The following is a 55,689-nucleotide window of genomic DNA, read 5'->3' as shown; positions in this document are numbered from 1 at the left end:
AGCAAAGCTCAGAAAGGAGATCGAAAAACAGCAGACCCGATAGACTTATCCACAACCGAATAGCCAAAACATCTAGGCTCTTTTCGCGAACCGTATGGATGGACTCACCCATGGATAGCCAAAGCCAGTACCGATGCAGGCTGCGGGGCAGACCCGGGGGCGCAGTCAAGCATGCGAAACCAGCCCAGGTAAGAGGCCAGGTACTTGGTGGCCACGCCCTTGAAGCGGCGCATCCAGCCGCGCAAGCGGCGCATCCAGCCGCGCAAGCGGCTGACGTAGGCGTTGACGTTTTGCACATGCCAAGGCCCATCGACGCGAATGCCGGCGCTGACGTTGATGCTGTGGTGTTGCACGCCCAGCAACTGAGCCGCAGCCGCCAGCGAGGGGCTGCTGTCAGTGCACAGCACGGTGTCCTTGGGCAACAGGGGCGCCAGCGCTGCGCTGAGCTCGGCGGCGCTGGTGCGCGCCACGATGATGTTGGCCGTGGCGCCCGCGCGGTCGCGCGCCATGAGCACGGGCACTTGTTCCTTGCTGACACCGCGTTTGCTCGCCTTGCCGCCACGCCGGCGCGCCTGGCGCAGCAGGGCCCGCTGGCCTTTGCAGGACTCAAGGAAATAGGATTCGTCGACCTCGGCAATGCCGTGCAGCGCGCAGGCCTGGCGCCGGCTGGGCAGCTGCAAGAAGCGGTGGCGCCAGCGAAACGCCGTGCTCCAGGCCACGTCCAGCAGCCGGGCCACCTGGGGAATGCTCAAGCCTTGGTCGAGCGCCCGTGCGTACGCCAGCCATTTGCTCCGCAGGTGCAGCTTGCTCAGCGGCGTGCCCGTCAGGGCGTTGAAGGTGCGTGTGCAGCCACGGCACAGAAAGCGCTGCAGGCCTCGGGCAAAGCCGTTCTTGACGAAGTGCGTGCCGCTGCAATGGGGGCAGCGGCCAGGCGCTTGCGATTCGATGGCTTCAATGGAGGCCTCTCGCGCTTGCAGCGCAGCCAGCTGGGCCTGCAGCACCCTGCGCTGGCGCCAGCTCAACTGGGCAATGGCCTGCATCAGTCGATGGAGTTTGGGTTGCTTCACGTTCAGCTCCCGTACGTTGGCAGACGCTTGTGCGCCATGCACTACAGCTGGGGGCTATCGGGCTGGAATAAAGACCCTATCCATACGTTTCGCGAAAAGAGCCAACATCTATCAACCCAGTGGCTCAATATTCGACGTGATCACTGGCTCAGTTGTGCTGATGAATCAACAACTTCCGTCAACAGCGTGTGATAGGGGTGCCTCTCGGCAAGGTTCTCCACCAGCGAGGGATCGGCTTTGGCACGCAGCATGAAGGCATTGCTGCCAAGCTGCTTGCAATAGCCAGCCAGAGACCTCATCAGCAAGGTAAAGGAACGACGTGGCCAATGCGTGAGCCTGGTACGGTGGTCATACATTGCAAACTTGATGCAGACGCCAACCCATTCACCCTCGCGTGCCATGATGCCAGTCTCGAAACTCGTGACATAGTTGTCTGATTCCTGACTGGTGCGTTCAGCATTTTCGGTCATGGTCTATCTCCAAAAAATGACGGCCATCATGGGTTGCTGTCGGGGAGCCGGGATTTCACAGCCTCCACGACATCCTGCTCCGTGGCCTGCTTGGACTGCAGCAGGCTCCATATACCTTCATCAATCGAGCCGGCCACCAGCGGCACGATGACCAGCACATTGCGTCGTTGCCCCAGCCGATAGGCGCGATCTTCCGCCTGGCGCATCAAGGCCGGCGTCCAGGGCAAGGACGCGAAAGCCACATGGTTCGCCGCTGTCAATGTGATTCCCACGCCAGCTGCTGACGTGGTGCCAATAAATACCGTGACGGCCGGATCATTCTGAAAGGCGTCAATCGCCTTTTGCCGCCTGGCGCCAGAGTCTGCACCCACCAGCGTGACACAGGCAATGCCGGCCTGTGCAAACGCATCCCGCATGGCCTCCACAGTCGCCATGTACTCGCAGAAAATAATGATCTTGTCGCCCTCGGAAAGGCTTTCCACTGTTTCGATGAGAAATGGCGTCTTGAGCGCTTCCAGCTTTTGCCGCAGACGAGTGATCTTGGGCATTGTTTGCAGGCTCATATCGCCATGGATTTCCTTGTAACCACCCAATCCTTCCGGTAGTGAAACCCAACGCAATTGGCGTGTCTTGTCACCCAGATCCTTGAGCACGTCCTTGCGCCGACGCAGCATCCAGCCACGCAAAGCCGCCGCCAGAGCCGCACGCTTCTCACCGGTTCCCGTAAATTCCTTGCGAAACGCTTTCATTGGCAGTTGCCCCATCGGATGGCCTGTCAACCGCAGCAGCGTATGCAGCTCGATCTCCCGATTGAGCAAGGGTGTACCGGTAATGACGTAACGGCGTGGAATGCGCGTGGCCATCACAAAGGCATTGCGTGTGCGTCCGGCCTGGTGTTCCTTCAGGTAATGCGCCTCATCCACGGCCATCACCTGGAATTCGAGATCGATCTCACGCACCAGCCCGCCAAGGCGTTCGTAGTTGGCGATGACCCAGTGGCATCCATACAGCGCAGAGATGCGATCCTCACCAGCCATGCCGACGATGGCGTCGGGATAGACCATGCGGATTTCGCGCTCCCAGTTGATGCGCAGCGAAGCCGGGCACACGATCAACACCCTGCCCTCGCCCGCGGCCAGACGTGCAGCCACCACGGTTTGGCGACTCTTGCCCAACCCCATGTCATCGCCCAGGCAGGCGCCGGTTTGACCCAGCAGATGGCGCACGCCGATGAGCTGGTAATCACGCAAGCCCGCACGCACGCCCTCCGCTGCCAAAGCGGCCTGGTCGATTGCCAGGGCCTCGCTGGACAGCTCAGCAGAGAGGAAACCGCTGCCGACCCGCTCGTCGCTGCCTGCATCGCCAGGAACTGGCGATGCTCCTGGAACCTGAATGGGTGAGACATCGGGTGCAGGCGCAATCAGCTCTTCGAGCACCACGGAATGCTCATGCACAAAGGCGAATTCGGGCGCGACGCCAGCGAGTTCGCGCAGTACCTCCAGAATGCGCTGAGTGCCCCCTGCAACCTGCCAGGCCAGGGCCGGCTTATGAAAACTCCCTCGCAGTGCCCGCATGGCACGGACACAGAACAGGTCGTAGGCAAAGCTGACGGCATGCTCTCCCTGGGCCAGGTCGCCCCGCGACAAGGGAAACACCTGAACGTCCAGCACCTGCGTGAAGAAATCACCCTCGGGCGCCGCGATGGCAGACTGCAAAATGCGCTGCGCATCGTCCAGCTCGACATGCTGCCCGGCGTAAAGCGTTCTGAGCCACTCCAGGCTGCGCGCGACGTTCACCAGCTCGATGGCCCACATCCGGCGGCCGGGCACCCACCAGGCCCCGGCCTTGGACAGGGCCCGACCCATGCCGGCAATGCTGTGCAGCTGCAAGCCAAGACGCCGACCGTCGCTCACCGCATGGATAAGCAGCGGCGGCGGCCTCAAGGTCACAGGCGACAGCATCACTGCTCTCCCACTTATCGAAAATGATCCGGCAAGGCCGCCACGACCTCAATGCGCTGCCCCAGGTCGGCCTTGAGATAGATGCCGGTGGTGCTGATGTTCTTATGCCCCAGCAACTGCTGCGTGACCGGCAGGTCGGCACCCGAAGCCTTGAGGATTTCGTGCGCAAAGGTGTGTCTCAGCCAATGGCAGGATGCCCTTCTGAAATCTTCCTGCAGATCCCCTGTCTCAGCTTCTCCAAGCCCCTCCAGATGCTCGGCAACGCTGTCAAAGAAGCGCTTGAGCACCCGATGCAGGCCGGCCTCCGACAAGGCACCGCAGGACGCATGCATGGCGCCCACGGGGGGGCGTTCCAGGATGCTGATCAAGGGAATATCGGCCAGGCCCAAATCAGGCAGCTCGCCGGCAGCCACGAGCGCCCTGCGATCCCCGAGATGGCGCTCCAGGGCATCAATCACGGAGTCCTTGACGGGTAGCTTGCGCTCATGGCCGCCCTTGCCACGCACGGTCAGCACATACCTGGCACCAACAACGTCACCGCCATGCTTGCGCAGATCGCCCCAGGTGTGGGCACTCATCTCCTGGCGGCGCATGCCGGTAGTCTCGCCCAACATCAGGATGGCCAGCAGGCGACGCTTGTGGGCACTGCCCGGCATGGCATCGAGCGTCGCCTTCATGGCGCCCAGGTGGCGCAGTCCAAACGAGCGCGTCGTGTCCATCATGGCGTTCGCCATGCCGGCACCAGCGGCAGCGCGCACGCGGGCAAAGGGATTAGCCGTCAGGTAGCCGCTCTCCACCAGGAATCCATACAGGTGACCGATGGCGGCCAGGGCGCGCCTGGCGCTGCTGCGCGAGAGCGGCCCGCGCATCGGACGCCAGTCGCCATCTTTGCGCATAGCCGGCAAGGCATTCACCCAATGCGCCGGGGGACTGACCAGGAAGCGCGCGTGCTCGATGGCGTCGGCCACGGTCAGCGTGGACAGGCCTTGCCCACGCTCATGGGCCCACATCAGCAGCCGCTCCACATCGCGCCGGTAGGCGGCCAGGGTATGCGGAGATTTGAGGGTCAGGGTGTCCAGCCAGACCCGCAGGGCCTGTTGATCCGACACCGCGCCCAAGGCATTGAACCCTGCGCTCCGCAGATCGGTACCACTTGGCACTGCGGGCCTGCACGATCCAGGTTCCGCGACAGCCGCCATGGCAGTGCCTACACCTCTCACCCTGGGCGACAGGGGTCGCTCCAGCCACGTCTCATGATCGCTCAGCCATTGCACCAGGCGCTCGGCCCGATCCCGGCCAAGGCCTGGCACTGCACGCCACCAGGTGCGGCCGTGACAGTTCACCAGAGTCACCAGGTCGGACAGTTGCAGTACGCCAAACGGCCGTAACTGCTGGCACAGCCGCTCGGACAGCCATAGCGATACGGAATCATGGGCCTTGGGCACCTGAGCGCTGTGCAGTTGAAGCATGTTCAGGGCACGCAGCGCCAGATTCAGATCGCCGGTTAGTGCCGTCGTCAAACCGGGTTGCGCCGAGGCACCGTACTCCTCTTCGTAGAGTGCCAACAGCTCTCGTTCGCCGTAGAGATCGGCATCGAAGCGGTCGGTGAACTCCTGCAGCGAAGGAGCGCTGGCTGGCCGGCACGTCACGACCGCATCGAGCCGCAGGGCGCGCACCAGCAACCCGGCGAGACCGCCCTCCCCCAGGCCCTCCAGGTGCGCGCGCGCCTCACGCGCCAGCACCAGCAGATACGAGCGCACCACCCTGGCATCGGCATGCAGCTCAGGCAGATAACGCCCAGCCGCTGCAGACGGATGCATTCCCTGCACGATGGCGCGCAGCAGCGCCAGATCATGCAGTCGCAACCCGCGAACGCGCGCTACCAATTCACGGCCTGGTGGCCGCCCCCGCTGCGCGTGCCCATTCAAGGCCGCCATATTCGTCACAGCGCGCATAGAAGCCCCTTCGGCGGTGCCTCCACCGGCAAACCGACTTTTGCCGAAACGATGGCCGCAACCTCGTACCAGGCGCCCTCGAAACCGCGCCGGCCGACACTGCGACTGACCTTGCGCTGCTTGCGCACACCGTCCACGGTCTCCATCCAGAAGCCGATCACATGATGCGTCTGCCGTCGCAGGTCAAAGACACAACTGATCGGCAACGCGAGACCCCGAACGGCCCGCTTGCGCGTCAAGTAGGTTCGCGCCTCGGGCTTGTTCTTCCGAGAGGCAAAAACCTCATCCCGGAAATACTGCGCTTCGATCAACGCCGCTTCGATGCCACCGTAGTCCCTCGGGGAAAAATAGGTCTGCCTGGCGGCCAAGCCCTCGGCAAAGGCCGGCAGCTGCACACGCCATAGCCCCGCATCACTCATCCAGCCGATGGACTTCATCGACGCACTCGGCAGGCGGCTACCCGCGTTGGCGATGCGCGCACGCAGACGTTCGAGTGCGTGCGACTCGTACCGGGCCACCTGCCCCACATCTCGGCGTCGATTGACTTCCTGCGTCAACATAACTTTCATTATCGTGACGTACGAATAAATGCCTTAACTCAGCACATCGAAAAGTTCGAGGTGCGTAACGACTCATTAGTTCTTTAAAAATCAACAACTTACACAATTGGCGGGGAGAGTTCTCCGGTTAGCATTTCTGGTGTCGATTCCACTCGAGTTTTGTATTTTTCTCATTGAGTTTTGTACTTTTGGGGCGCGAAAAGATCGCGTAACTATTTGATTTTCAATGGGAATTTTCTTACTGGTGACGTTTCGCCTATCTTCTCAGCCTTCTTTTTAAGCAATTTTCAGAAATTTTTACCCCACCCCTTAGAGCCGCGAATCGCGCGTTGATTGCTCCGCAATGCGGTCTAGCCACCAGTTGAATGCACATTGTTTGTGAGTGCTTGCTTTCTCTGTTCGGTCATTGGGAGGAAATTGGTGAGAAATTTCCCCTTTCGTTGCCGTAAGCGTGGCCTCAAGGCCCTTGTTGCCGGGCCGAGGGGAGCAGGTCAGCATGCGTCCATATGCAAGACAGTGGACATACCCCTGAGTGGAGCGGCCCGAAGGTTGAGCGCACCCTTCGCAACGGCAAGCACATCTATTTCTCAACCTTCAAGGCTTGGCTGGTCGAACAGGCCAGCAGACCGGGCGCATCGGTCGCGGGTCTGGCGCTGCGCAACGGCGTCAATGCCAATCTGCTGCGTCACTGGATGAAGCTGGGTCATTGGCAATCGGGCACCCCGACGCTGTTACCCGTGACTGTTCTCGCACAGCAGCCCTGTGCCGATGTGGTGGCGACCACCCTTGCCCAACCGTCCACGGGGACGGTGGAGATCGAACTGTGTGGCGCCGTCATCCGCCTGAGTGGTCAGGTCGATGCCGCGCAACTGACGACGGTGCTGGCCGCGCTGCGCGCATGATCGGCCTGCCAGCGAACACGAGGGTGTGGATCGTGGCCGGACACACCGACATGCGCAAGGGCTTCGATGGTCTGGCCGCGATGGTGCAGACCGCGCTGAGCGAGAACCCGTTCAGTGGCCACGTCTTCGTCTTCCGCTGCCGGCGCGGCGACATCCTCAAGGTGCTGTGGTTCGATGGCCAGGGCCTGCTGTTGCTCAGCAAGCGACTCGAACGCGGGCGCTTCGTCTGGCCCCAAGCCTCGGGCGGTGGCGTATCGCTGACACCGGCACAGTTGTCGATGCTGCTCGAAGGCATCGATTGGCGCATGCCAGCGCGCACGCATCGGCCGGAGCTGGCCGCGTAGAGCTGGCGTTGCGGGTCATTCCCGATGGAGCCGGACTGGGGGTGAGGCACACTCCAGGCCGTGTCGACGCCCACCCCATCACAGCCGAGCCGCGAAGAATTGTTGCGCATCATCGAGGCGCGCGATAGCGAGGTGGCGCTGCTCAAGCTGATGGTCGACAAGCTCAAGTTGCAACTGCTGCGCCGGGTTCGTTCCGAATTCGGTACATCCAGCGAGCAGTTGACTGCGCAGATGCCTTTGATCGATGGCGACCAAGCCGCATTGAGCATGCGTGCCAAGGGTGTCCCGGTGCCGGCCCCCGCCAATGACGCGCAGATCGACCGCCGTCTGCCGGCGCATCTGCCGCGCGACGTCCAGGAACACCTGCCCCAGCTCAGCAACAGCCATCACGACGGTACGGGCCAACCCTGCGGCTGCACGGCCTGCGGTGCCCGGTTGCGCAAGATCGGGCAAGACGTCTCCGAGCAGCTGGAGTACGTGCCGGCGCACTTCAAGGTGATCCGGCATGTGCGGCCCAAGCTGGTTTGCGTGGGCTGCCAGACGATCTTCCAGGCCAGCGCACCGGGCCGCCCGATTGCGCGTGGTGTGGCCGGCGCCGGCCTGCTGGCCCATGTGCTGGTCTCCAAGTATTGCGACCACTTGCCCTTGTACCGCCAAAGCGGCATCTACGCCCGCAGCGGCGTTGAGCTGGACCGCTCCACGCTGGCCGGCTGGGTCGATCAGGCCGATCAGTTGCTGGACCCGCTGGTGGCGGCGCTGGGGCGCTACACCTTGGCGGCGGCCAAGATCCACGCCGACGACACCCCCGTCCCGGTGCTGCAGCCCGGGCGGGGCAAGACCAAGACCGGACGCTTGTGGGTGTACGTCAGAGACGACCGCCCGATCGGTTCCAGCGAGCCTCCTGCAGCCTGGTACCAGTACACGCCGGACCGCAAGGGTGAACACCCACAGCGGCACCTGCGGCAATACCGGGGCATCCTGCAGGCAGACGCCTATGGCGGCTGGGGCAAGCTCTACGGATCAGGCCAGATCACCGAGGCCGCTTGCTGGGCGCACGCGCGCCGACCTTGGTGGGATCTGTACCTCAGCAGCGGCAAAGACGAGACTTCCATCGCCGCACAGGCGCTCGGACGCATCGCCGAGCTGTATGCGATCGAACGCGACATTCGGGGACAAGCTCCCGATGTTCGGCAGGCCCAACGCCAGGCGCGGGCTGGCCCGCTGCTGCAGGAGATGCACGCCTGGCTGAGCCAACTGCTGGGGCGGGTGTCGGCCAAATCGGAATTGGCACAGGCCATCGGCTACAGCCTTGCGCGCTGGCAGGCCCTGACGCGCTATTGCGATGACGGCCGTATCGAGATGGACAACAACGCCGCCGAGCGGGCGCTGCGTGGGGTGGCCTTGGGGCGGGGCAACTACCTGTTCATGGGCTCGGACGCGGGCGGCGAGCGCGCGGCCGCAATCTACAGCCTGGTGCAGACCGCCAAACTCAATGGGCTGGACCCCGAGGCCTACCTGCGTGAGGTGCTCGGCCGCATTGCCGAGCACCCCATCAACCGCATCGATGAGCTGTTGCCTTGGAACCTGATGCACACAGGGGTCAGCCCAACACAGCAGCGCCGGGCAGCATGAGTGCACCCGGCATCGACCCTCGGGTGCTGGACGCCCTGCAGAGCGCCAGCAGCCTGGAGCTGTTCCAGCTGAGCACGCTGATCGAGCGGCTGCTGGCCGATCCGCGGCGCATCATTGCCGTGCGCAAGGACATGCACCTGGGCCAGACGGTGCGCTTTGTGGACTGGCGCGATGGCAGCCTGCGTGAAGGCAAGGTCGTGGCCATGCGCGAGGCCCAGGTCACCTTGCAGGACTTGCGAGAGCGCAAGGAGTGGAAGCTGCCCTACGCCGCAATCGAACCGCTTCCGCCCGATCCTGCGGCACCTCCTCAAGCGGTGGAGCCAGAGCCGCCCGCCCCAACGCGACCGACACGCAACGACTTCCGCTGTGGCGAAAAGGTGGCCTTTGAGGACAAGTACCTGCAGACCGTGGTGGGCATCATCGTGCGCATCAACAGCCGCACCGCCACCATCGACCCCGGCGATGGCACCCATTGGCGCGTCGGCTTCGCCCTGCTGCGCCACGTCCTGGACGTTTGACTATCCGCTGTCATCCTCGTCAAGAGGGTGTTGAGGCGACGCTTACTCGTTGCCGGTCCAAGAACTGGGAGCAACGGCGCCCCTACCCGTTTCCTACGGGTTGCTCGTTCGTGTGGCAAAGGAGTGACAGTGCGTGCCAGTGGACGAGTCGCGATCGGATAGGTTTAGGCTGGTTGCTGCCGCTCGACTTCGGCGTCGTGCCATGTTCAAAGTGCCACAGCAGAGATTTCATCGGTCAGTACCGCAAGAGACCGGTCTACCACTTGAACCGGTCACTTGGCGGGAGGAGACTTGTGAGACTTCCGGGAATGGCGGCTTCCAACGTGTGTGAACGGGTCCTCTCGACCCATTGCTGCCGGCCATTGGGTCAATCGGCCTGCCGAAAAGCGGTCGGACTCGGACTAACCTGTGCGGCGAGGACAACTGCGTCACTCTTCATCATCCTTGCATCGCCGCAGGCCGCCAACAGTCTGAGCTGAAACGTGTTCATCGACGCTTGCGAAAAGCTTTAGCAAACGCGTAGCATTCAAATCACCGTGGCCGTCGATTAAATTTGGATTAGCCGAAATGAACCAAAATGGCGCCTTTCGCATCGAGAAATCATGCGGCCGTTCGCAAATCTGTACTCGGCCGTCGGATTGCATAAATGCATTATGTGTAAGATATGCGTCTGAGTTGCCTACAGTGGTAAGTGCATCATCCCACTGCTCTGAGCGGATCTGATTTGTAGCCAACGTCCCAACTGCCACCCCAGCAGGGAACAAGATCCGTGTTGCCCAATCTGTCCGTGATCCCACCACGACAGTATTTGGCGAGTAAAATGGATCGTTTGAATATTCGCTCCAGAGTGAGTGCAGCGCTGAGAAGCGTAGCGCCTCTATAGCCGGGTTAATCAAAATAAGCAGGTCCCCAACCTTGGTTGACGTTGGAGAGCCTCTACTATCTAGAACAGCACCCCCGTACCTCAACGCAAGTGACTGCGAATTCGCTTGATACGCAATCAAACCTCCAAAGCTGTGGCCAATAATATAGGTCCTAAAATTTTCACCTTTGACCAAGCCCGGTAAGTGATAGCGTTCGTTGTCGTCCTTTAGCTGCTGCAGTGTTGCAAAAAACTCCTGGATTGAGCCGGATGCCACGCGATGGGCGGCGGCTTTGCGCGACCAAAATGTCAGGATATTGAGTGGAAACCTCAGAGTCTTCCCCGGCCATCCGATGTATATCCCGAGTGTCTTTCTGGCCTTGCAGCCTTCTTCTGATTTGCATTGCACTGCCCGGGAGAGCAGAAAAGTTTTGAACTGAGAGACGTGTTCATCCACTGGATTGGCACTGTGTTGCCAACCATGCACAAAGACAAACACTTCTACAGCGGTATTTGGCGGGCGCAGTGATTCACGGATAAGGCGCAGCGCGGCGAAAGACTGTCTCTGATCGAAATATTCACCTTGATCATCGAACTCAACAAATGCAAGTTGAACCTCGCCGTGCCGCTCTATTGAAGCGCATACATCGGGAAAAGCTGGTTGACCGTCTGCTTCTAGTCTACTGAGGCCGATCGCTTCACATGCATCCTCAAGCGGATGAAATGATTTATTGGGCTCCCGATGCAAAACGTACACCATAACGAATAGCACGGCAATTGCAATTGATGCGCCCCATTTACCCGGTATGCGGAGCTCGCGCTTGAAGCTAGTGGTTTTCGGCGACACTATCTGCGTCATAACCTGCTCCCGTTCTGATCTAGGAATTTTCTTCGTTGCTTTGCGGGAAAGCTTACCCTACTCGTCGAGCTGAATCCTTGTGCCCCTGGAACTACGCCGCACCGGCCTACCAAATCGCAGCCTGTCATGAGCGGCTCGTTATGGCCGAGAGCGCCGCTTCCGTCGAACTCCACAAAGCTGCCATTGAGGGCGGCTACCAGCGTGTGGCCGCCCGCGTAGCCCTGCGCCTTGAGTTGCGCAAACAGCGCCCTGGACGTGCGCCGATCCCGTTTGGGCCGACGCGCATCGCCTTGTAGTGCCTCCTGCAGTTGCGCCTCGAAGGCCGTCAGCTTGCCCGCAGTGTCGCGGCGCTGGTATTTCGGCATCGCCGCCTCAGGCTCCTTGAGCCACTTCTTGACGGTGTTGCGCGACAGCCCCGTGCGTCTCGCAATCTCGCTGAGCGACAACCTGTCGCGCAAACGCATTCGCCGAACTTTTCCAATCATTTCCATGGTGATCACCTCTTTGCTCCTGCCCAAAAATCAGGCAAGGCAGGCTAAACACCCTGGTCAATATTCGGCCGGAATTACACCGGTTTGCTGGTCAGTTTTCGGCCGGCAACAACACCTCGCCGTAGGCCTCTTGCAGATCCTTGAGCTGGCGCTCGTACTGCTCGCGCACGTCCTGCGGGTTGGCCTTCAAGGCGTTCTCCATGCCCTTCTTGCCATCTTCCAGCCAAACCTCGATCTCCGAGGGCTGCAGGTCGTAGGCCCGACTGGCCTCGGCCACGCTGGTCTTGCCCTGGATGATCTCCAGCACCAACGCAGTCTTGCGCTTGGCCGTCCAGCGCTTGATCTCTTCGTCCATCAACGTACTCATGGTGTCCTTTTCTCGACGGTAACACCTGAGCAGGTTTTCACTGGGTCAATACAACACGGCCCAACCTTGACTCGCTACCTACCAGTCGGTAGACTGCGCAAATATCTCCGGTATATCAGCTCCGCATAAGCCGCGCTAACGTCCTTCATTCCATGGCCCGCCCTACGCACTCCGACACTCGCGATTCGCTAATGCGGACGGCTGAATCCCTCCTGCGTTCCAAGGGATACGCCGCCTTTAGTTATGCCGACTTGGCTGAAGCCGTCGGTATTCGCAAGGCCAGCATTCACCACCACTTTCCCGCTAAGGAAGACCTTGGACTAGCAGTAGTACAGGCGTATGTTGAACGCATGGTTCAGTCCTACGACGATATTTGCCATCGACACTCGTCGGTTGAGGTTCGCCTGGCAGCCTTCGCTGACTGGTTTATGGCTGGAGCAAAGGAAGGCCGATTACCGCTATGTGGTGCCCTCGCCGCAGAGATGGCCGTCTTGCCTCCGCGGCTGCAGGCGTTGACTCGGAATTTCTTCCGCATTCAGCTCCAGTGGCTTCAGAAGGTCCTTGATGAGGGTGCAGCCCTTCAGGAGATTCCTGCCCATATAGACACTGAAGTCTGCTCGCGCCAGATCCTGAGCTTGTTGGAAGGATCCAGCTTTGTTGATTGGGCATTGGACGATCGTAAGACGGTCGATGCCCGCACCCTGCTTTGCCTTGCAGGTATTTCACCTGCCCCCCGAGCTCTGCACTGAATGGGTGCGAGTTGATAAATTTACTCAGGACTGTTCCCATGAAAACTGTACATGTCGACCTGTGGTCGGATTTCGTCTGTCCTTGGTGCTGGATCGCCAAGCGCCGCCTGGATCAAGCTACCGAGCGCCTTGCCGGCAAGGTGCAGGTGAGCATCACCAACCATGCCTATCGCCTGGCCAAGGGCATGGCGCCGACGGATTACGCCAGCGCCCTCAAGATGAAACTCGGCGGCGAGCGCCAAGCCAAGCAAATGATGGACGCCGTTTCCGCACATGGCAGGATAGAAAGCCTGACGTATAACTTCCAAACCATGCGCTTCGGCGACACGCGCGCCGCCCACTCGCTGGTGAAAAGCTTGAACACCGAAGCCGAGCGCGACAAGATGATCGAGGCGCTGTCGCTGGCGAGCGTCACTAACGGCCAGGACATTTTCGACCACGACGTGCTGCGCGCCGTTGCCGCGCAGGCGGGCCTTTCTCCGGAACGAATCGCCGCAATCGACTTCGACCGCGTGCGCGACATTGAACAGGATGAGAGGCGAGCAAGTTCGGTCGCCAACGGCGTGCCACTGTTTATCTTCAACGACAAGGCCTATATCTCCGGCGCCCAGCCCCTCGAGGCATTCGTCGCAGCCCTGAGCCAGACGGCGATTGACGCACCGGCATCGCCGAACACCGAAGACGGCGCCAGCTGCGGCATCTACGGCTGCCGGATCTGAGTTTGGGACTCGGAAACGGCAGGCCAGGCTCCGATGCCCTCGTCACCCCGAGAAAGACATTCATGAGGTTTGATTTCAATCAGGTGATATTGCGCTCGGGGACCAATGTTCTCGCTCAGGAGAACGCCCTGCGGATCTATCTGGACCGCAACCTCACGTACATGCAGCGCTACCTGTCCCCAGCGCTTCCCGAGGCCCGGTTCCAGATTCCGCAGGCCACCTATCTAGCATGAGTGGACCCAAGTACGTACTTCGAGCCTTCCTTCAACCTGACCTGCTTCTTTCTGAAGCAAGCCGGCCTGATCCTGGCAAGTGGAGAGATGTTCGTCGAAAACGACTCACAGCATATTCGGCTCAACCTCGCGCACCCCTCTCGCGACTTAAAGAGGCAATGGCGTTCCTAAAAGGTTCGGTATTCGGAGCCATGGACGACTCAAGGTAAAAGCCCCGTTCGACCATTCTCCATTAATGTGCAAGATAGCTTTGGAACGGCTGAAAGGCGAAGATACTTCTATCAACTTGATTAACTCGGGTCTTGCCGCAGAAAGCCATAGTCAAGTCGAGTTCTTTTTGGATAAGCTCCAGGGCTTTAGTAACGCCGGCTTCGCCCATCGCACCCAATCCGTAGAGGTACGAACGTCCAATATAAGTGCCACGAGCCCCTAAGGCTAGGGCTTTGAGAACATCCTGGCCACTGCGAATACCGCCATCCAGATGCACTTCTATCTCGGATCCGACCTCGCTCACAATTGCCGGAAGCGCAGCAATACTGCTTAGTGCACCATCCAACTGGCGTCCCCCATGATTGGAGACGATCAAGGCATCTGCTCCCGATTCAACCGCTAGCCGGGCGTCTTCGGCATCCTGAATTCCTTTGAGAATCAGCTTCCCACCCCAGCGCTTCTTGATCCATGTCACGTCAGCCCAACTCAACGACGGATCGAATTGCTGTGCAGTCCATTCGGATAAGGAGCGCATATTCTCCACCCCTTTGACATGGCCGACAATATTTCCGAACTGCCGACGCCTAGTGCCTGCCATGCCAAAACACCAACGTGGCTTCTTCAGCATATCGATCAGATTTGGAACAGTGAGCCGCGGCGGCGCAGTAAGGCCGTTTTTCAGATCCTTGTGCCGTTGTCCCTGAATTTGCAGATCCAACGTAAGTACCAACGCTGAACAGCGCGCAGCCTTCGCACGTTCGATCAATCGCTCGATGAAATCGCGGTCGCGCATGACATAGACTTGGAACCAGAAACCCTCGCCTGCATGTTTAGCCACATCCTCAATCGAGCAGATGCTCACGGTCGATAATGTGAAGGGAACGCCAAAGCTTCTGGCAGCACGGGCCGCCAATATCTCACCATCTGCATGCAACATTCCGGCCAAACCTGTGGGCGCTAAAGCGACCGGCATGCTTACAGCCTGGCCGATCATGTCTGAAGCTGTGCTACGCGCTTCCAGATTGACCGCCACCCGCTGTCGCAATGGCAGCGATTGAAAGTCCTTTTCGTTTGCTCGGTATGTGCTTTCCGACCATGAGCCGACATCCACATAGTCATAGAATATTCGGGGCACGCGCTGCCTCGCTAGAACCCGAAGATCCTCAATGTTGGTGATTACATTCATACATAAATTTCTCTAATTGGTGTAGTGAGAATTGCTATTTTTCTGTGCGCAATCAATCCGCCCTATTTGGCAAAGTTTCCCCAACCACCCCCACGTTAAATTAACTACCGATCAATTCACAGGGTATCTCGCCTGCTGTCCCGCAAGCACCAACGCGATCTCGCTGGCAGATTTCATCCGAAGCTCTTTCATAGATTCCTCAGAGTAAAATGCCGCATGTGATGTCAAAATCAACCTAGGAGTTTGCGCAATCTCCGCGATATTTTCCGGGGGCTCTTGCTCCAGCACATCCAAGCCAGCGCCAGCAATCTTGCCTTTTCGCAGCGCGTCACAAAGCGCAGTTGTATCCACCAGCCCTCCCCGAGAGGTGTTTACCAGAACCGCCTCAGGCTTCATAAGGGAAATGCTTTTTGCATTGATCAGGTGCCTGGTTTTCTCGTTCAGCGGCACATGCAGGCTCAGAACATCCGATTGAGCGATCAGCTCCTCCAGCTCGCAGCGCTTTGCAGAATACTCCTCAAGCGTGGATTGCTGAACAAAGGGATCGTAGACCATCACTTGGAGTCCGAAGGCCTCGGCACGGCGAGCGACATATCTGGATATATTTCCAAATCCCACCAGACCAAGCTTGCGACCTGTTATACGTAGCAGCGTGCCGGCGCGCTTAAGGTCCCAATATCCTTCCCTGCTTGCTGTGGCTGAGGCATCGATACCGCGCAAGAGCGAAAGCATGAGCGCCAACGTATGGTCAGCCACTTCATTGAAACAATAATCTGGCACGTTCGTGACTTTGATCCCTTTTTCAGTGGCGAGCTTGACGGGGACGGTATCAACACCAATTCCCGTTCTCGCAATGATTTTGCACCTCTGCATTGCATGCACCATATCCTCTGTGATTTGCGTATAGCAAGTCAGCAAGGCATCAGCGTCTTTTACTAGCTCTTTGAGTTTCTCCGCATCCCCCTTGGGAGCTGAAATAACGTTTGCGACAGGCTCCAGTATTGAATACTCGATGGTCTGCTCTTGCGCTGCTGAGTCCGCTATAACTACTATTGGCTTCACGTTTGCCCCTAGATAAAAAAAGGGAAAACTGCCGCTATCTGGCAGCAGTGGATATGAGATCTATTTCTTTGCTTGGCTCAAAGGCCGAGATAACCTTTGATCTCCTTCGCTGGATGCGCTTTGAGAGCATCTTCTTTGGGCTCGGTGCCCCATCCCGGGGCATCCGGCACGGCGATAGAACCATTGCGGATCTGCGGCGCTACGGTGAACAGTTCTTCATCCCATGCGAGTCGGTCCACATCGTGTTCCATGACGCGCAGGTTGGGAGTCGCCGCTGCGAAATGCACGTTCATCATCGTGGCCAGGTGACTGTAGAAGTTATGCGGTGCGACGTTCACGTCGAAGGCGTCCGCGGCGTTGGCGATCTTCATCGACTGCCAGACGCCGTTCCACACCGCGTCGATGATGGCGATATCGACTGCTTGGGCCTGGAAATATGGCAGGTACTGCCGCAGACCAAATAGCGTCTCCAGCGCAGCGATTGGGGAATTGCTCTGCTGGCGGATGTAGGCGAGCGCAGCCGGGTTGTAGCTGTCAAGTTCGATCCAGAAGAAGGGAAAGTCCTTCTCCAGGGCACGGATCAACTTCAGGAATCCGTCCGTGCGGCCGTTGAAATTGAGGTCCACCAGCACTTCGACGTCGGGACCGGCCCCATCGCGTAGCGCTTCCAGATGCGCGCGGAAGCTCTTCAACAGCTTGGTGTCACAGGTGAGTCCAGGCTGATGAGGTGCGCCGAAGCCTGGCATCCATTGCCGCGGCTTCCCATCGCCATGGATGAACAAATTGGTCTTGACTGCAGAAAATCCGGCCGCGCGAGCCTCCTCCCCTGCCGCCTTCACCCCTTCAAGGCTGTCGATAGCGGGCGAGTACAGGTGAGGATGATTGATTCTCCAGCTTGCGCAATGAGACCAATAAATAGGGACGTCATCACGCTGCTTGCCACCGAGAAGTTCATGACATGGAATCCCGAGCGATCTGGCCTTGAGATCCAGCAAAGCATTCTCGAAGGCACCCAATGCGGCAGTACTCATCCCATAGGGTGTGGGACGCAATGGCGACATGAGCGTAGTGAACACACTTTCGTGCTCACGCGCCGGCAAGCCGATCAATCGAGGCGCCAACCGCTCGATAACCGCCGACAAGCCCGGAGGTCCGAAGGCCTCGTCAAACTCACTCCAGCCCACAGTGCCATCATCGGCAGTAATTTTGAGAAAGTTGTAGTTCCGCCAGCCGGCATCGCAACTCAATGTCTCAGCACGCTCGATTTTCATACCTCTCTCCTAACCAATCATTGGTTGTTAAACACGGATAACAGAAATGCAGCATATTTGTGCGGTGCAAAGGCCATCGATATTCGTTTCCATACCGGTTCCGGCCTACCCCACGTCAGAGTGGCCGCTACCATAATTTCTTGATAGCGGCGCGTCTTGCATCAGCTCACTTGCCCCGGATGCGATTCAGTTCGTCCTGCACAAACTTCATGGTGGGCTCGCCAATGACTTTGGCTTGCGCGTCCCACACCGGCTTGACGCGCTCGCGCATGCGGTCGAGTTCTGCTGAAGAAACTTCGTTGACCTGGAGGCCCGATTTCTTCATCGCTTCGAGGCTTTTCGTTTCCAGATCACGCACCGCTGTCAATGCGACCTGCCGGCCAGCTTCAGCACAGTCACGTACTGCTTGCTGCTCGTCCTTGCTCAGGCCATCGAACAGCTTCTTCGAATAGAGGACCGCAATCGGACTGTAGGAGTGGCGGGTCAGCGAGAGGTATTTCTGAACCTCGTAGAACTTCATGTTCTCGATCGCCATGATTGGATTCTCTTGGCCGTCAACCGCCTTGGTTTCCAGTGCCGAATAGACCTCCGCAAAGGTAAGAGGAACGGGATTGGCACCGAATGTGTTGAAGGTATCGATGTAGACCTTGTTCTGCATCACGCGGAATTTCAGGCCCTGCATATCTTCCCATTTATTGATGGGACGCTTCGAATTGGTGGCATGGCGAAAACCATATTCCCAATAGGTCAGGAACTCCAAGCCGATGCCGCGGTACTTCTCGCGGAAATAGTCGTTGACCTTTCCGCTGAAGAACGCATCGATTTCCTGGTTGTTGTTGAACAGGAAAGGCAGGTCGAAAACGGCCAGCTCAGGAATGGAGCCCACCAAGGGAGACGGGGCGAGCATGGCGACATCGAGCGTACCCGAACGAACCTGTTGCGAGGCAGCCAGTTCGGCGCCAAGAGAAGCGTCGAAATAGTTGCGCTGCTTGAATTTTCCACCCGACTTTTCCGCCAGGCATTGCGACATCTTGATCATCGCCATGCCATTGGGGTGCTCCTTGCTCACGCCAGAGGACATGCGAATGGTGCGTTCCTGAAACTGCGCATGCGCGGCGCTGCTGAAACCCACGGAAATGCTCAGGGCGGCGGTAATGGCGGCAGCACCCAGGATGCTGTGTTGACGGTGTTTCATAAATGTCTCCTTTGAAGGTTGGTCGATTTCAGGTTGGGAATCCACTGCTAGGTGAGCCACTTGAGCGGCACCAGCACGAGAGCGGGGAAGAGCACAAGCAAGAGAAGAACGATCAATTCCGCGAACAGGAACGGCCACAGTCCTCTCATCAGCTCATTCATCTTCAGCTTGGCTGTTCCACAGATAACGTTCAACACGATGCCCACCGGTGGGGTGATAAGACCGATGGCGTTATTCATGACGAATAGCACGCCAAAGTAAACTGGATCAATGCCGGCCTCTTTCACTATCGGCATCAGCACGGGGGTCAGAATCAGAAGGGTCGGAGTGAAGTCGAGCGCGGTGCCGACCACGACCACCAGGCCCATCATGATGAACATCAGCAAAGTTGGGCTGTCGACAAAAGGCGCCAGCATCGCGCTGACCTGGTCCGGTATTTCAGAAGCGGTAATGAGCCAGCCGGAGACGAGCGCGGTAGCGATCAGGAATACCACGACCGCAGTGGTCTTTGCAGCACTGACGAGGAGCGGGTAAATCTGCTTCCAACGCAGCTCGCCATATATGAACTTGCCGACAACAAAGGCGTAGACGGCTGCGGCGACTGCGGCTTCAGTGGGCGTGAATATCCCGAACTTCATGCCACCGACGATGCCAATCGGCATGACGAGTGCAAGCAGGCTGTCGAAAAGCACCTTGAAGCGCTGTTTGATGGGCATGCGCGGCAAGACAGCTACATTGTCCTTGCGAGCCACGACAAGCCAGGCGATGAGTAACGCCGCCCCCATCAACAAGCCTGGCACGATGGCAGCCATGAATAGTTTGCCGATCGAGACGTTCGCGATGACGCCAAACATGATCATCCCAATCGACGGGGGCAACACCGGAGCAATAACTCCGCCGGCCGAGATCAGCCCCGCCGCGCGTGGAATGTCGTAGCCTGCCTTACGCATCATCGGTATCAGCATCGCGGCAAGGGCTGCTGCGTCTGCAGCTGCTGAGCCGGAGATCGCGGCCAAGATCACCGCAGCGACGATGGCCACGATACCGAGACCGCCGCGGATATGGCCGACCCAGGCAAGCGCGAAATTGACAATGCGCTTAGAGATACCGCCAGCGTTCATCAACTCACCAGCGAGCATGAAGAACGGAATGGCAAGCAACGGGTAGCTGTCAGCGCCTTCGATGATCTTCTGCGAAAGGATCGTGGTGTCGAACTGGCCGCCCAGCAGCATCAGGCAGACGCCGCAAACGATCAGCGCGAACGCGATAGGCATGCCCAGCGCCATGGCGCCCAGCAGCGAGAAAACGAAAACGGCAGCGGTCATGCTTGGCTCCGGGGGGCTTCGGTCTCAGTGTGCGGAACCTCTTCGCTCTCGCTCACCGCAATCAGTTCGTTGTCGGCAATCTGGCCACTCACGATTCGCCATAGCTTGTTGAGCGATACCACGCCAATGCCGACGCTCGTGACGTAGCCAAGCCCATAGACCCAAATCATCGGGAGTCCTGATACGGGTGCGTGGCTGGTGGCGTTGATTTCATGCTGTCGCCACGTGCCCCAGAAGAACAAGGCACAACAGGCAAGGATCAGCACTTCGCTCAGGAAGGCGCAGACGAGTTTTCCATTGCGAGGGAGGGCCGATACCAGCGAGTCGACGCCAAGGTGCGCCCCTTCGTGGCTGGCAACCACGGCGCCCAAGAACGTCAGGTAGATGAAGGCGAAGCGCGACAGCTCCTCCGACAAGATCAAACCGGAATCGAAAGCGTAGCGAAGCACGACGTTGCCGAACACCATGCCAACCATGGCGACCAGCAGGACAGCAAGCGCTGCGTCGATGACGTATGCGATGCGGTTCGCGATCTGTCTGTAACTCATAGGCCTCTCGCAGTGGTAGAACCGGTGCCTTATGACATCCCGGCAAGGTGACAATTAATTGTTAACACTTAACTTTGACGAAGTTTGCGTGTAGCATGAATACGCGTCAACCAGGGTTATCCCTGGCTCTGTACAGTCGATCAATGATTGATTGTTGACTATCCGTGTAACTCAGGGCCTTACCATGTCCAAAGTTGTTTCCATCGACAAGCGCAGCTTCGACTTGCAGGCCGCAGATTGGATTCGCCAAGCGGTGATGTCTGGCGAACTGGCACCTGGTGCGCGCGTGACTGAACTCGCGCTTACGCAGCAGATTGGGCTGTCGCGTTCGACGGTCCGTACGGCCATGCAAAGGCTACGACGATCGAACAGCTCGCTGTATCGTGCTTGCAGGCATCGGCAAGGCCTTCTGCGCCGGGCATGATCTGCGGGAAATGCGTGGAAAGCCGCGCCTCGACTACTACCAAAAGCTGTTCGCCCAATGTAGTCGTGTGATGCAGGGACTTCAGGCACTTCCGGTTCCCGTCATAGCGCGTGTGCACGGTGTGGCGACTGCAGCTGGATGCCAAATGGTGGCAAGCTGCGATCTCGCAATTGCCGCGGAATCGGCACGCTTTGCAGTATCGGGCATCAACGTGGGATTGTTCTGCTCTACGCCAGCAGTGGCGCTGTCGCGCAATGTCTCACCCAAACGCACCTTCGATATGCTGGTGACGGCCAGCTTCATCGACGCGAGCACGGCCGCAACCTGGGGGTTGATCAACGAGGCCGTGCCGGATGCAGAACTAGATGCGGCAGTCGATCGCAAGACAGCAGAAATTTGCTCCAAGAGCCCCGCAGCAGTCCGTTACGGCAAGGCTATGTTCTACAAGCAAAGGGCCATGGGCCTGAACGATGCCTATGCCTACGCCAGCGAGGTTATGGCACGAAACATGATGGAAGCCGATGCAGGCGAAGGCATTGATGCTTTTCTCGAAAAGCGTCAGCCCCATTGGACCTGCTGAGACTCGATCTGCCAAGATACCGAAGAGCATTTGCGGCCCTTTGCCCCCATCTTTTTCTTTTCCAGGGAGTGAGATTTGTCTACTACAGAGCCATCTGTTCGCGCGAGGCGCAGTTTCATCTTCGCACCGGGCAACCGCCCGGACATGTTTCCTAAGGCGCTCGCATGCGGCACCGACATCGTCTGCGTGGACTTGGAAGACGCGATCGCGCCGAAGGACAAGGCGCATGCGCGTGAGCAAGCCTTCACGCATCTGGTGACGGTGCAGGGGCCGGCGCGCGTAGAGCGAATCATCCGGCTCAACTGTTTGCGCACGATCGAGGGCATGATGGACGTGCAGGCGCTACTGCAGGCGCCAATGGACATTCCCGCCGTTATGCTGCCCAAGGTAAAGGGCCCCGAGGAGGTGCGCAATCTAAGCGTCCTGCTGGACGAGTACAAACTGACGACCCGCCTGCACGTCATTATCGAAACCAACGAAGCTCTTGAAGCAGCCTGCGAGATCGGACGCTCCAGTGACCGCATCGAGGCACTGTTCTTCGGTGGTGTGGACATGGCAGCAGACCTGCGCTGCAAGTCCACATGGATGGCATTGCAGTACGCACGCTCGCGCATCGTGCACGCGGCGGCTATGTCCGGCCTGGATGCTATCGACGTGCCCTATCTCGACTTAGAGAACCGTGAAGGCATGCTTCGCGAGGCGGCGCTCTCAGCCGAGTTAGGCTTCACCGGCAAGGGAGCCATTCATCCCAAGCAGATCCCCGATATCAATGCTGCCTTCACTCCCGACGACGAAACCGTGGAGCATGCGAGGCAGGTAATCGAAGCTTTCTCTCAGTGCGATGGCGGGTTGCTGGTGTACAAGGGCAAGCTGATCGAAAAGCCCGTGCTGCGCAGCTTCGCACGTATGCTTGCAGTGTACGAAGTTGCTCAAGGCAACTAGCCCCAAATGGCCAACGCCTGTTCCAGCCCCACCTGTCTCTCGCAGGTCACGCAGGCACTGCCGCCATCCTGCGGCCCCAGGCGTCTGCCGCCACTCATCGCCTTGTCCTATCTGGAAGCGGCAGAGAGAACACAGAGTTTCGCGGCTGCCGCAAAAGAACTGCATGTGACGCCGGCAGCCATCAGTCACCAGATCAAGGCATTGGAGGAACACCTTGGCGTCGAGCTGTTCGTGCGCCACCATCGCAAAGTGAGACTGACACCCGCGGCCAAGGAGGCACTGCCCGTTTTGCAGGATGGTTTTGCCGCCCTTGCGCAAGCAGTGGAGCAGATCCGCGCGCATGGCGAGGCACGCTGGATTGTCACCGTCTGCGCCGAGCCGCTGTTTGCGACCAAATGGCTCGTGCCACGTCTGTCACCGACCGGCATATTGGATCCACTCCATGATCGGCATATAGGCGCCACCCGCTGACCGGCGTAATGGAGCCAGGGCGTGATCGCCGTATTGGAGCCAGTCTCGGATCGGCGTAATGAGGCCACTGGCCTAGCAGCAGGCGTTGAACGACACCCCGAATTGACCGCCGCCATCTCTACCCTTTGGGCCTTTGCCCGGAGGCTCAGCGATGGCGCGCAGGAGATTCGAGATGCATCACTACCGACAGGCCTTGCTGCGAATGCGCCAGGGCGAGTCCGACCGGGAGATCGCGGCGGCCCGTCTCATGGGTCGGCGCAAGGCGGCGCAATGGCGTGAACTGGCCACCGCTCGCGGCTGGCTCAATGTCCAGCAGCCGTTGCCCGACGACGAGGACATCGCCACCGCCCTGGGTGAACCCCGGCGCGCCAGCACCACCATCTCCACCCTGGAGCCGCACCGGGCCCTGCTCAGCGCCTGGGTCGAGCAAGGCGTCTCGGGCGCTGCCATCCACGCCGCCCTGAAGCGCCAACACGCCTGGGCCGGCAGCTACTCCGCCGTGCGGCGACTGTTGGCCGACATCCGCGCCCACTTGCCGCCCGAGACGACCTGCCGGCTGGACTTCGAGCCTGGCGAGGCCGCGCAGGTGGACTTCGGTGCCGGCCCGACGCTCATCCACCCGGACGGCCTGCCCCGGCGCACTTGGGCCTTCGTGATGACGCTATGCCATTCGCGCCATCAGTATGTCGAGTTCGTCTGGGACCAGACTGTGGCCACCTGGCTGGGCTGCCATCGCCGCGCCTTCGAGTGGTTCGCCGGTGTACCGGTGCGCGTCATCATCGACAACGCCAAGTGCGCTATCACCCGGGCCTGCGCCCAGGATCCGACCGTGCAGCGCGCCTATGCCGAATGCGCCGAGGGCTACGGCTTCAAGATCGACGCCTGTCCGCCGCACGATCCGCAGAAGAAGGGCATCGTCGAGGCCGGCGTCAAATACCTCAAGGGCAACTTCCTGCCGCTGCGCGAGTTCCGCGACCTGGCCGACCTCAACGCACAGGCCCAGGCCTGGGTCATGCAAGAGGCTGGCGTGCGCTGCCATGGCACGACCCGGCGCAGCCCGCTGGAACTCTTCGCCCTGGAACAGCCTCTGCTTCAAGGCCTGCCAGCCGTCGCGCCCGACCTGGGCTCCTGGCACCGGGTGAGCGTGCACCGGGATTGCCATGTGCAGTTCGAGCGGGTGTGGGCGTCGAACAGCATTTCGTGGCCCTGGCTGGGGTAGGCCACCAGCCAGAAGGCGCGGCTGGCGCACAGCTTCATGTGCGAAACCTGCAGACGGTAGTAGATGCCGCCCACCACCAAACCCTCTTCGCTCCAGTCGAACTGGAAGGCTTCGCCAAGATCGAACTTCAGCGGCACGAAGCCGCGCAGGGCCGGGCTCTGCCCAGCCTTGAGTCTCCAAGCCCGGATGAAGTCGCTTACCAGCGTGTGGCCGCCCGCGTACCAGGGCGCCCAGGTGCCAGGGGTGCGCATTTTGCGCTCGGGGGCAGAAAAGGGGCATCACCAAGACCCTCAGGGCGATGATCAAGCGGCGCAGTGCGGTGGAGCCCACCATCGGGCACATGAAGATGGATGGCCGATTGGCGCGCAACCCGCTCAAGGGCGCCCTGGGCGACGCCATCCATGCCGTGATGTGCGGCGCAGGCCACAACCTGCGCCTGATCCTGGCCGCGCTGCGGCTTTTTTGCGCTCGACTGGGGGTGACGATTCAGGAAGTCATCGGGCTATTGGCCGACCAGCTGCGCTTTGCAGTGGCGGGATTTGCGTGAAAACTGAATTGTTCAGGGCGGACTAAATAGCCTGAGGCGGGGTATGCCGATAACGCGGCAACTCTGCCGCCCGGGCCGGCCGGAATGGATTGTTCTCCGCGAGCACTCTCTCGAACTCGTCATCCTCGACCCATGGAGCCTTGAAGCACGGAATTAACAAAGAGACGCGAGGGTATTTAATGCCTCAGCTCTCCTTAACCATGTAATAACGTTCACCGTTGACGTTCCTGCAAGTGATTTTGCTATCGGCGATGAGTTGGAGCAATGTGTCCTGCGTTTCTTTGTATCCCCAACCAGTAGCGCGAGTAAGATTATCGAGTGTTTCCGACCCCAGTGCAATGAGCTTGAATAAACACTCCGTCTTTTCGGATTGATGCGATATATTCATGACAACCTCCATTGGGTAAAACTGGCGACGCTCCACGCATGGGGTTATTAATTAAAATGAATATCAGGCTTCGGCCGCTTCTGTTTCCCGTGCACGTGATGGCGTGAACGTGATGGACTCAATCCGCGACAGCTGCAGAGCCACATCCTCGGCCACCACCTTGATCACCTGCACCTCATTGCCATCGTCGTCCGTGGCCATGAAATCCTGCTCCTCGCCAAGCACCAGGACACGCGACCCCTTGCGCAGGTGCTTGGCGCAGGCCTCGGCCTTGGCACCATAGATTTCCACCTCGCGCCAGAACCCGCCGACCTGCTCCACAGCACCCCCCTGGTTCTGCCGATAACGTCCAAACATGACACGCATGGACGCCACGGTGAAATCACCGTTCCTGCCAGTGACGTGCTTGAGCTTCGGCGAATCGCCGAGGTTGCAGGCGTTCCAGCCTTCACCCTACCCGGCTGCGCCTGGACGGGAACGCCTGCCAGCATTCCGGGTAGCGGCGCTTGCTGAACTCCATGGGGTGCCGATGGTTGCGCCGTTGGCTCTGGGTCTGCCTGGGGCGTGAATGGTTCCGACGTGTTGGTAGTCTCCGACTCAAACGACGGCCGTTGTGGAGGCGGGGCCATAGCGACAGGACGTTGTCCAACGGCGCGAAGATCGTCGCGCGACAGCTTGGGATCGGCCTCCATGGCGGAGAGAGCAGCCTCCAGCTGCGGGCGTCCGGCAAGGCCCAATTCCTGCACCGCAGCCAGCTGCAGGTCGGCCAGCAGCGCCGCATCGTCGAGTTCCACCGACAGACGCTCGGCTGCTTCCAGGTCTTCATTGCTCTTGGTGCGCAGGCGCAGGGCATCACCATAGGTCTGCATGACTGCCTGGAGCTGTTCGCGCAAGGCCGATCCCTGGCCCAGCTTGGCACCGAGTTCGAGCAGGGCCGCCACCTTGGGCCGCGTGACTTCGTTGACCGCCCGGGCCTGTAGCCAGGGCCCGACCGGGGCCATCTGCTCGGTGGCGAACGCAAAGTTCTGGATCGTTCTGACGCCGTAATTGAGCCCGCGTGCCCGCAGTTCACGGTTCAGCTCGCCGGCGGTGAGCGGTTTGTGCTGCTCGGTTTCGAGTTCGACACGGAACTGATGCACGCCGCGGGCTTTTTCCCAAAAGGTGATGTCTGCACGCAGCTCGTTTTCTACAAGGTGGGCAGTGATCACCTGGGCATCTCCGGGCCACTCCTTGACGATGACGCGCAGCTGTGCAAAGCGTTGATCACCTTCGGAAAACAGTTCTTTGGCAATTTGCAGGCGCGTGTTTCCTCCGCCGTAGGGCGTGTACTTGTCATCCACGCTGCGGCGCGTGACGGTGAGGATGTTGGTGATGCCGTCGGCCTTGATGCTGGCCTTGAGCTCGTCATATCGCGGGTTGATCCCCTGCCGAGGGTTATGGCCATAGGCCACGATTTCCGAGACAGGAAGGATGGAAAACGACAGCTCGGCGTCGCTGCGAGGATCTAGGTTGGCGGTCGCGCTGGCGCGCGGGCCGCTCAGGGGAGGCAGGGACTTGCGCGCCTGCTCCATGATTTTCTGTTCCTGCTTGCTAGGTTTGGTCACTGCCATGGGGTTCTGGTCTGGGTGCGCATGTGCGTGGGCCGATTCGTGATCGGCCTCCTGCACAGGTGGAAGGTGGAGGTTCAAGCGCTGCGCCCGCTGTACAGCGGTCAGCGTTTCAGGGGTTCTTGAGGGGGCCATGGCTCATGCTCCCCTCACTCATGGCCTGCACCAGCGCCAGCCGGCTCGCCATCGGCATCTGTTTCAGGAGCTGGCTTGACTTTCGGTGCCAACAAAGAAGGATCAATCTGTCCCCGGTGATTGGGCGCAAACGTGCCCTCCAGGTGAGGCAGTAGCTCCCACAGCAGTGCATGCATGGTGTCGCCCGCCTTGATGGGATCGATCCAATGCACAGGCACCTGGGAGGTTGCTGCCTTCTTGTAGGCCACGGCTGCCGACACCACGGTGTTGAGCACCGTCACACGGCCGCGCAGTGTCATGAACTGGTCGCGAATGAGACCAGCCATAGATCGGCTATCAACGGTTTTTTCCGCGCGATTAATAACCGCACGCATAGCCGGGACTGTAAATCCCATATTGGCCGATGATTCGTGACGATCTAGTAAAGTGAGTGTGCCGTCTACAAATTCGCGGGCACTGATAATGTCGGGTGAGGCCGGAGTGATCAGCAGATCGGACGCATTAACTGCTGCATCCTGAAGGTGCCCCACAGCACCTTGCGTGTCGATAATCGCGACGTCGTAGCTATCTGCGAGCGAGGTATTTTTTATCGCCATGCGGATGCGCACAAGGCGATCAAGGCGGTTGCTCAACCAGTCTTGCAGGCGACCGTCGCGGGTGTCCGAGCGCACCAGATGCAGGAATCCACCCTGCTTGTTGAGCAGGTCATGATCCCCAGGAAATGACTCGGGAAGCAACTCGATCTGACTGATACACTCTTGCGTCAGCGAGCCATCAATGACCATCTTGGTCAGGCCATGCGCGGCTTCCTGCGAGACGACGAAGTAGCGTGATAGCGATGGCTGTACATCGGCGTCAATGAGCAAGACGCGGTAACCAATGTCGGCCAAGAGGCCACCGAGATTGGCTGCTACTGTGGTCTTGCCAACCCCGCCCTTGGTGGCAACAACACCGAATGTAAACATTTAGACCTCACTATAAAAGTGGTAAAAACCACATTCCAGTGAGTATCAAAACAGCTATGTGCAATAATGGCTCTTATGCTAATCTCATGATTATCTTTTGGATTATCTGAGAATATACATCGTGGAATCTCAAACCACCACCGAGGAAGCGGCCTTGCAGCCCTGAATCCCGCATGGAACAAGCCCGCCGCTTCAGAGCCATGTATGCCCGCCTGGGCTTTTCTGTGGCCGACGCTGCGCAGTTTCTGCAGGTCAGTCAGCGCACCGTGCACACCTGGCTGTCTGGCCGTGCGCGCATCCCGTTCGCGGCTTACAAGCTGCTGCGCATCCAGCTGCACTACGAGTTGCCGGGTGACGCTTGGCGCGGCTGGCACCTGAGCGCTGGCCGGCTGTACACCCCCGAGGGCCATGAGCTGCGGCCGCAGGACTTCACCTGGTGGGGCCTGCTGGTTCGTCGGTCCGCGCTGTTCTCGGTCCTCTACAACCGGCATGAGGGAGCGTTGGCGCGGCCCGAACGGGCGCGAGGGATGCGCAGCGTGTCCGCGCCCGGCCAGGACGCGTCACGCGCCGCAGGCGCGGAGCGGCGTGCCGGGGGGCTTGTCTCATCTAAAACAACGTCGCCGAACTTTTGCAGCCCAAACGCCCGCAAAGCCAATGGCGGCGCGGGTTCCGGGCGATATCACCCCCTTCGTGATATCACCGCCGACGCCACACCAAATGATCACAAAGTGATATCACCATGCGAGCCTACCCTTTACGCCTACAGGATGACCTTGCCGACGCTGCCCGCGCCCACGCGGACAGCCTCGGAATCAGCTTCAATGCCCTGGTCGCGGTGGCCCTCGATGCCTACCTGCACGGGGAACCTGGACCGGTCAAGCCCAAGCCATCAAAAACAAAGTCCCGGTCCTCGAAGCCCGCCAGCAAGGCCGAGCCGGTTGGTGGAGCCCCTCCCGGTCGATGGCACAAAGACCCAGGCAACTGGCGCAACTTCCATGAGCCCGACATGTGGCCATGGGTCGATCCAAGGTGGAAGCCGCCAGCTGGCGTTGCCGTCCCCTACTCCGACCCGACCGTCGATCCTGAGGACGTCACGCCCGAGCAAATCAAGGCCTTCGAAGATGCCTATTGGGCCACGCATAGGCGCCCTGTCGAGTCGTTCATCGATGACGCCGACGTGCCCCACTGAGAGCGCGCAGCGCGACCCATCTACGACAAAACGCCGGAGGGTGGTGTGATGGCCCGTGGTTACCGCAAGCCGGACCCGCGCCCACCCCGCTTCCTGGTGGCTGGCATCCCTTCGCCCTGGTCGAACACCACCGAGTCTCAGCGGGTCGAGGAGCGCGCCATGCGTGCGCCTGAGGCCGATGCAGCCAAGGCCCGTTACTACCGCCTTCGGCGCGCTCGCATCGGGGGTGCCAGTGCCGATTGAATTCCACGCCGCCATGGGCACGCTGATGCTCCTGGCGCTCTGCATTGGGAGGGTTGCGCGCGAAGCCCTCCTGTAGGCGTCCACAAAACGAAACGCCCGGGTGCACGAACACCTGGGCGTCTCTGACCAAACCGAACTGAAAAGGAGTTACGAAAATGGCTAAGTCCAAGTCTACATCTGCCCGCCGTGGTGAGCCCGAATTTGAGCGCGGCTACCTGCTGAACATGGGCCATGTGAAACCCGCCACCGGGGCCCCTGAGCTGGAACAGATTCGCGGCATCGTCGAGTGCTGCGACTACCTGTTGCCGATCGCTCAGCACACCGCCAAGCCCGGTAACGCCCCTGAGATGGTGGCTACCTGGTTGATTGCCTTGCGCGCAACTGCGAGAGAGGCCATTGCCAAAGGGGGTATGGGGGGTACCCCCATGTCAACGCAACGGGACGAACAGGCCCACTCCGGCGTGGGTGGTGTGGCGGGTCCCTCCGGTGCGAATTCCGTTGGCGTGGCCCCTGCGGGCAGTGATGTGCCAATTCCTCAATCTGCGGACGTAACTAAGGTACAGCCAATTAAGCCATTCGCGGCTTGAAAAGCGGTATTAATTGCGCATCGATTGAAGGAATTTCGATATCATGAGCCAATTCAATTGCCCGCGGTATACATCGTGGAATATCAAAGTGAGCCAAAAAAGCCAGACCCACAGCGCGGATCTGGCTTCTGGCAAGCGCTTTCGCCGATCAGTCCTCGACGAAGGCTTCCTCGCGCTTCTTCTTGATCGACGGCAGCAGCACGATGATCAGCAGCACCAAGGCGGCAGCCAGCAGCGAGGCCGAGATCGGACGGGTGACGAACACCGACCAGTCGCCGCGGGAAATCAGCATGGCGCGCCGCAGATACTCTTCCATCATCGGGCCCAGGATCAGGCCGAGCAGCAAGGGCGCGGGTTCGCAGCCGAGCTTGATGAAGATGTAGCCGATGAGGCCGAACAGCGCCACCATCCAGATGTCGAAGCTGTTGTTGTTGGTGGAGTACACACCGATCGCACAGAACAGCACGATGGCCGGGAACAGCCAGCGGTACGGCACGGTCAGCAGCTTCACCCAGACGCCGATCAGCGGCAGGTTCAGCACCACCAGCATCAGGTTGCCGATCCACATCGAGGCGATCAGGCCCCAGAACAGTTCCGGGTTGGAGGTCATGACCTGCGGGCCCGGCTGGATGTTGTGGATGGTCATGGCGCCGACCATCAGGGCCATCACGGCATTGGGCGGGATGCCCAGGGTCAGCAGCGGGATGAACGAGGTCTGCGAACCCGCGTTGTTGGCGGCTTCGGGCGCGGCCACGCCACGGATGTTGCCCTGGCCGAACGGCACTTCGCCCGGACGCAGCTTGGTCTTCTTCTCGATGGTGTAGGCCGCGAAGGACGACAGCAGAGCGCCACCGCCCGGCAGGATGCCCAGCACCGAGCCGAGGGCTGTGCCGCGAACCACCGCGGGAGCCATGCGCTTGAGGTCTTCGCCCGTAGGCATCAGGCCCTTGACCTTGCCGGTGAAGACTTCGCGCGAGCTTTCGTCCTGGGACAGGTTGCTGATGATTTCACCGTAGCCGAAGATACCCATGGCGATCACCACGAAGCCGATGCCGTCGGTGAGTTCGGGCACGTCGAAGCTGAAGCGGGCCACGCCGGAGTTCACGTCGGTGCCGATCAGGCCGATGAGCAGACCCAGGACGATCATGGACAAGGCCTTGACCAGGGAGCCGGACGCCAGCACGACGGCGCCGATCAGACCCAGGATCATGAGCGCGAAATACTCAGCGGGGCCGAAGCTCAGAGCGACTTCGGTCAGCGGTGGCGCAAATGCCGCCAGCACCAGGGTGCCCACGCAGCCTGCGAAGAACGAGCCCAGAGCAGCGGCCGACAAGGCGGGGCCCGCCCTGCCCTTGCGCGCCATCTGGTAGCCGTCGATCACGGTCACCACGGAGGAGGACTCGCCGGGCAGGTTGACCAGAATGGCGGTGGTGGAGCCGCCGTACTGGGCGCCGTAGTAGATGCCGGCCAGCATGATGAGAGCGGCCACGGGCGGCAGGCCGTAGGTGGCCGGCAGCAGCATGGCGATGGTGGCCAGCGGACCGATGCCCGGCAGAACGCCGATCAGCGTGCCCAGCAGGCAGCCGATGAAGGCGTAGATCAGGTTCTGGAAGGTGAAGGCGACGCCGAAGCCCAGCGCCAGATGGTCAAAGAGTTCCATGGTGGGGTTGTCTCCGTTCAGTGCGTCAGGAAGGCAGGCCACACAGGGAACTGCAGATTGAGCAGGTACACAAATCCAACGTAGCTGCCGATACTGAGGATGGTGCTCAGGATCAGGGCTTCCTTGAGGCTGGCATTGGGGCGCGCGTAGCTGGAGATGATCACCAGGCCGAAGATTGCGACGATCAGGCCGAATGCAGGCAGGCCAATGGAAGGCAGGCCCACGAGCAGCACGCCGAAGGCCAGATTGGCTCCGAGAACAAAGCCCAGCGGGCGCCAGGCGATGGCGCCAACCGGGTCACCGCCCGGCACGTTGCGCCTGAACGAGACGATCGTCACGATCAGCCCGAGCATTGCCAGCAGGATGCCCAGCAGGAGCGGAAAGTACCCTGGCCCCATGCGGGAGGCCGAGCCTACCGTGTAGTTGGTGGCACCGACGGCAAAAGATGAGCCGACGATGATGAACATGAGTCCTGATAAGAAGTCTTTTTGGCTGCCGATCTTCACGGTGTCTCCTCAAATTGTGGGATCCGGGCAATTGTGAGGTGCGGTATGGGGTGGACCAATGTGGATTACACCTATTTGGAGCCCAAAAACCGCCGTTTCGTGCCCGGCGTGGCAATATTTGAATGAATGAAAGGTTCTACCATCGGCCTTTTGGCTGCTGCGCACGCACGAATGCGGCGATGATGTCCGCGGATTCAGCCCTGCCGGCCCGTTGGGCAAAGTCGATGGCGGTCATGCCCTGCTCATTGCGCAGCAGGGGGTCTGCGCCCTCCTCCAGCAACAGCTTGACCACGCCAGGGCTGCCGTAGTGGGCGGCCATCATCAACGGCGTGGTGCGGTTGGGCGACTCGGCGTCGATGTAAGCGTGGTGCTCCAGCAGCAGGCGCACCATGGCTGGTGCCGTCGGGCCTGCATGGGTGGCGGCGTAGTGCAAGGGCGTCCAGCCCGGCTTGTTGACCTCCGCCTGGCGCGCGATCAGGCGCTGCGCCAGCTCCAGCCGGCCCTTGAGCGCAGCCATCATCAAGGGGCTCTCGCCTTTTTCGCTGAGCTTGTTGACATCCACTTTGGGCTGGCCGGCCAGGAAATCCGCCACGGCGCCGGCATCGTCGCGCAATGCCAGGAACAGGCCGTGTTCGCCGTTCGCATTGAGGGTGTTCAAGTCGAAACCCCTGCGGGCCAGGTTGCGGACGGTCGCGACGTCGTCGCGCTTGATGGCAGAGAAGAAGTCGTCGAAGGAGTTGGCCCGTGCGCGCAGGCCAAGCAGAAGCAATCCGGAGAAAAATCCTTTTAAAACAGTTCTCTTTTTCATGTACTTCGAGTCATGTATGAGATGTTGATGCAGGAGGCGCGGTGACGATCTGAATCCGCTCGAAATTTATATAAAACATATACCTTTTACGGATATCTCATCTTTTACATGAAAATCCTGGAGAAAAGATGTTCAAAGTTCTGGCCGGTCGCCGCGGCCACTTTCTCCACGGGCAAGCCCTTGATTTCGGCGATCTGCCGGGCTACCCAGGGGACGAGCGCGGGCGTGTTCGTCTTCCCCCGGTAAGGCACGGGCGCCAGGTAAGGGCTGTCGGTCTCGATCAACGTGCGCTCCAGGGGAACGAAGCGGGCCACCTCGCGGAGGTCGGCGGCGTTGCGGAAAGTCAGGATGCCCGAGAACGAGATGTAAAAGCCGAGGTCCAGCGCGGCCCGGGCCACTTCCGCGGTCTCCGTGAAACAGTGGAAGACCCCCCGGGATGGCACGCTGCCCTGCCCCCCTTCCGAACCCAGCCCCCCCTCCTCTCGCAGGATGGCCAGCGTGTCGTCGGAGGCGCTGCGTGTATGGATGACCAGCGGCAGGTCGGTCTGCCGGCCTGCGCGGATGTGCACGCGGTAGCGTTCGCGCTGCCAGGCCATGTCGGCCACGCTGCGTGTGCCCAGGCGGTAGTAGTCCAGTCCGGTTTCCCCTATGCCGACCACCCTGGGCAGGGCGGCGCGCTCCAGCAGGTCCTGCAAGGACGGTTCACGCACACCGTCGTTGTCCGGATGCACGCCCACGGTGGCCCACAGATGGGGGTGGTCCAGGGCGATCCGGTGGACGGTGTCGAACTCTTCGAGCGTGGTGCAGATGCACAGAGCGCGGTCCACCGCAGCCTCGCGCATGGCTTGCAGGACTTCGGGCAACTGCGAGTGCAGCTCAGGAAAACTCAGGTGGCAGTGGGAATCGGTGAACATGCCCGGGCAGCGGAAAGGGAACGGCAAAGCACGCATTGTGCGCCGCATCGGCCGGCCACTGCCCAGGAGAGGGCGGATCAGAGTGTCTGGGTGGCCTTGTCCGAGCCCAGCGTCGCGCCGAGGATTTCCTCGATCTTGAGCTTGAGCTGGCGAGACTTCTCGTCTGCCGGGAACCGGATGCCCACGCCCTGGGTGCGGCCACCCTGCGCCTTGGCGGGCGTGACCCAGGCCACCTTGCCGGCGACGGGGTAGCGCTGGGGATCGTCGGGCAGGCTCAGCAGCACGTAGACGTCGTCACCCAGGCGGTATTCGCGTGCCGAGGGAATGAAGATGCCTCCGTCGGCAAACAGCGGGATGTACGCCGCGTACAGCGCCGCCTTCTCCTTGATGGAGAGCTGGATCACGCTGGGCCGCGCTGCGGTGGCCGATGGAGACGGGTTGGTGCTCATCAGCCGCGAGTTTAAAGGCAATCCAGCCCTCAGCCCCCCTGGGGCGGGCCATTTCAAACCTGCAATAAGCGGGTGTTTTCGTGACAAATGCGCGCTATGCGCGGCTGGATGCCGCTCGCGCGGTCTCGCTGGCGGACAGGACCTGGCGCGTGCGGGCCGCCCAGGCCTCCTGCATGAGGCCAGCGCTGTACGGGTGTTCGACCGTGCGTGCCGCGGCCATCAGTTCGCGCGACCACTGGGCCAGCACGCCCCAGCGCGGTGCCGCGGGCAACTGTTCGGCCGGGAAGAAGCGTGGCGTGGCGCCCGCGGCCTTGGCCATGAGGTCGTGGCAGAGCTTCTGCAGCACCTGGAGCTGCTGCGCCGGCGTCCAGCCGGCGAGCAGGCCCCAGTCGCCTCGGGCCAGTGACTGGGGCAACGCGGCCCAGGCGCTGTCCTTGAGGCCGGCTCCCGCCAGCGCCAGAGCGTCGTCGGGCCGGCCGCCTGCGGCCTGCAGCCACGCGCGCGCCTGTTCGCGGCTGGTGCCCGCCGCAGACTGCGCCAACAGCCAAGCCAGTGCCTCTTCCTCGGCGGGCCAGACCATGGCGTGGGTCAGGCAGCGGCTGCGGATGGTGGGCAGCAACTGGTGAGCAGCCTCGGTGGCAAGCACGAAGCGCACTTCGCCCACCGGCTCTTCCAGCGTCTTGAGCAGGGTGTTGGCCGACTCGATGTTCATGCGTTCGGCCGGATGCACCAGCACCACCTTGGTCAGGCCGCGCGAGCGGGTGAACTGGGTGAATGCCACGGCCTCGCGCGCGGACTCCACGCGGATGAACTTGCTGGCCTTGCGCTTCTTGTCGTCGATCTCTTTCTGGGCGCCTTCGTCCAGCGGCCAGCCCAGTTCGAGGCTCAGGGTCTCGGGCATGAGCACGCACAGGTCGGCATGGGTGCGCACGTCGATGGCGTGGCAACTGTCGCATTGGCCGCAGGCCCCCTGAGGCCCGGGTTGTTCGCACAGCCATGTGCGCGCCAGCGCCAGCGCCAGTTCGTATTGGCCCAGCCCCGAAGGCCCGGCCAGCAGCAGCGCATGGCCACGCTGGGCCAGCAGGCTCTGCAACTGGGTCTGTAGCCAGGGGGCCAGGGTGCTCACGGGCCGACCCTCTGCGCGCCGTCGTTCCGCCCCAACCAGCCGCGTTGCTCGAAAGCCGCACGCACGGCAAGCCAGACCGCCTCGCGTGGCTGGCTGGAATCCACGCGCGCAAAACGCGCCGGGTCTTCGGCCATGCGTTGCGCGTAGCCTTGGGCCACGCGCTCGAAGAAAGCCGCAGGCTCGGCCTCGAAGCGGTCGGGCACGCGGGCGCCGGCCAGGCGCTGCGCCGCGACGGCCGTGGGGAGGTCGAACCACACTGTGAGGTCGGGCTGGCGCAGACTGTTCGCGTCGGGCCTGGTCTGCACCCAGCGCTCCAATTGGCGCAGCACCGCCAGATCGAAGCCTCGGCCACCGCCCTGGTAGGCGAAGGTGGCGTCGGTGAAGCGGTCGCACAGCACCACATCGCCGCGCGCCAGCGCCGGTTCGATCACCTGGCGCAGATGGTCGCGCCGTGCCGCGAACATCAGCAGGGCCTCGCACAAAGGGTCCATGGCCTGGTGCAGCACGAGTTCGCGCAGTTGCTCGGCCAGCGGCGTACCGCCGGGCTCGCGGGTGAGCGTGACCTGCCTGCCCCGGGCGCGCAGGGCGTCGGCCAGATTTTCGATGTGGGTGGACTTGCCCGCGCCATCGATGCCCTCGAAGGTGATGAAGAGTCCGGCCGCTGCTTGCATGGAAAGGAAATGGGCGTTCAGCGGCGCAGGATGAAGCGCCGCACCGCCGCATTGTGCTCGTCCAGCGTGGCACTGAACTGGCTGGAGCCATCGCCTCGCGCCACGAAGTAGATGGCCTTGGTGTCCAGTGGCTGCACGGCGGCCATGATGGACGCCATGCCGGGCATGGCGATCGGCGTGGGGGGCAGGCCGGCCCGGGTGTAGGTGTTGTAGGGGGTGTCGCGGTCGAGGTCGCTGCGGCGCAGGTTGCCGTCGAAGGCTTCGCCCAGGCCATAGATCACCGACGGGTCGGTCTGCAGCCGCATGCCGATGCGCAACCGGTTGGAGAACACGCCGCCGACGTGGCGACGGTCGCTGTCCAGGCCGGTTTCCTTTTCGATGATGCTCGCCAGGATCAGCACTTCGTCGACCGAGCGCAGGGGCGAAGCCGGGTCGCGCTGTGCCCAGGCCTGCGCCAGGCGCTCGTCCATGGCCTTGGCGGCCTGGCGCAGCACGCTGGAGGCGGGGGCGTGCTTGACCACGCGGTAGGTGTCGGGGAAGAAACGGCCCTCCGGATGGCGGCCGGGGTAGCCGATCAGCGCCATGATTTCCCGCTGGCTCAGGCCCTCCAGGTCCTGGCGAAGGTCGGGCGCGTTGCGCAGCGCCTGCAGCACCTGGCGCACGTTCCAGCCCTCGACCAGCGTGATGCTGCGCAACGCCTGGTCACCGCGCACCAGTTTGTCCAGCAGGCTGCGGGGCGTGGTACCGGGTGCAAATTCGTAACTGCCCGCCTTCAGATCGCGCGACTGGCCTGAGAGCCGGAACCAGGCATAGAGCAGCGTGGACGGCGCACCCACCCCCGCTTCGGCCAGGGTCTCGGCGACCGACTGGGCGGACGATCCGGGCGCGATCACCACGTCCAGCGGCTGTGCGGCCGAGGTACCGGCTGGCAGCGACAGCGGCTGCTGCAGCCACCACATGCCGGCGCCCACGGCCAGCAGCGCCAGCACCAGGGGGTAGACAACCAGCAGTTGGAAAAGGCGACGGATCACAGGCTTGATGGCGGCAGGGGCAAGAGGAAGAACGCCCGCGGCGTGGCGGGCCGGCCATGATAATCGAGCGCTACGCAGCCGCCAGGTTCCCTCCGGCCGGTTGCCCGCCATTCATCAGACCCCCTCCCCCTCTCTCATGAGCCAGACCTCCTCACCTCCGATACCGGCCAGTGGCGTGGCACCGCTTGCGCACCTGGGCGTGATCCGCGTCGAAGGCACCGACGCCGCCGCCTTCCTGCACGGCCAGCTCACGCAGGACTTCTCTCTGCTGGGCCTGGCCGAAGCCCGCCTGGCCGCGTATTGCTCCGCCAAGGGCCGCATGCTGGCCAGCTTCGTGGGGTTCAAGCGCACGCCAGACGACATCCTGCTGCTGTGCAGCCGCGACCTGCTCGCCCCCACGCTCAAACGCCTCTCGATGTTCGTGCTGCGCGCCAAGGCCCGCGTGAGCGATGCCAGCGAAGCCTTCGTTCTGGCCGGCCTCGTGGGTGAGACGGTGCCTGCGGCATTGCCTCCGACGGCGTGGAGCCTGTGGCGCGAGGGTGAGGCCTGCGTGGTGCGTCTGCCCGCCGCTGAAGGTACTGCGCGGGCGCTTTGGGTGGCGCCCGCCGGCCACAGCGCCCCAACCGGCCCTTCGCTCGCACCCGAGACCTGGGACTGGCTGGCCGTCCGCAGTGGCGTGGCCACGCTGACGCAGCCGGTGGTTGAAGCCTTCGTGCCCCAGATGCTCAACTACGAGTCCGTGGGTGGGGTGAACTTCAAGAAAGGCTGTTATCCGGGTCAGGAGGTGGTGGCGCGCAGCCAGTTCCGCGGCACGCTCAAGCGCCGCGCCTTCATCGCCCATGCCGACGCACCGCTGGCCGCCGGACAGGAGGTGTTCCTCGACAGCGAACCCGAGCAGCCCTGCGGTACCGTGGTGCAGGCGGCACCCCGTCCGGGCGGCGGCTTCGACGCCATCGTCTCTCTGCAGTTGAGTGCGTCCAGCCAGCCTGGCCTGCGCGCGGGCGGTGCGCAGGGGCCGGCCCTGGCGCTGCTGCCCCTGCCCTACCCCCTGCTTGAGGACATCTGAGCCCGTCCGTGCCATGTGCCTGATTGCCTTTGCGGTGAACGCCGACGCGGCCTGTCCGCTGCTGATAGCGGCCAACCGCGACGAGTACCTGGACCGCCCGACCCTGCCGCTGCACCGCTGGACGCTGGCGGATGGCACCGAGGTCACCGGTGGGCGCGATCTGCGCGACGGCGGCACCTGGCTGGGGGTGAGCGGTACCGGGCGCGTGGCCATGCTGACCAATGTGCGGCAGTCCGTGATCGGGCCCGGCGCCCGCAGCCGGGGCGAACTGGTCACGCGCTGGCTGCAGGGTGACGGCGATGCCGCACGCTTCGCCGACCAGTTGGACCCGGCCGCCTACGCGGGCTTCAACCTGGTGCTGGGCGACTTCCCTGCCGGGCGCTGGCACTGGCTGAGCAACCGCGATCCGGACAAGCCGCACGAGATGCGTCCTGCCGCGCTGCACGGCCGCGCGCTCGGCAACGGGGTCTACGGCCTGTCCAACGCCAGTCTCGACACGCCCTGGCCCAAGACCGTGCGCCTCAAGCGCGCCGTGGACGACGCCCTGCAGCAACTGATGACCCAGGACGCCGACGACGCCTGGATCGAGGGGCTGACGCAAGTGCTGTTCGATGAGCAGCCCGCGTCCCGCGGCACCCTGCCGAACACTGGCGTACCCGACGCGGCCGAGCGCGCCCTCTCCAGTGCCTTCGTGCGCATGCCCGGCGGCGCCTACGGCACGCGCAGCAGCCTGGTGGTGAGCGCACGACCCAGTGGCGCTGGCTGGCAGGTCGACCTGCGGGAATGGACGCACGACCACCGCACCGGCTCGCCAGGCACCGCGCGCCACGAGCAACTGCACTGGCGGTGACTCAGAGGCCCAGCACCATCTCCTGGTGCGGTATGCCCGCTTCCTCGAAAACCGGACCCTGGCGGTCAAAGCCCAGGCGCTCGTAGAAACCGATGGCGCTTTGCTGCGCATGCAGCAGCACCTGGCGGTCGCCGCGCTGGCGCGCCGCGTCGATCAGGGCAAACAGCACGTCGCGGCCCAGCCGCGTGCCGCGCACGGCCCTGTCCACGGCCATGCGGCCTATGCGTCCCGCGCCCGCTTCCTGCGGCAACAGGCGCCCGGTGGCCACGGGGCGCCCCAGCCGGTTGAGGGCCACGGCGTGCACGGCCACCGCGTCGGCCTCGTCCCACTCCAACTCCTTGGGGATGCGCTGTTCCTCCACGAACACGGCGGTACGCAGGCGCGCGGCGTGCTCGCCCAACTCGGTCCAGTCGCCCACACGCACCGAGCTCATCGCCTCCCCTGCCTCGAAACCGGTGAGGATGCCGCGCAGCGCCGCGGGAACCGGCCGGGACGTCTGCGTGGCCGGATCGGCGAACACATAGACGATTTCGCCCGTGATGAGGTGCTGCTCGCCCCGGAAGATCGCTCCCTGGAAGGTGATGGACGAGTTGCCCACGCGCAGGCACTTCATGGCCACGTCGAGCTGGTCGTCGGCCCGGGCCGAGGCGTGGAATTCCACCGTGGCCTTCACCACGTACAGGTCGCCGCCCAGGTCGTGCATGGACGCCTCGTACGGCAAGGCCAGCGCACGCCAGTAGTCGGTGATGGCGGTGTCGAAATACATCAGGTAGTGCGCGTTGAACACGATCTTCTGCATGTCCACCTCGGCCCAGCGCACGCGCAGGCGGTGGAAGAAGCGGAAGTCTTGGCGGTACAAAGGCATGTCAGGTCTCCGTGTGAAAAGCTTGCCGCAGCGCGCGGGCCGCGTCTTCGTGGGCCTTGCGCGCCTGCGGCAGCGCGCGGCCGAACTGGATGAACCCGTGCACCACGCCCGGGTAGATTTCCAGGTCCACCGGCACGCCGGCATGGCGCAGGCGGTCGGCGTACATCACGCCTTCGTCCACCAGCGGATCGCATTCGGCCAGCCCCAGCCAGGCGGGGGCCACTTCGTCCAGCTCGCGCGGCTGGCCGCTGAGGTCAACGCCATCGAGCGGCGCGAAGCGCCAGTCGTCCCGGTCGGCCGGGCTGCGCAGGTACAGGCCGAAAAACCAGGCGATCAGCGTCTGGTCGAGCAGAAAGCCCTGCGAGAAACGCTGGTGCGAAGCGGTGTCCTGGTGGCCGGCGCAACCCGGGTAGAACAGCATCTGCAGGGCCAGCGGCCAGCCCGCGTCGCGCGCGGCGATGGCGGTGACCGCGGCGAGCGTGCCGCCGGCGCTGTCTCCACCCACGGCCATGCGCGAAGCGTCGAGCGACAGCGCCGACGCCTGGTCGCGCAAGGCAACGAGTGCGTCCCAGGCATCTTCCACCGCGGTGGGAAACTTCCAGGCCGGGGCCAGCCGGTAGTCCACCGATACCACGGCACAGCCCGCCAGGTAGGCCAGGCGGCGGCACAGCGGTTCGTGGGTCGCCGGGCTGCCGATGGTGAAACCACCGCCGTGAAAGTACAGCAGCAACGGCAAGGGCGTTTCCGAGGCGGGTGCGAACAGCCGCGCGGCCAGCGCGTGGCCATCGCGCGCGGGCAGGCGGAGGTCCTGCACCCGGGCCAGGGTCTGGGGTGCGATGTCCAGCACCGGGGCGCCCGCCAGGTAGGCGGCCCTGGCGCCTTCGACGCCCAGCGTGTGCATCGGCGGTTGTCCGGCGCGTTCGATGCGTTCGAGCAAACCGCGCATGCCGGACGTGAGCAGGGCGTGGGGGTCGGAGCGTGTCGGCATGCGGCCATTGTCCTGTCTTTTGCGCGACCGCAAGGGAACGAACGGCATTGGCCTGACGGGGGCCCGCGCCTATAGTTTTGGGTCATAACCAACCGCCCTCCGCGGCACCCCCCCGCAGGACTCCGCATGGCCCAGATCCTCTACGTCACGAACATCCAGATCGACTTCGGCGTGATCTCCCTGCTGCCTGCCGAATGCGAGCGCATCGGCATGCGGCGGCCGCTGGTGGTGACCGACCCGGGCATCAAGGCGGCCGGCTTGCTGGCGAAGGTGCTGGACGCCGCGCCCTCGCTGGCGCCACCGGTCTTCGACCAGACGCCGGGCAACCCGACGGAGGCGGCGGTGCGCGCGGCGGCGCAGATCTACCGGCATGAGCGCTGCGACGGCCTGATTGCGCTCGGTGGAGGCAGTGCCATCGACTGCGCCAAGGGTGTGGCGATCGCCTGTACGCACGACGGTCCGCTCAAGACCTACGCCACGATCGAAGGCGGCTCCCCAAAGATCAGCGACCGCGTGCCTCCGTTGATCGCCATTCCCACCACCGCCGGCACCGGCAGCGAGGTGGCCCGCGGGGCCATCGTGATCGTCGACGACGGCCGCAAGCTGGGTTTCCACAGCTGGCACCTGCTGCCTCGCACCGCTCTGCTCGACCCGGCGCTGACACTGGGCCTGCCGCCGCTGCTCACCGCGGCCACCGGCATGGACGCCATCGCCCACTGCATGGAAACCTTCATGGCCCCGGCCTTCAACCCGCCGGCCGATGGCATCGCCCTGGAAGGGCTGCGGCGCGGCTGGGCGCACATCGAGCGGGCCACCCGCGACGGCCAGGACCGCGAGGCGCGGCTGAACATGATGAGTGCGTCCATGCAAGGCGCCATGGCGTTCCAGAAAGGCCTGGGTTGCGTGCATTCGCTCAGCCACAGCCTGGGCGGCGTGAACCCGCGCCTGCACCACGGCACGCTCAATGCGCTGTTCCTGCCGGCCGTGATCCGCTTCAACGCCCAGGCCCCTGGCGTACAGCATGAGCGGCGGCTGGACCGCATGGCTCAGGCCATGGGCCTGGCCAGCGGCGACGATGTACCGGATGCGGTCCGAGAGATGAGCGCCCGCCTGGGCCTGCCTCGCGGCCTGGCCGAACTGGGTGTGACGCCCGATCTGTTCGAGCGGATCGTCGAAGGCGCGCTGGCCGATCACTGCCACAAGACCAATCCACGCGAAGCCAGCGCTCAAGACTACCGGGACATGCTGCAGGCATCGCTCTGACGATCCTGTCGTTGCACCGTCCGTGCCCGACCATGGTCAGGTCGTTGTCATTCGCACCGGCCGGGGCTGGCGATGGGATCATGCAGGCCATACGCGGCGTTGGCCGTGGTCTGGCCACCATAAGAACGACTGGGAGTAAGAAGCTTGAATTTGAATGACCCTGACCTGCCTCGGCGCAGGGAAGCCGAGGCACGCGCCCGCCTGGCCGAAAAATCGACGGTGCGTGAACCGCTGGACGCCCTGCCCCCCGGCGCCCTGATGCTGCTGGTGCAGGAGATGCGCCTGCACCAGATCGAACTGGAGATGCAGAACGAAGAGCTGCGCGTCACCCATGCCGCGCTCGATGCCACGCGTGAACACTATTTCGATCTCTACGACCTCGCGCCGGTGGCCTACTTCACGGTCGATGGGCGAGGCTGCATCCAGCAGGTCAACCAGGTCGCGGCCAACCTGCTGGGACTGGGATTCGATGAGCTTGAGGACGAACCTCTGTCGCGCTTCATCTTTGGCGAGGACTATGAACTCTTTGCCGCCCAGCAGCGCGAACTGCAAGAGCAAGGCGGCATGCTGCGCTGCGAGATGCGCATCGTCAACAGCTGTGGCGAGACCATCTGGGTCGAAATGGGTGCGGCTTTGCAACACGATGAGGACGATCAGCCGCGCCAGCGCGTGGTGTTGATCGATATCACGGCGCGCCGCATGGCGGCCCAGTTGCGCCAGCAGCAGGAACGCGCGGAAGCCGAACGGCGGGCCATGTCACGCTTCCTGTCGGCGGCCAGCCACGACCTGCGCCAGCCCACCCACGCCATGGGCCTGCTGATCGACCAGCTCAAGCAATTGCCGGGCACGCCTCAGACCCACGTGCTGGTCGGGCGCCTGGACGCTTCGGTGCGCACCCTGGAGCACATGCTCAACGCGCTGCTCGACCTCTCCAGGCTGGAGCCCGACTACGTTCAGGCCAGTCCCACGGCACTGCCTTTTGCCCGTCTGGTCGATCAGCTCCGTCCGCTGTTCCCCGCTGAAGGCATACCCACCGGCGTGCGCCTGAAGTTCAGGCCTTCGCACACCTGGTTGTTCAGCGACCCCGCCCTGCTGCAGCGCGCGCTGCACAACCTCATCGGCAACGCCTTGCGGTTCACGCCGCGCGGCACGGTGCTGGTCTGCTGCCGACCGCTGCGCGAAGGAACGCATGCCCGCATCGAGGTTCGCGACAGCGGCATCGGCATCGCACCGCACCACCACGAGGCGGTGTTCGACGAGTTCTTCCAGGTGGACAACCCGGAGCGCGACCGTTCCAAAGGACTGGGGCTGGGCCTGAACATCGCCAAGAGAAGCTGCGAGCTGCTGGGGCATCCGATCACCCTGCGCTCCTGCCTGGGCCACGGCAGTTGCTTCGCGATCACGGTACCCACGGCGCCCATGCCGCATGAGATGGCGGACCAGGCCCTGCCGATGGCGGCCTGGGACGTGTCGCAGGAACCGCTCACGGGCCTGCGCATCCTGGTGATCGAGGACGACGCCATGGCGTGCGACGCCCTGTTCGATTTCATCAAGACCTGGAAAGCCATTCCGCAGGCCGCCGAGGGGTTGGAGGCGGCCCGCGCACAGTTTGCCGAGGGTCGGATCCCCGACCTGATCGTGAGCGACTACCGCCTGCGTGGAGCGGAAAATGGCATCGACACCGTGCTGACGCTGCGCGAACTGGCCGGGCGGGACCTGCCGGCGGTGCTGATCACCGGCGACACCGACCGCGCGGTCGCCGAGCGCGCCCGCGCTGCGGGCATGGTGCTGCTCTACAAGCCCGCACGGCCGACCGCGCTGCGCGAGGCGCTGCTGTCGCTGCGCTGAGGCCGCAGCCTCACTCGGGCGCCAGCGGCATGCGGGCGCCCACGTGGCGCTCTCCGCGCGCCTCTGCCAGTTCCACCTGGCGCTGGCGTTCGGCCAGGCGGGCTTTCTCCTCGGGTGTGCGCTGGTGATGGCAATGGGCGCAACTCACGCCCTTGACATAGTGCGGTGATGTTTTGTCCTGCGGGCTCAGCGGCCAGCGGCAGGAGCGGCACAGCTCATGCGGGCCGGGCACCAGGCCATGGCCGACGCTGACGCGCTCGTCGAACACGAAGCACTCGCCCTCCCAGGTGCTCTCCTCCGGCGCGACCTCCTCCAGGTACTTGAGGATGCCGCCTTCAAGGTGATAGACCTCCTCGAAGCCACGCATCTTCAGGAGCGCGGTGGATTTCTCGCAGCGGATGCCGCCGGTGCAGAACATCGCGACCTTGGGCTTTTTCGCCCCTTGCAGCGCGGGCTGGGCGTCGAGCCAGGCGGGCAGTTCGGTGAAGGTCCGGATGGCCGGGTTGATGGCCCCGCGGAAGGTGCCGATGGCCACCTCGTAGTCGTTGCGGGTGTCGATGAGCACCACGTCCGGATCGGCCAGCAGGGCGTTCCACTGCTGGGGCGGCACGTATTGGCCCACCGTCCGGTTCGGGTCGAGTTCCGGTACGCGCAGCGTGACGATCTCTTGCTTGAGCCGCACCTTCATGCGGTGGAACGGGGGATGATCGCTCCAGGAGGCCTTGTGCTGCAGGCGGGCCAAGCGCGGGTCGGCGCGCAGGTGGTCGAGCACCGCGAGCACGCCGGCCTGCGGGCCGGCGATGGTGCCGTTGATGCCCTCGCGCGCCAGCAGCAGCGTGCCCTTGACTTCGTGGGCCTCGCAGCACGCCAGCAGCGGCGCGCGCAGATCGGCGTGGTCCGGCAGGTCGACGAACTGGTAGAGCGCGGCGGTGTAGTAGGCGGTCATGGTGGCGATTATCCCGTCCGCGTCAGAGCGGCTCCACCCGCGAGAGATCGGGTTGCCGCAGCCAGGCCTCGAACTCGTCGGCCAGTTCCCGGGCGGCTGCCGTCGCCGTGCTCCATGCCCGCACCCGGGCCTGCAGATCCTGCCCATAGCGGGTGAAATCGTTGCGGTCGGGCAGTTTGGCGTTGGGCAGGGCCGCCACCCAGGCCGGGTCGGGGGCCAGCACCAGCATGGCGTCCAGCGCCGGGCTGGCGGCATGGCGGCCTTTCCAGGCCTTGTCCAGCCAGCCGGGCACCACCGCTTTCTGGAAATGGGGGTACAGCACGATGGGCGCCGCCGCCGGGGGCTGGTAGCGCAGGTGCAGGTGGTAGTCGGTGATGCCGCCGTCCCAATAGCAGCCCGGCGGCGCGCCGGCAATGCCGTGCACCGGGCGCAGCACGAAAGGGATCGAACAGCTCGCCTGCAGGGCGTCCATGAAGTTGTCGGCGAACATGGGCACCTGGCGGGTGCGGAAGTCGTTCGTGGCAAAGGGCAACTGGCAGACCGCGCCCGAACCGGGCGGCACGCTGGAAAACACCACCCGTTCCAGCCAGTTGCCCAGGGCGCGGCGGTTCAGGGCATTGGCGGCGAACGCGCCCAGATAGCCCAGCGGGGTGCGCAGGCCGCCGTCGGCACGCAGCAGCCGCCGGCCGCGTGAGGTCAGGATGTGCAGGCGGTAGCGCGGATGGCCCAGCACCTCGCCCAAACGCCCGCCGTAGAAGTTGCGCAGGTTCTGCCCGAAGCTTTCGCTGATCTGGTGCGCGGTGGGCCGCTTCTGGCCTGGTGGCAGGTCGTAGTGCTGGTGGATGTAATCGTGTTCGAGCCGCTCGAAAGCCGCCACCGGGTTGTCCAGGCAGGCGGTTGCCATGCGCCAGGCGCCGATGGAAGCGCCGACCAGGTGCACCGGCTGGGTGCTGCCAGCCAGCCAGTGGCCGAAGAGGAAGCGGTCCAGCGGACCCAGGATCAGGCCTTTGGGGCCTCCCGCGGCGGCGGGGATGATGCCCACGTCCTGCGGGCGCAGGCCATGGCGGTCGAGATGCTGCCGGGCCAGCGGGCCGGCGTAGAGGCGAAGAGCGGGCATACGGCTGCGATTGTCTCGCAGCCGTATCGGTTCAATGGCCGGGGCAAAGAACGGTTCAGTGCGGCGCGGACGCCTGCGTGTGCTCGTCTTCGGTCTGGCGGTGCAGCGAAGGAATTTCCTCGGCGACCACGCTGTCGGGGTCGATGCCCAGCACCAGGCCCACCGGATCGGGGTAGGTGTTGATCAGCAGTTCGCTGCGCATGGCCTGTTCCTCGGCGCGGGCGCGCCAGGAGCCGATGTGGATCACGCCGGCGATCGGTTCGTAGACGTCGTTGTCGAACGGCGCGGTCTGGTGTTCGATGGCGTTGATCATGCGCTTGGGGAAGCGCCATTCGCGCGCCAGCGCCGCGCCGACCTCGGCGTAGCTGTAGCCGAACAGGCCGCGTTCGGCCTTGGCGCGCTTGAGGTCGAGCATGGGGATGCTGCGGTCCAGGTCGATCATGGCCTCGGGCATGCCGACGTGCATCACCAGTTCACCAATGCAATGGATCAGGCCGGCGGTGAAGGCGGTGTTCTCGTCGATCTTGATCGGCAGCGCGATGTAGCGCGAAAGGTTCGCGGTGTTCAGGCTGTAGCGCCAGAACTGGTTGAGGTTGACCCCGCCCAGGGTGTGGAAGCCTTCGCCCAGGGAGGCGCCGATCACCAGGGCGCGGACCTTGATCAGGCCCAGCACGTTCATGGCGTCGCGGGCGTTGGAGACCTGGCGCGAGAGGCCGAAGAAGGCCGAGTTGGCGGTCTTGAGCAGTTTGGCGGTGAGGACCGGGTCGTCCTCGATGTAGGAGGCCACCAGCAGGGCATCGACCTCTTCCTGGTCGAAGGTCTCGATCAGCTTGCGGACCACCTTGGGAGCGGAAGGCAGCGCATTGGGTTGCTTGAGCAGCTTTTCGAGTTGCATGTCCGGGCTCCTTCGACGTTTTTCGAGAACTTGTGGTGAAGAGATTGCCGGTTTCATCGTCCCGCCGGCGACACACTTGAGAACTATTTTTTGCCTTCTGTCATTCGATGAACGCCGTCAGGGCCTGGCTGAACGACCACTCCGTGGGGTCCTTGCCCAGCACGCTGTCCAGGTCCAGGCCCAGGGTCAGGCCCACCAGGTCCGGAAAGGTGGAGACCAGGCCGTTGTCGTCGAGCTGGATTTCCTCGGCGCGGGCGCGCCAGGACGCCAGGTGCAGAACGCCGCCCAGAGGGTCGTAGGTGTCGCCGTCGAAGGGGGCGATCTGGTGCGCCAGCGCCGAGACGATGTCGGTCGGGAATTGCCATTTTTCGGCCATGCCGGCGCCGACCTCGGCGTAGGTGTAGCCAAAGGCGGCGCGTTCGGCGTCGGCCCGGCGCAGGTCCAGCGGCGGGGTGCCCATGTCCAGCGGGCCGACCTCGTCGGGCATGGCGATGTGCATGATCAGGTCGCCGATGGCGTGGATCAGCCCGGCGGTGAAGGCGTTGCCCTCGTTCTGCCGCAGCAGGGCGGCCAGCGAGCGCGAGATGTCGGCCACGCGCAGGCTGTAGCGCCAGAACTGGCGCAAGTCCACGCCCGGCACGTTCTTGAAACTGGACCCCAGCGCCGCGGCCATGACCAGGGAGCGCACGTGGGTCATGCCCAGCATGGCCACGGCCTCGTCGGCGTTGCCGATGCGCCGGCTGACGCGGAAAAAGGCCGAGTTCGACAGGCGAAGCACCCGTGTGGTGAGCGCCGGATCGTGCGCGATCAGGCTGGAGACCCGCTTGGGGCTGGGGTCGTCCTTGTTCATCTCGGCGAGCAGGTCCGAGACCGTGCGCGACATGGCCGGCAGCGCACGGGGGTAGTTCAGAAGTGCTTGGAGTTCCATGGGAAGAGGTCGTAGAAGACTGCCTTCCTTATCGACCTCCGCCCTGGCGACTTGAGCCGCCGCAGAAACCCGCCGCAGGTGTTTTTCAGCGCTTCTGGCTGCCTTGCAGGCGGGCGAATGCCGCCGCCATGGCCGAGGGCGCGGCGGCTTGCCCGCCATCACGCCCACCCGTGCGAGGCCCGCCGCGCGTGGGTTCGAAGCGGTTGGTACCGGCCTCGCCGCCGCTGCGCCGGGCCGGCGCCGCGTCCAGTTTCATGGACAGTCCTATGCGCTTGCGCGCCACGTCGACCTCCATCACCCGGACCTTGACGATGTCACCCGTTTTCACGATTTCCCGGGCATCGTTCACGAATCGGTGGGCCAATTGGCTCACATGGATCAGGCCATCCTGGTGCACACCCAGGTCCACGAAGGCGCCGAACTGGGCCACGTTGCTCACCGTGCCTTCCAGCACCATGCCCTCGCGCAGGTCGCTGATGTCGTCCACGCCCTCGTTGAAGCGCGCCACCTGGAAGTCCGGGCGCGGGTCGCGGCCCGGTTTCTCCAGTTCGCCCAGGATGTCCCGCACGGTGATGACGCCAAAACGCTCGTTGGCGAAGAGTTCGGGGCGCAGCGTCTTGAGCATGTCCGCGCGCCCCATGAGCTCGGTCACCGGCCTGCCTGTCTTCTGGATGATCTCCTCGACCACGGCGTAGGTTTCCGGATGCACGCCGGTCATGTCCAGCGGGTTGTCGCCGCCGCGGATGCGCAGGAAGCCCGCGCTCTGCTCGAAGGTCTTGGCGCCCAGGCCTGCCACGTCCAGCAACTGCTGGCGGCTGCGGAAGGCGCCGTTGGCCTCGCGCCAGCGCACCACCGCCTTGGCCACGCTGGACGACAGGCCGGACACCCGCGAGAGCAGCGGCACGCTGGCGGTGTTGAGGTCCACGCCGACGCCGTTGACGCAGTCCTCGACCACGGCGTCCAGGGCCCGGGCAAGTTCGCTCTGGTTCACGTCGTGCTGGTACTGGCCCACGCCGATGCTCTTGGGGTCGATCTTCACCAGTTCGGCCAGCGGGTCCTGCAGGCGCCGGGCGATGCTGGCTGCACCGCGCAGGCTCACGTCCACGTCGGGCATTTCCTGGGACGCGAACTCACTGGCCGAATACACCGAGGCGCCGGCTTCGCTCACCACCACGCGCTGCACGCCGGTCTGGCCGGCCTTCTCCAGCAGCTTGACCAGTTCGGCCGCCAGCTTGTCGGTCTCGCGGCTGGCGGTGCCGTTGCCGATGGCGATCAGGTTCACGCCGTGCTTGCGGCACAGGCCACCCAGGGCGTGCAGGGCGCCGTCCCAGTCGCGCCGGGGTTCGTGCGGGAACACGGTGGCCGTGTCCACCAGCTTGCCGGTGGCATCCACCACCGCCACCTTCACACCCGTGCGGATGCCAGGATCCAGGCCCATGACCACGCGCGGGCCGGCCGGCGCCGCCAGCAGCAGGTCGCGCAGGTTGTCCGCGAAGACCTTGATGGCCACCCCCTCGGCGCTCTCGCGCAGGCGGGCGAACAGGTCGCGTTCGCTGGACAGCGACAGCTTCACCCGCCAGGTCCAGGCCACGCACTTGCGCAGCAGGTCGTCGGCCGCCCGCCCCTGGTGGCTCCAGCCCAGGTGCAGGGCAATGCGCCCCTCGGCCAGCGAGGGCGTGGCACCCGGCTTGCCCGCCGGGACCGCGTCGGGGGGCTCCGGCAGCACCAGCCTGGCGTCCAGGATCTCCAGCGCCCGGCCGCGGAACACCGCCAGCGCGCGGTGCGAAGGCACCCGCGCGATCGGTTCGTCGTAATCGAAGTAGTCGCGGAACTTGGCGACTTCCGGGGCGTTCTCGTCCTTGCCGCTCACCAGCGTGCTCTTGAGCAGGCCTTCGTTCCAGAGCCATTCGCGCAGGCTTTGCACCAGCGCGGGGTCCTCGGCCCAGCGTTCGGAGAGGATGTCGCGCACCCCGTCCAGCACCGCGGGCACGGTGGAAAAATCGGCGCCGGGCTTGCCGTCGTCCAGCACCTCGGGCGGCCGGGTGAAGGCGGCGGCCTCGGCGGCCGGGTCCAGCGTGGGGTCGGCGAACAGGCGGTCGGCCAGCGGCTCGATGCCGAACTCGCGGGCGATCTGTCCCTTGGTGCGGCGCTTCTGCTTGAACGGCAGGTACAGGTCTTCGAGCTCCTGCTTGGTGGGGGCGGCAGCGATCGCGGCGCGCAGCGCGTCGGTCAGTTTGCCCTGCTCGTCGATGCTCTTGAGCACCGCCGCGCGGCGGTCCTCCAGCTCACGCAGGTAGTCCAACCGGTAGGACAGTTCGCGCAGCTGGACATCGTCCAGCCCGCCCGTGGCCTCCTTGCGGTACCGCGCGATGAAGGGCACCGTCGCCCCGCCGTCAAGCAACTCCACCGCCGCGCGGACCTGTTGCTCCCCTATCCTGATTTCCGTGGCCAGTTGCCGGATGATCTGCTGCATTCGAACCGAAGACAAAACACAAAGCGCGAAAGTGTGCCACAGGCCCGCGGGCTACCATCGGCACTCCCGCCCATGCAAGACGACCTCTTCGGCGCCCCACCCGTCCCCGTGCCCTCCCCGGCCCCACCGCCCGCCGGCGGCCCGGCGCGCAAACGCCTGGCCCGGGTGGAGCCCGCGCCGCCCGACCCGGCGCTGCAGGCGCTGGCGCAGACCCTGCCGGCGCGGTTGTGGATGGGCAGTTCCTCCTGGACCTACCCCGGCTGGGCCGGCCTGGTGTGGGACCGTGACTACCCCGATGCCCTGCTCTCCCGCGAAGGCCTGAGCGCCTACGCCTGCCACCCGCTGCTGCGCGCCGTTGGCGTGGACCGCAGTTTCTACCGCCCGATGACCCAGGACCAGTACGCGCGCCATGCCGCCCAGGTGCCCGAAGACTTCCGCTTCGTCGTCAAGGCGCCCAGTCTGGTGACCGATGCGCTGGTGCGCGGCGAGGACGGCCGCGGCCTCCAGCCCAACCCGGCTTTCCTGGACCCGGTGCTGGCCACCCAGGACTTCGTGGCACCGGCACTGGCCGGCCTGGGCCACAAGGTGGGCGCCCTGGTGTTCCAGCTCAGCCCGCTGCCGCGCCACCTGCTGCACAACCTGCCCCTGGTGCTGGAGAAACTGCGCAAACTCCTGCTCGCCCAGCCCGCGCTTTCACCCACGGCGCCCGACGGCGTGCTGGCCGTGGAGGTGCGCGATCCCGAATGGCTGGACCCGGCCTTCGAACCGCATCTGGCGGCGGTGCTGCGCGAGGCCGGCGCCACCTGGTGCCTGTGTCTGCACGCCAAGATGCCCCGCATGGAACGGCAGTTGCCCTTGCTGCGCCGGCTCTGGCCCGGCCCCATGGTCTGCCGCTGGAACCTGAATCCGCTGCATGGCGCATACGGCTACGAGGAGGCCCAGCGCGAATACAGCCCCTACGACCGCATCCACGACCCGGACCTGGAGACGCGCGACCTGCTCGAGCGCACCATCGCCGGCATCACCGGCGCCGGCCAGAACGTGTACCTGACCATCAGCAACAAGGCCGAAGGTTGCGCCCCGCTGTCGGCACGGGCGCTGGCCGAGGGCTTTGCCCGCCAGCGCGAGAGCTCAGCGCGCTGAAGCCCGCACCCGCAGCGAACTGCTCAATCCCGCCAGCAGGGCGAAGCCCGAGGCGGCCCACAGGGCGATGGCTTCCCCCTTGCCATCGTGCTGGGGCCAGAGCGCGAAGATGGCGGCCAGGAGCACGGCGCCAAAGGTCTGCCCCGTCAGGCGCGCCGTGCCCAGCATGCCGCTGGCCGCTCCACTGCGGTGCAACGGTGCGGAGGTGACGATGGTGTGGTTGTTGGGGGACTGGAACAGCGCGAACCCCACGCCGCACAGCGCCAGGCGCCAGGCCAGCGTGGCACGGTCGGGCTGCTCGGGCAGCGTGGCCATCAACATGAGCCCGGCGGCGAACACCACCATGCCGACGCCGCCCAGCCAGCCGGCCTGGAAACGGCCGATCAGGCGACCGGCGATGGGTGCCACCACCACGGTGGCGATGGGCCAGGCGGACATCAGCAGGCCCGCCTCGATGTGGCTGCGTCCATACACCTCCAGCAGCAGGAAAGGCAGCGACAGGATGGCCAGCATCTGGGCACAGAAGGCACCGAGCGATGCCCCCATGGACAGGGCGAACACGGGCCGGCGCCAGAGGTCCACCGGAAACAGCGGTGTGGCCTGGTGCCATTGGCGGCGCAGGTAGAAGACGCCCACGCCCAGGCCCGCCGCCAGCAGGCCCCAGCCCACGGGCGAGGCCGCGTGTGTGGCCGCGCCGCGCACACCCAGTTGCTCGACCGCGAGGAAGATGAGGGCGAACATGAGCACGTTGAGGACCACGTCCAGCGGTGGAATGGGCGTGGGCTCGGTGGCGCGTGGCGGGTTGGCCGGCAGCGAACGCCGGCCCAGCCAGAGGGTGACTGCGCCCAGCGGCAGGTTCAGCACGAACAGCCAGGGCCAGGACGCCACCGAGAGAATGCCGGCGGCGATGGTGGGGCCCGCCATGGTGGAGGTGGCCACGACCATGGAGTTCAGGGCGATGCCCCGGCCCAGGCGGCTGGCGGGATAGGCCAGCCGGACCAGCGCGGTGTTGACGCTGAGCACGCCCGCCGCGCCCAGGCCTTGCAGCCCGCGCGCGGCCGCCAGCGCGGGCAGCGTGGTGGCCAGCGCCGCCGCCAGCGAGGCGAGCACAAACAGCGCCATGCCGACCAGGTAGACGCGCCGGTAACCCAGCCGGTCGCCCAGCGAGGCCAGCGGCAGCAGCATGACCAGCACCGCGATCTGGTAGGCGTTGACCACCCAGATGGCCTGCGAGGCGGGCGCGTTCATCTCCCGCGCGATGCCGGGCAGCGCCAGGTTGACGATGCTGCCGTCGAGCACGGACATGGTCAGTCCGAGCATGATGACGAGCACCGCGCGCCAGCGCTGGGGCGGGGGCAGACCGTCGGCCGACGCTGCTGCCGCGGCCGGGGTCGGGTGACTCATCCCTGCACCCTTTGCACCGCCGGCCCGGCCTGCCTGCGGCCCAGCGTGAGCCAGGTCAGTGCCACGCTGGCGAGGGCACTCGCCACGATGCCCACCACCATGGGCAGGGGTTTTCCATTGGCGAACAGGCTGACCACGCCCATGGCCAGCGCACCGCCCAGCATCTGCAAGGTGCCCATGAGCGCGGAAGCGGTCCCGGCGATGGCGCCATGCCGTTCCAGCGCCAGCACGGACGAGGTCGGAATCACCAGGCCGAGAAAACCGCTGGAGACAAAGAACAGGCCGATCAGCACCGCCATGCGGTCGCCCCCCGCCAGGTAGTACGCCAACAGTGCGGCCATGAACACGCCCGATGCCGTGGAAGCCGCCTTGACCAGCGGCACCATCCCGAAGCGCCGCCCCAGGGGGGCGGTGAACTGCGCCATGCCAATGAAGGCCACGGCGTTGAACGAGAACGCCAGGCTGTACTGCTGTGGCGTCAGGCCATAGTGGTTGATGAACACGAAGGACGAGCCGGCCACATACACGAAGAAGCCTGCCAGGGCCGTGCTGCCGATGCCGACCAGGCCCAGGTAATGCCCGTCGCGCAGCAAGGTGGCGTAGGCGCGCGCCGCGCTGCCCAGGCTGCTCTGCACCCGTTCGGCTTCGGGCCGCGTCTCGCGCAGCGCCAGGCGCACCAGCAGCAGGCCCGCCAGCGCCGCCAGCGCCACCACCCAGAACACCCCACGCCAGCCGGTGAGCGCGATCACCCCGCTGCCCAACAGCGGCGCCAGGATGGGCGACACGCTGAACACCAGCATCAGCAGCGACATCAGGCGCGCAGCTTCGGTACCGGTGTGCAGGTCGCGCACGACCGCACGCGGGATGGCCATGCCCGCGGCCGCGCCCAGGCCCTGCAGGAAACGCATGGCCACCAGGGTCTGCACGTCGCTGGCCAAGGCGCAGCCGATGCTGGCCAGGGTGAACAGGCAGAGGCCCACATACAACGGCGGCTTGCGCCCGACCATGTCGGACACCGGGCCATAGAGCAGTTGCCCGGCGCCTATGGCCAGGAAGAACGCCGTCAGCGTGAGTTGCACCGCACCCACATCCGCCCCCAGGCTGTGGCCGATGGCCGGCAGCGCGGGCAGGTACATGTCGATGGCGAAGGGACCGATGGCCGAAAGCAGGCCGAGGACGAGGGCAGCCCTCAGGAAACGCGAAACTGGCATGCCGGGGATTGTCGCCAGGACGCGATGGCCGTGCTGCCGTGGGGTCGACCGGCCGCATGCGTCACAATTTCCCGACATTCACCCTGAGGGACAGACACCATGGCCGTGGAAGGCAGCGCGGGCGACTTGCTCAAGGTCGTGACATTGCTCGGTGCGGCCGTGGTGGCCGTGCCCCTGTTCAAGCGGCTGGGTCTGGGGTCCGTGCTGGGCTACCTGGCCGGCGGCCTGGCCATCGGTCCCTTCGGCCTGGCGCTGATCAACGACCCGGCCACCATCCTGCACACCGCCGAGCTCGGGGTGGTGATGTACCTCTTCGTCATCGGGCTGGAGATGCAGCCCTCGCACCTCTGGAGCCTGCGCCGCGCCATCTTCGGCCTGGGCAGCCTGCAGGTGGTGGTCTGCGGCCTGCTGCTCACCGGCGTGGGCATCGCCTTCGGCTTTCCGGTCGGTGTCTCCTTCGTCAGCGCCATGGGCTTCGTGCTGACCTCGACGGCGGTGGTGATGCAGTTGCTGGGCGAGCGCGGCGACATCGCGCAGCCACGCGGCCAGAAGATCGTGGCCATCCTGCTGTTCGAAGACCTGCTCATCGTGCCTCTGCTGGCGGTGGTGGCCTTCATGGCGCCAACCGACCTGGGCCAGCCAGCGGCAGCGGCGGCGGCCAGCGGCTCGCGCTGGGCCGCGGTCGGCCTGGCCCTGGGCGCGCTGGGCGCCCTGGTGGCCGCGGGCGTGTGGCTGCTCAACCCCCTCTTCCGCGTGCTGGCCAACGCCAAGGCGCGCGAAGTGATGACCGCCGCCGCCCTGCTGGTGGTTCTGGGCGCGGCATTGCTCATGCAACTGGGCGGCCTGTCCATGGCCATGGGTGCCTTCCTGGCCGGCGTGCTGCTCTCGGAGTCCACCTTCCGCCACCAGCTCGAAGCCGACATCGAACCGTTCCGCGGCTTGCTGCTCGGTCTCTTCTTCCTCAGCGTGGGCATGTCGCTGGACCTCGCCGCGGTGGCCGCCAACTGGCCCATCATCCTGGCCGGCGTGATCAGCATGATGGTGGTCAAGGCGCTCTGCATCTACGGCGTGGCCCGGCTGGCCAAGAGCTCTCATGCGGACGCGCTGGACCGCGCGGTGCTGATGGCCCAGGGCGGCGAGTTCGCCTTCGTGCTGTTCGGTGCGGCGCTCGGTGCCAAGGTCATCGACCCCGTGGTCAACGCCAACATGACCGCCATCGTGGTGCTGTCCATGGCGCTCACGCCGCTGGTGGTGCTGGTGCACCGGCGTCTGGCCCGCCCCGAGGCGGGCGTTTCCATGGACGGCATCGACACCGCCGAAGGGCATGCCGCCAGCGTGCTGGTGATCGGCTTCGGCCGCTTCGGCCAGATCGCCAGCCAGGGCGTGATCTCGCGTGGCGCCAGCATCACCATCATCGACAACAACGTGCAGATGATCCGCGACGCCGAAACCTATGGCTTCAAGGTCTACTACGGTGACGGGGGCCGTGCCGACGTGCTGCATGCCGCTGGCGCACATGCCGCCGAAGCCATTCTGGTCTGCATCGACGACCGTGCCACCACCACCCGCATCGCCGAACTCGTGCGCACCGAGTTTCCCCACGCCAAGCTGCTGGTGCGCGCATTCGACCGCGAGCACGCGCTGGAACTGCGCAAGGCCGACGTGGACTACCTGGTCCGCGAGACCTTCGAATCCGCCATGGCCATGGGGCGCCAGGCCCTGCTGAGCCTGGGCGTCGAGGAGC

At 63.8% G+C, this 55,689-nt stretch carries 55 protein-coding genes and 5 pseudogenes (2 of these 60 cut by a window edge); 26 read left to right on the top strand and 34 right to left on the bottom strand.

Annotation, left to right across the window (positions count from 1 at the left end):
* Positions 1-63, top strand: the end of a protein-coding gene (gene istB / locus KIT53_RS01855; protein WP_297746690.1) for an IS21-like element helper ATPase IstB. It extends 753 nt beyond the left edge of the window; the window shows 63 of its 816 coding nt (coding positions 754-816); its start codon lies beyond the left edge, outside the window; its stop codon occupies positions 61-63.
* Between the two features lie 41 nt (positions 64-104).
* On the opposite strand, the gene KIT53_RS01850 is transcribed toward istB, so the two are convergent.
* The 5 genes from KIT53_RS01850 to KIT53_RS01830 form a co-directional block, all read right to left on the bottom strand.
* Entirely contained in the window at positions 105-1,067 is a 963-nt protein-coding gene (locus KIT53_RS01850; protein WP_297746687.1) for an IS1595 family transposase, read from the bottom strand.
* A 140-nt stretch (positions 1,068-1,207) separates the two neighbouring features.
* Positions 1,208-1,537: a hypothetical protein gene (locus KIT53_RS01845; RefSeq protein WP_297746684.1), complete on the bottom strand. Its 330-nt coding sequence runs from the start codon at positions 1,535-1,537 to the stop codon at positions 1,208-1,210.
* Between the two features lie 26 nt (positions 1,538-1,563).
* Positions 1,564-3,498, bottom strand: a complete 1,935-nt coding sequence (locus tag KIT53_RS01840) for a DEAD/DEAH box helicase (RefSeq protein WP_297746680.1) — start codon at positions 3,496-3,498, stop codon at positions 1,564-1,566.
* Between the two features lie 14 nt (positions 3,499-3,512).
* On the bottom strand, positions 3,513-5,363 hold the full coding sequence (locus tag KIT53_RS01835) for a phage integrase family protein (RefSeq protein ID WP_297746677.1): 1,851 nt from the start codon (positions 5,361-5,363) through the stop codon (positions 3,513-3,515).
* 77 nt (positions 5,364-5,440) lie between these two features.
* The gene (locus tag KIT53_RS01830; protein WP_297746673.1) at positions 5,441-6,013 is read right to left on the bottom strand and encodes a hypothetical protein; all 573 of its coding nucleotides are present in this window, start codon (positions 6,011-6,013) and stop codon (positions 5,441-5,443) included.
* A gap of 506 nt (positions 6,014-6,519) precedes the next feature.
* Here KIT53_RS01830 and KIT53_RS01825 point away from each other — a divergent pair.
* The 4 genes from KIT53_RS01825 to KIT53_RS01810 are packed head-to-tail and all read left to right on the top strand — an operon-like array spanning position 6,520 to position 9,409.
* Entirely contained in the window at positions 6,520-6,915 is a 396-nt protein-coding gene (locus KIT53_RS01825; RefSeq protein ID WP_226858640.1) for a transposase, read from the top strand.
* Positions 6,912-7,259: an IS66 family insertion sequence element accessory protein TnpB gene (tnpB, locus tag KIT53_RS01820; protein ID WP_297746664.1), complete on the top strand. Its 348-nt coding sequence runs from the start codon at positions 6,912-6,914 to the stop codon at positions 7,257-7,259. The genes KIT53_RS01825 and tnpB overlap by 4 nt, the downstream gene beginning before the upstream one ends.
* A 60-nt stretch (positions 7,260-7,319) precedes the next feature.
* Positions 7,320-8,891: an IS66 family transposase gene (locus KIT53_RS01815; RefSeq protein WP_297746661.1), complete on the top strand. Its 1,572-nt coding sequence runs from the start codon at positions 7,320-7,322 to the stop codon at positions 8,889-8,891.
* On the top strand, positions 8,888-9,409 hold the full coding sequence (locus KIT53_RS01810; protein WP_297746657.1) for a hypothetical protein: 522 nt from the start codon (positions 8,888-8,890) through the stop codon (positions 9,407-9,409). The genes KIT53_RS01815 and KIT53_RS01810 overlap by 4 nt, the downstream gene beginning before the upstream one ends.
* 428 nt (positions 9,410-9,837) lie before the next feature.
* Here the strand turns inward: KIT53_RS01810 and KIT53_RS01805 are convergent, their stop codons facing one another.
* The 3 genes from KIT53_RS01805 to KIT53_RS01795 all read right to left on the bottom strand — a co-directional run bounded on the left by KIT53_RS01805 (position 9,838) and on the right by KIT53_RS01795 (position 11,988).
* The gene (locus KIT53_RS01805; RefSeq protein WP_297746654.1) at positions 9,838-11,130 is read right to left on the bottom strand and encodes an alpha/beta fold hydrolase; all 1,293 of its coding nucleotides are present in this window, start codon (positions 11,128-11,130) and stop codon (positions 9,838-9,840) included.
* Positions 11,127-11,621: a helix-turn-helix domain-containing protein gene (locus KIT53_RS01800; RefSeq protein ID WP_297746937.1), complete on the bottom strand. Its 495-nt coding sequence runs from the start codon at positions 11,619-11,621 to the stop codon at positions 11,127-11,129. Before KIT53_RS01800 ends, KIT53_RS01805 begins: the two co-directional genes overlap by 4 nt.
* Positions 11,622-11,712: 91 nt before the next feature.
* Positions 11,713-11,988, bottom strand: coding sequence for a DUF1153 domain-containing protein (locus KIT53_RS01795; protein ID WP_297746651.1), 276 nt, complete (start codon positions 11,986-11,988; stop codon positions 11,713-11,715).
* A gap of 191 nt (positions 11,989-12,179) precedes the next feature.
* Between KIT53_RS01795 and KIT53_RS01790 the strand changes: the two genes are divergently transcribed.
* The 3 genes from KIT53_RS01790 (at position 12,180) to KIT53_RS01780 (ending at position 13,689) form a co-directional block, all read left to right on the top strand.
* Positions 12,180-12,737 (top strand): TetR/AcrR family transcriptional regulator, encoded by a 558-nt coding sequence (locus tag KIT53_RS01790; RefSeq protein WP_297746647.1) that lies wholly within the window; start codon positions 12,180-12,182, stop codon positions 12,735-12,737.
* Between the two features lie 38 nt (positions 12,738-12,775).
* On the top strand, positions 12,776-13,456 hold the full coding sequence (locus KIT53_RS01785) for a DsbA family oxidoreductase (protein ID WP_297746644.1): 681 nt from the start codon (positions 12,776-12,778) through the stop codon (positions 13,454-13,456).
* Positions 13,457-13,518: 62 nt separating this feature from the next.
* On the top strand, positions 13,519-13,689 hold the full coding sequence (locus KIT53_RS01780) for a hypothetical protein (RefSeq protein WP_297746641.1): 171 nt from the start codon (positions 13,519-13,521) through the stop codon (positions 13,687-13,689).
* A 232-nt stretch (positions 13,690-13,921) separates the two neighbouring features.
* On the opposite strand, the gene KIT53_RS01775 is transcribed toward KIT53_RS01780, so the two are convergent.
* From KIT53_RS01775 to KIT53_RS01750, 6 genes are all read right to left on the bottom strand, one after another.
* Positions 13,922-15,085, bottom strand: coding sequence for an alpha-hydroxy acid oxidase (locus KIT53_RS01775; protein WP_297746638.1), 1,164 nt, complete (start codon positions 15,083-15,085; stop codon positions 13,922-13,924).
* Between the two features lie 111 nt (positions 15,086-15,196).
* Positions 15,197-16,147: a C-terminal binding protein gene (locus KIT53_RS01770; RefSeq protein ID WP_297746635.1), complete on the bottom strand. Its 951-nt coding sequence runs from the start codon at positions 16,145-16,147 to the stop codon at positions 15,197-15,199.
* Positions 16,148-16,224: 77 nt separating this feature from the next.
* On the bottom strand, positions 16,225-17,418 hold the full coding sequence (locus tag KIT53_RS01765; RefSeq protein ID WP_297746632.1) for a mandelate racemase/muconate lactonizing enzyme family protein: 1,194 nt from the start codon (positions 17,416-17,418) through the stop codon (positions 16,225-16,227).
* Between the two features lie 166 nt (positions 17,419-17,584).
* Positions 17,585-18,613, bottom strand: a complete 1,029-nt coding sequence (locus KIT53_RS01760) for a DctP family TRAP transporter solute-binding subunit (RefSeq protein ID WP_297746629.1) — start codon at positions 18,611-18,613, stop codon at positions 17,585-17,587.
* 47 nt (positions 18,614-18,660) lie between these two features.
* Positions 18,661-19,938, bottom strand: a complete 1,278-nt coding sequence (locus tag KIT53_RS01755; RefSeq protein ID WP_297746626.1) for a TRAP transporter large permease subunit — start codon at positions 19,936-19,938, stop codon at positions 18,661-18,663.
* Positions 19,935-20,486: a TRAP transporter small permease gene (locus KIT53_RS01750; protein WP_297746622.1), complete on the bottom strand. Its 552-nt coding sequence runs from the start codon at positions 20,484-20,486 to the stop codon at positions 19,935-19,937. Before KIT53_RS01750 ends, KIT53_RS01755 begins: the two co-directional genes overlap by 4 nt.
* A 184-nt stretch (positions 20,487-20,670) precedes the next feature.
* On the opposite strand from KIT53_RS01750, the gene KIT53_RS01745 reads away from it, so the two are divergent.
* The 5 genes and pseudogenes from KIT53_RS01745 to istA form a co-directional block, all read left to right on the top strand.
* Positions 20,671-20,910, top strand: a complete 240-nt coding sequence (locus KIT53_RS01745; RefSeq protein ID WP_297746619.1) for a GntR family transcriptional regulator — start codon at positions 20,671-20,673, stop codon at positions 20,908-20,910.
* Positions 20,858-21,490 (top strand): annotated as a pseudogene (locus KIT53_RS01740) (enoyl-CoA hydratase); the annotation flags it as partial. The gene KIT53_RS01745 and the pseudogene KIT53_RS01740, both read left to right, overlap by 53 nt.
* A 75-nt stretch (positions 21,491-21,565) precedes the next feature.
* Positions 21,566-22,432 (top strand): CoA ester lyase, encoded by an 867-nt coding sequence (locus KIT53_RS01735; protein WP_297746616.1) that lies wholly within the window; start codon positions 21,566-21,568, stop codon positions 22,430-22,432.
* 102 nt (positions 22,433-22,534) lie between these two features.
* Positions 22,535-22,903, top strand: a complete 369-nt coding sequence (locus KIT53_RS01730) for a LysR family transcriptional regulator (RefSeq protein WP_297746612.1) — start codon at positions 22,535-22,537, stop codon at positions 22,901-22,903.
* 172 nt (positions 22,904-23,075) lie between these two features.
* Positions 23,076-24,074 (top strand): annotated as a pseudogene (istA, locus tag KIT53_RS01725) (IS21 family transposase); the annotation flags it as partial.
* On the opposite strand, the pseudogene KIT53_RS01720 reads toward istA, so the two are convergent.
* A pseudogene (locus KIT53_RS01720) lies at positions 24,074-24,343 on the bottom strand (IS21 family transposase); the annotation flags it as partial. The pseudogenes istA and KIT53_RS01720 overlap by 1 nt on opposite strands.
* Here KIT53_RS01720 and KIT53_RS01715 point away from each other — a divergent pair.
* Positions 24,342-24,669 (top strand): annotated as a pseudogene (locus KIT53_RS01715) (IS5/IS1182 family transposase); the annotation flags it as partial. The pseudogenes KIT53_RS01720 and KIT53_RS01715 overlap by 2 nt on opposite strands.
* A gap of 451 nt (positions 24,670-25,120) precedes the next feature.
* Here KIT53_RS01715 and KIT53_RS01710 read toward each other — a convergent pair.
* Positions 25,121-25,432 carry a single-stranded DNA-binding protein gene (locus KIT53_RS01710; RefSeq protein ID WP_297746609.1) on the bottom strand — a complete coding sequence of 104 codons (312 nt, stop codon included), beginning with the start codon at positions 25,430-25,432 and terminating at the stop codon, positions 25,121-25,123.
* 266 nt (positions 25,433-25,698) lie between these two features.
* Here KIT53_RS01710 and KIT53_RS01705 point away from each other — a divergent pair, with 266 nt between their 5' ends.
* Together KIT53_RS01705 and KIT53_RS01700 are read left to right on the top strand one after the other, a co-directional pair.
* Positions 25,699-26,037 (top strand): hypothetical protein, encoded by a 339-nt coding sequence (locus KIT53_RS01705; RefSeq protein WP_297746606.1) that lies wholly within the window; start codon positions 25,699-25,701, stop codon positions 26,035-26,037.
* Between the two features lie 120 nt (positions 26,038-26,157).
* A complete protein-coding gene (locus KIT53_RS01700; protein ID WP_297746603.1) occupies positions 26,158-26,565 on the top strand; it encodes a hypothetical protein in 408 nt (135 codons plus the stop codon).
* 248 nt (positions 26,566-26,813) lie between these two features.
* Here KIT53_RS01700 and KIT53_RS01695 read toward each other — a convergent pair whose 3' ends face one another.
* On the bottom strand, positions 26,814-27,764 hold the full coding sequence (locus tag KIT53_RS01695; protein ID WP_297746600.1) for a ParA family protein: 951 nt from the start codon (positions 27,762-27,764) through the stop codon (positions 26,814-26,816).
* A gap of 173 nt (positions 27,765-27,937) precedes the next feature.
* Between KIT53_RS01695 and KIT53_RS20245 the strand changes: the two are divergent.
* The 4 genes and pseudogenes from KIT53_RS20245 to KIT53_RS01680 all read left to right on the top strand — a co-directional run.
* Positions 27,938-28,273: pseudogene (locus KIT53_RS20245) on the top strand (VC1465 family Xer recombination activation factor); the annotation flags it as partial.
* Positions 28,274-28,503: 230 nt separating this feature from the next.
* Positions 28,504-28,953, top strand: a complete 450-nt coding sequence (locus tag KIT53_RS01690) for a hypothetical protein (RefSeq protein WP_297746596.1) — start codon at positions 28,504-28,506, stop codon at positions 28,951-28,953.
* Between the two features lie 48 nt (positions 28,954-29,001).
* Entirely contained in the window at positions 29,002-29,196 is a 195-nt protein-coding gene (locus tag KIT53_RS01685) for a hypothetical protein (RefSeq protein WP_297746593.1), read from the top strand.
* Between the two features lie 155 nt (positions 29,197-29,351).
* A complete protein-coding gene (locus tag KIT53_RS01680) occupies positions 29,352-29,783 on the top strand; it encodes a hypothetical protein (protein WP_297746590.1) in 432 nt (143 codons plus the stop codon).
* A 148-nt stretch (positions 29,784-29,931) separates the two neighbouring features.
* Here KIT53_RS01680 and KIT53_RS01675 read toward each other — a convergent pair whose 3' ends face one another.
* The 8 genes from KIT53_RS01675 to mltG form a co-directional block, all read right to left on the bottom strand.
* Entirely contained in the window at positions 29,932-31,443 is a 1,512-nt protein-coding gene (locus KIT53_RS01675; protein WP_297746587.1) for a tripartite tricarboxylate transporter permease, read from the bottom strand.
* A 17-nt stretch (positions 31,444-31,460) separates the two neighbouring features.
* On the bottom strand, positions 31,461-31,949 hold the full coding sequence (locus KIT53_RS01670) for a tripartite tricarboxylate transporter TctB family protein (protein ID WP_297746585.1): 489 nt from the start codon (positions 31,947-31,949) through the stop codon (positions 31,461-31,463).
* Between the two features lie 136 nt (positions 31,950-32,085).
* Entirely contained in the window at positions 32,086-32,718 is a 633-nt protein-coding gene (locus KIT53_RS01665) for an ankyrin repeat domain-containing protein (protein ID WP_366521881.1), read from the bottom strand.
* Between the two features lie 143 nt (positions 32,719-32,861).
* Positions 32,862-33,671, bottom strand: a complete 810-nt coding sequence (locus KIT53_RS01660) for a TatD family hydrolase (protein ID WP_297746579.1) — start codon at positions 33,669-33,671, stop codon at positions 32,862-32,864.
* 77 nt (positions 33,672-33,748) lie between these two features.
* The gene (locus tag KIT53_RS01655; protein ID WP_297746576.1) at positions 33,749-34,120 is read right to left on the bottom strand and encodes a PilZ domain-containing protein; all 372 of its coding nucleotides are present in this window, start codon (positions 34,118-34,120) and stop codon (positions 33,749-33,751) included.
* A 94-nt stretch (positions 34,121-34,214) separates the two neighbouring features.
* Positions 34,215-35,246 (bottom strand): DNA polymerase III subunit delta', encoded by a 1,032-nt coding sequence (locus KIT53_RS01650; RefSeq protein ID WP_297746573.1) that lies wholly within the window; start codon positions 35,244-35,246, stop codon positions 34,215-34,217.
* Positions 35,243-35,917 carry a dTMP kinase gene (gene tmk, locus KIT53_RS01645; protein ID WP_297746570.1) on the bottom strand — a complete coding sequence of 225 codons (675 nt, stop codon included), beginning with the start codon at positions 35,915-35,917 and terminating at the stop codon, positions 35,243-35,245. Before tmk ends, KIT53_RS01650 begins: the two co-directional genes overlap by 4 nt.
* Before the next feature lie 17 nt (positions 35,918-35,934).
* The gene (gene mltG, locus KIT53_RS01640; RefSeq protein ID WP_297746933.1) at positions 35,935-36,945 is read right to left on the bottom strand and encodes an endolytic transglycosylase MltG; all 1,011 of its coding nucleotides are present in this window, start codon (positions 36,943-36,945) and stop codon (positions 35,935-35,937) included.
* 139 nt (positions 36,946-37,084) lie between these two features.
* Between mltG and KIT53_RS01635 the strand changes: the two genes are divergently transcribed.
* Both KIT53_RS01635 and KIT53_RS01630 read left to right on the top strand, forming a co-directional pair.
* Positions 37,085-38,014, top strand: a complete 930-nt coding sequence (locus tag KIT53_RS01635; protein WP_297746567.1) for a folate-binding protein — start codon at positions 37,085-37,087, stop codon at positions 38,012-38,014.
* Between the two features lie 13 nt (positions 38,015-38,027).
* Entirely contained in the window at positions 38,028-38,864 is an 837-nt protein-coding gene (locus KIT53_RS01630) for an NRDE family protein (RefSeq protein ID WP_297746564.1), read from the top strand.
* 1 nt (position 38,865) lies between these two features.
* On the opposite strand, the gene KIT53_RS01625 is transcribed toward KIT53_RS01630, so the two are convergent.
* Together KIT53_RS01625 and KIT53_RS01620 are read right to left on the bottom strand one after the other, a co-directional pair.
* Positions 38,866-39,729, bottom strand: a complete 864-nt coding sequence (locus KIT53_RS01625) for a YbgC/FadM family acyl-CoA thioesterase (RefSeq protein ID WP_297746561.1) — start codon at positions 39,727-39,729, stop codon at positions 38,866-38,868.
* 1 nt (position 39,730) lies between these two features.
* A complete protein-coding gene (locus KIT53_RS01620) occupies positions 39,731-40,717 on the bottom strand; it encodes an alpha/beta hydrolase (protein ID WP_297746558.1) in 987 nt (328 codons plus the stop codon).
* 126 nt (positions 40,718-40,843) lie between these two features.
* Here KIT53_RS01620 and KIT53_RS01615 point away from each other — a divergent pair, with 126 nt between their 5' ends.
* Positions 40,844-41,980, top strand: a complete 1,137-nt coding sequence (locus tag KIT53_RS01615) for an iron-containing alcohol dehydrogenase (protein WP_297746555.1) — start codon at positions 40,844-40,846, stop codon at positions 41,978-41,980.
* 150 nt (positions 41,981-42,130) lie between these two features.
* Complete coding sequence (locus tag KIT53_RS01610; protein WP_297746552.1) at positions 42,131-43,828, top strand: ATP-binding protein; 1,698 nt, start codon at positions 42,131-42,133, stop codon at positions 43,826-43,828.
* A gap of 10 nt (positions 43,829-43,838) precedes the next feature.
* Here KIT53_RS01610 and KIT53_RS01605 read toward each other — a convergent pair whose 3' ends face one another.
* The 5 genes from KIT53_RS01605 to KIT53_RS01585 form a co-directional block, all read right to left on the bottom strand.
* Positions 43,839-44,774: a rhodanese-related sulfurtransferase gene (locus KIT53_RS01605; protein WP_297746549.1), complete on the bottom strand. Its 936-nt coding sequence runs from the start codon at positions 44,772-44,774 to the stop codon at positions 43,839-43,841.
* A gap of 22 nt (positions 44,775-44,796) precedes the next feature.
* Positions 44,797-45,891, bottom strand: coding sequence for a patatin-like phospholipase family protein (locus KIT53_RS01600; protein ID WP_297746545.1), 1,095 nt, complete (start codon positions 45,889-45,891; stop codon positions 44,797-44,799).
* 55 nt (positions 45,892-45,946) lie between these two features.
* Complete coding sequence (locus KIT53_RS01595) at positions 45,947-46,786, bottom strand: HDOD domain-containing protein (RefSeq protein ID WP_297746542.1); 840 nt, start codon at positions 46,784-46,786, stop codon at positions 45,947-45,949.
* Between the two features lie 100 nt (positions 46,787-46,886).
* Positions 46,887-47,714 (bottom strand): HDOD domain-containing protein, encoded by an 828-nt coding sequence (locus tag KIT53_RS01590; RefSeq protein ID WP_297746539.1) that lies wholly within the window; start codon positions 47,712-47,714, stop codon positions 46,887-46,889.
* 85 nt (positions 47,715-47,799) lie between these two features.
* Complete coding sequence (locus tag KIT53_RS01585; RefSeq protein ID WP_297746536.1) at positions 47,800-50,187, bottom strand: Tex family protein; 2,388 nt, start codon at positions 50,185-50,187, stop codon at positions 47,800-47,802.
* Positions 50,188-50,259: 72 nt separating this feature from the next.
* Here KIT53_RS01585 and KIT53_RS01580 point away from each other — a divergent pair, with 72 nt between their 5' ends.
* A complete protein-coding gene (locus KIT53_RS01580; protein ID WP_297746533.1) occupies positions 50,260-51,330 on the top strand; it encodes a DUF72 domain-containing protein in 1,071 nt (356 codons plus the stop codon).
* Here KIT53_RS01580 and KIT53_RS01575 read toward each other — a convergent pair.
* Both KIT53_RS01575 and KIT53_RS01570 read right to left on the bottom strand, forming a co-directional pair.
* Entirely contained in the window at positions 51,319-52,734 is a 1,416-nt protein-coding gene (locus KIT53_RS01575; RefSeq protein WP_297746530.1) for an MFS transporter, read from the bottom strand. The two genes, KIT53_RS01580 and KIT53_RS01575, sit on opposite strands and share 12 nt — an antisense overlap.
* Positions 52,731-53,945: a multidrug effflux MFS transporter gene (locus tag KIT53_RS01570; protein WP_297746527.1), complete on the bottom strand. Its 1,215-nt coding sequence runs from the start codon at positions 53,943-53,945 to the stop codon at positions 52,731-52,733. Before KIT53_RS01570 ends, KIT53_RS01575 begins: the two co-directional genes overlap by 4 nt.
* 99 nt (positions 53,946-54,044) lie before the next feature.
* Between KIT53_RS01570 and KIT53_RS01565 the strand changes: the two genes are divergently transcribed.
* Positions 54,045-55,689 carry the 5' portion of a monovalent cation:proton antiporter-2 (CPA2) family protein gene (locus tag KIT53_RS01565; RefSeq protein ID WP_297746524.1) on the top strand. The gene runs 158 nt beyond the window's last position, so 1,645 of the gene's 1,803 nt are visible here — the first part of the coding sequence; the start codon lies at positions 54,045-54,047; its stop codon lies beyond the right edge, outside the window.

This window comes from Hydrogenophaga sp., from assembly GCF_026125785.1.
In the GTDB taxonomy this organism is placed as follows: domain Bacteria; phylum Pseudomonadota; class Gammaproteobacteria; order Burkholderiales; family Burkholderiaceae_C; genus Hydrogenophaga.
Note: the sequence above shows the minus strand (reverse complement) of the source record. Positions and strands in the feature narration are given on the sequence as shown.

What these genes read in the sequence shown, in the direction of transcription:
- KIT53_RS01845 (WP_297746684.1), bottom strand. Translation starts at nt 1,537, where the DNA reads ATGACCGAAAATGCTGAACGCACCAGTCAGGAATCAGACAACTATGTC.
- KIT53_RS01840 (WP_297746680.1), bottom strand. Translation starts at nt 3,498, where the DNA reads ATGCTGTCGCCTGTGACCTTGAGGCCGCCGCCGCTGCTTATCCATGCG.
- KIT53_RS01830 (WP_297746673.1), bottom strand. Translation starts at nt 6,013, where the DNA reads ATGTTGACGCAGGAAGTCAATCGACGCCGAGATGTGGGGCAGGTGGCC.
- KIT53_RS01825 (WP_226858640.1), top strand. Translation starts at nt 6,520, where the DNA reads ATGCAAGACAGTGGACATACCCCTGAGTGGAGCGGCCCGAAGGTTGAG.
- tnpB (WP_297746664.1), top strand. Translation starts at nt 6,912, where the DNA reads ATGATCGGCCTGCCAGCGAACACGAGGGTGTGGATCGTGGCCGGACAC.
- KIT53_RS01810 (WP_297746657.1), top strand. Translation starts at nt 8,888, where the DNA reads ATGAGTGCACCCGGCATCGACCCTCGGGTGCTGGACGCCCTGCAGAGC.
- KIT53_RS01805 (WP_297746654.1), bottom strand. Translation starts at nt 11,130, where the DNA reads ATGACGCAGATAGTGTCGCCGAAAACCACTAGCTTCAAGCGCGAGCTC.
- KIT53_RS01800 (WP_297746937.1), bottom strand. Translation starts at nt 11,621, where the DNA reads ATGGAAATGATTGGAAAAGTTCGGCGAATGCGTTTGCGCGACAGGTTG.
- KIT53_RS01795 (WP_297746651.1), bottom strand. Translation starts at nt 11,988, where the DNA reads ATGAGTACGTTGATGGACGAAGAGATCAAGCGCTGGACGGCCAAGCGC.
- KIT53_RS01790 (WP_297746647.1), top strand. Translation starts at nt 12,180, where the DNA reads ATGCGGACGGCTGAATCCCTCCTGCGTTCCAAGGGATACGCCGCCTTT.
- KIT53_RS01785 (WP_297746644.1), top strand. Translation starts at nt 12,776, where the DNA reads ATGAAAACTGTACATGTCGACCTGTGGTCGGATTTCGTCTGTCCTTGG.
- KIT53_RS01780 (WP_297746641.1), top strand. Translation starts at nt 13,519, where the DNA reads ATGAGGTTTGATTTCAATCAGGTGATATTGCGCTCGGGGACCAATGTT.
- KIT53_RS01775 (WP_297746638.1), bottom strand. Translation starts at nt 15,085, where the DNA reads ATGAATGTAATCACCAACATTGAGGATCTTCGGGTTCTAGCGAGGCAG.
- KIT53_RS01765 (WP_297746632.1), bottom strand. Translation starts at nt 17,418, where the DNA reads ATGAAAATCGAGCGTGCTGAGACATTGAGTTGCGATGCCGGCTGGCGG.
- KIT53_RS01760 (WP_297746629.1), bottom strand. Translation starts at nt 18,613, where the DNA reads ATGAAACACCGTCAACACAGCATCCTGGGTGCTGCCGCCATTACCGCC.
- KIT53_RS01755 (WP_297746626.1), bottom strand. Translation starts at nt 19,938, where the DNA reads ATGACCGCTGCCGTTTTCGTTTTCTCGCTGCTGGGCGCCATGGCGCTG.
- KIT53_RS01750 (WP_297746622.1), bottom strand. Translation starts at nt 20,486, where the DNA reads ATGAGTTACAGACAGATCGCGAACCGCATCGCATACGTCATCGACGCA.
- KIT53_RS01745 (WP_297746619.1), top strand. Translation starts at nt 20,671, where the DNA reads ATGTCCAAAGTTGTTTCCATCGACAAGCGCAGCTTCGACTTGCAGGCC.
- KIT53_RS01695 (WP_297746600.1), bottom strand. Translation starts at nt 27,764, where the DNA reads ATGTTTACATTCGGTGTTGTTGCCACCAAGGGCGGGGTTGGCAAGACC.
- KIT53_RS01690 (WP_297746596.1), top strand. Translation starts at nt 28,504, where the DNA reads ATGCGAGCCTACCCTTTACGCCTACAGGATGACCTTGCCGACGCTGCC.
- KIT53_RS01685 (WP_297746593.1), top strand. Translation starts at nt 29,002, where the DNA reads ATGGCCCGTGGTTACCGCAAGCCGGACCCGCGCCCACCCCGCTTCCTG.
- KIT53_RS01680 (WP_297746590.1), top strand. Translation starts at nt 29,352, where the DNA reads ATGGCTAAGTCCAAGTCTACATCTGCCCGCCGTGGTGAGCCCGAATTT.
- KIT53_RS01675 (WP_297746587.1), bottom strand. Translation starts at nt 31,443, where the DNA reads ATGGAACTCTTTGACCATCTGGCGCTGGGCTTCGGCGTCGCCTTCACC.
- KIT53_RS01660 (WP_297746579.1), bottom strand. Translation starts at nt 33,671, where the DNA reads ATGTTCACCGATTCCCACTGCCACCTGAGTTTTCCTGAGCTGCACTCG.
- KIT53_RS01655 (WP_297746576.1), bottom strand. Translation starts at nt 34,120, where the DNA reads ATGAGCACCAACCCGTCTCCATCGGCCACCGCAGCGCGGCCCAGCGTG.
- tmk (WP_297746570.1), bottom strand. Translation starts at nt 35,917, where the DNA reads ATGCAAGCAGCGGCCGGACTCTTCATCACCTTCGAGGGCATCGATGGC.
- KIT53_RS01635 (WP_297746567.1), top strand. Translation starts at nt 37,085, where the DNA reads ATGAGCCAGACCTCCTCACCTCCGATACCGGCCAGTGGCGTGGCACCG.
- KIT53_RS01630 (WP_297746564.1), top strand. Translation starts at nt 38,028, where the DNA reads ATGTGCCTGATTGCCTTTGCGGTGAACGCCGACGCGGCCTGTCCGCTG.
- KIT53_RS01625 (WP_297746561.1), bottom strand. Translation starts at nt 39,729, where the DNA reads ATGCCTTTGTACCGCCAAGACTTCCGCTTCTTCCACCGCCTGCGCGTG.
- KIT53_RS01620 (WP_297746558.1), bottom strand. Translation starts at nt 40,717, where the DNA reads ATGCCGACACGCTCCGACCCCCACGCCCTGCTCACGTCCGGCATGCGC.
- KIT53_RS01615 (WP_297746555.1), top strand. Translation starts at nt 40,844, where the DNA reads ATGGCCCAGATCCTCTACGTCACGAACATCCAGATCGACTTCGGCGTG.
- KIT53_RS01605 (WP_297746549.1), bottom strand. Translation starts at nt 44,774, where the DNA reads ATGACCGCCTACTACACCGCCGCGCTCTACCAGTTCGTCGACCTGCCG.
- KIT53_RS01600 (WP_297746545.1), bottom strand. Translation starts at nt 45,891, where the DNA reads ATGCCCGCTCTTCGCCTCTACGCCGGCCCGCTGGCCCGGCAGCATCTC.
- KIT53_RS01595 (WP_297746542.1), bottom strand. Translation starts at nt 46,786, where the DNA reads ATGCAACTCGAAAAGCTGCTCAAGCAACCCAATGCGCTGCCTTCCGCT.
- KIT53_RS01590 (WP_297746539.1), bottom strand. Translation starts at nt 47,714, where the DNA reads ATGGAACTCCAAGCACTTCTGAACTACCCCCGTGCGCTGCCGGCCATG.
- KIT53_RS01585 (WP_297746536.1), bottom strand. Translation starts at nt 50,187, where the DNA reads ATGCAGCAGATCATCCGGCAACTGGCCACGGAAATCAGGATAGGGGAG.
- KIT53_RS01580 (WP_297746533.1), top strand. Translation starts at nt 50,260, where the DNA reads ATGCAAGACGACCTCTTCGGCGCCCCACCCGTCCCCGTGCCCTCCCCG.
- KIT53_RS01575 (WP_297746530.1), bottom strand. Translation starts at nt 52,734, where the DNA reads ATGAGTCACCCGACCCCGGCCGCGGCAGCAGCGTCGGCCGACGGTCTG.
- KIT53_RS01570 (WP_297746527.1), bottom strand. Translation starts at nt 53,945, where the DNA reads ATGCCAGTTTCGCGTTTCCTGAGGGCTGCCCTCGTCCTCGGCCTGCTT.